A 57,281-nucleotide genomic window follows, 5' to 3' on the forward strand; every position below is an offset into this window, starting at 1 on the left:
CCCGGGTCGTAGCAGCCGTTCATCGTTGGGATGGGACGGTTTGATGACGGGCAAGCGCGCGCTGATCACGGGTGTGACGGGCCAGGACGGGGCGTATCTGGCGCAGCTCCTTCTTCAGAAGGGCTACGCGGTCACCGGCGTGGTGCGGCGCTCCAGCCATGCCGGCGTGTTCGATCACCGTCTGAAGTGGCTGGGCATCCTGGACGATGTCGCGCTGGTGGACGGCAACCTTCTGGATCAGTCGGCGCTGCTGCGCATCGTCCAAGAGGCCAAGCCGGACGAGATCTACAACCTGGCCGCGCAGTCGTTCGTGACCTCGTCCTGGCAGCAGCCGCTTCTGACCGGGCAGGTGACGGGTCTGGGGGCCGTGCACATGCTGGAATGCCTGCGCTCGGTGGCGCCGGGGGCGCGCTACTACCAGGCCTCGACCTCGGAGATGTTCGGGCTGATCCAGGAGGAGCGCCAGAGCGAGACGACGCCGTTCTACCCGCGCTCGCCCTACGGCGTGGCCAAGCTGTACGCGCACTGGATGACGATCAACTACCGGGAGAGTTTTGGGCTTCACGCCTCGAACGGGATCCTGTTCAACCACGAGAGCCCGCTGCGGGGGGTTGAGTTCGTGACGCGCAAGGTCACGGACGCGGTGGCGCGGATCAAGCTGGGCCGGCAGCGCGAGCTGCGTCTGGGCAACATCGACGCCAAGCGGGACTGGGGTCATGCGCGGGACTACGTTCAGGCGATGTGGCTGATGCTGCAGCAGGATAAGCCGGACGACTACGTGATCGCCACGGGGCGGACGACGACGGTGCGGGACATGTGTGCGATCGCGTTCCGGCATGTGGGACTGAACGTGGACGATCACCTGGTGATCGACCCGGCGCTGTTCCGTCCGGCGGAGGTGGAGGTTCTTCTGGGCAACCCGGCCAAGGCGAAGGCGGCGTTCGGCTGGGAGGCGCAGACCAGCCTGGAGACGCTGATCACCGAGATGGTCGACGCCGACATCAAGCGCCTCACCGCAAACGCGGAGTGATCTTCAAACGCGGAGTGATCTTCGGCTCGCGTCCAGCTCGGTGCGCAATTCGACCGGGGAGCGTGTCCGGGGGATCGCCCGACTGGTCACCGCACAGGCTTCCACCGATCCAACAGGACCGGAGTGACCGCGGACACGGCCGTGTTTGCGCCTCCCACCGTTACCGCATCGGTCAACGCCAGCCCCACTAGCGCCGGGCGGCCCTTCCCGGGATTGCCACCGGAACATCCAGGTCGGCCCACGGGGGCTTGCTCAGCCTTCGCGGTCGAGGGCCTTGCACCCGCGATCCGCAAAGGGGACGCACCGGTCGTGGCGGCCGCCCCGTTCTGCCGGACACCTCCGCCCTCAATGCCGTCGGTGGCGGAGCTGACTCCGCGGTCGCCCCGGGCATCGCGTCCGGCCGGCGGTAGGCTATGCCCCTCCCGGACGCCCACCCCGTGGAACCGGCGTCGCGGATCGCCAACGGCGACCTGTCCCAGGCCGAGCGGGGCCGCGTGATGCCGCGGGGCGGCGGCTGCTATCGGGGCACGACCCCGGGACAAGCACTGGATGGTGTTGCGCGTGCCCGCCGAGGTGATCATCCCCCCGCCGGCGGCGCTGGACCACGGGAACGAGGCGGTGTACCTGCCAATGGACTCGATCCAACGGCCCGCCACCTTAAGCCAGATCCCGCTGGAGTTGATCGAGTTTCAGATCGGCTCCTGTACCGGCGAGGGCGACCTCATCAGCGTCGAGGATATTGACGGGCGCCAAAGTGCAAATTGTGTTTGTTCCCGTCGTTCGAGGTGGCCGACGTTTTGTGGAGCTGGTGCTGAATGGGAAATGGTGCTGCACGTCAGACCGAAAGCTACCGGTTGCAATCTCATGACCTGGCCAATGCGAGACGCCATATCAAGTTTTTCTTGGGGCGGGATCCGCTGAACGCCGAAGAGGTGTGGGATTACGCGGGCGACTCCGGAAGCGACAGTCTCGGGAAAATCCTTCGGAGTAACGAGTTTCGAGGTGAAATTTGGCTTCCGATTTTGCTGGGTGGATGGCCAGCGAGTGATCGATATCGTGGCGCCCCGAATAAAAGCATCATAGACTGGATCGGTCAGAGTTTTCCGCTCGAAGGCAGCACTGTAGAAATCATATCAGATCTGACAAGTTGGCATGATCTTCTCTCGGCTGTCTGGGCCGATAACCGGTTTCGTGACTGTGTTCGAGCCTATGGTCATTCTCCAAAAGCGATCAATCGGTTCCAGCAGGGGTTGCAAACCGGAAAGGATGCACGGTCCCTGAGGGCGGTTCCAAAATTTGTGTCCCCTGGCGCTTCGATACCGACCTGTAGTCTCCTCGTTGCAAACAACAATATTTCGAATTATCCTATTGATCCAGAGCAAGTCGATCTAACAAAGCATATAAACGAAACCCACAACTTGACCGAGATCAAAGCATATACGGCTGCGTATGATCCTCAGATCATCATACCAGCCAATCTTGTCGGCTCGTTTATCATTGACATCGACATCGAATTTATTTCCGAAATTGCGAGCGCCGATGCCAGCTATCTGCAAATCTTCCTTGATTTCGGAAGTGGTTGGCAGGAATCCGATTCTTATACGGTGGGAATTGTCGACAATCGTGTCTGCACCACCCTCTATCTGGAGTCTGATCGAGCCATACACAGAATACGGATCGACCCCTCGGTGTACGCGTCTGTCTTTGTCGTGAAAAAACTCAATCTCTCGGAACTGTAGTTTTCGCTGCAGCAGGAATGGAAGTTCAATATGAGGGTTATATTTGTCAATTACGGACTATTTAATAGCAACAGCGGTGGCCACGTCGCACATTTCGCAAACGCGTTGTCTGCACTCGGAGTGGACGTTTTCGTCATTGGGAGCAACGACCCGAGCACCGTAGAAGATTTCGGTCGACCTTTATTTAAGGCCATACAGGTTCGTGATCTGACCGACGATATCCCGCAGCACATATTGGATTTGGCAAGCAGTCCGGATGTGTTGCTTCATGCTTGGACTCCCAGGGTCGGGGTTCAAGATTTTGCAAGCCGTCTTTCGGCCCAGACTGGCTGTCCCTATGTTGTCCATCTGGAAGACCATGAGGTAATGCTGCTTGCCTCGGCGCTCCGCAAAACGATGGGCGACCTGGATACAATGTCGGATGCCGAATTGGCGCAGTTGACTCCCTCTAATCTTACGAACCCGCGAACCCTGCCGTCGTTTTTAGGCGGTGCGATCGGGGTCACCGTCATTGTCGATCGCCTTGCAGAATTGTGCCCACCTGAAGTACCGATCCATCTGCTGGAACCAGGCGTCGATGCTGACTTATTCAAATGTGATTTGACGGCGGATCAGATTTTGGAGCGGCGCCGTCGCTTGTACATTGATGATAAGGCGACCGTTTTGGTGTATAACGGAAATATGCATTCGGCGAATTATCGGGATATTTTCTCTCTTTATACAGCGGTTCTGATTCTAAGGCGACGTGGGCATGATGTCCGACTCATTCGGACGGGCGAGGACTATGTCGGCTTCATAGACTCGAGTTATAAGTATTTAAACGGGGATTGGGTCATCAATCTTGGGCGCCTTGATCGACAGCAGATGATTGATGTTCTCAAGATCGCGGACATCTACGTTCAACCCGGTGAGTCGAAGGGCTTCAACGCATTTCGATTGCCGTCGAAAGTTCCGGAATTCCTTTCTCTTGGGAAACCCATTCTGCTGCCGTCGGCGAATATTGGAACGCGGCTGAGTGATGGCAAGAATGCAATTCTCCTGTCCACCGGGAACGGAGAAGAAATCGCAAATCGCGTTGAGGATTTATTGAGTCATCCGGATCGGATCGCCAAGATTGGTGTTTCGGGCCGACAATTTGCTCTTGAGAACCTGTCTTGGAGCAAAAATGCGGAGGGCCTCCTGTCGTTCTACAAGTCCGTTCTCCGATAGCTCCATCTCGTGCTGGGGCATCCAGGCGTCGGTTCGGCTACCCGGGGCTGTCGCCTGACGCAGAATGCCCGCCGGGCAGCCTCTGAGATGAACCGCAGTGGCGGGACAAAGGACGAAGGCTGAGGGCAAAAAGGCCGCTGGGGAAGGGAATGTCCTGCACCGCATGATGCTGGGCGGCTTGAGGATGCGGGTGCACGCCACGGCTCGCCCGCAGCCTTTGACGGCGCCATTCACCGGTCCATTGGCCAAGACAGGTGCCTGCCGGACGGCTGCGACGCTGGACGCGGTGTCGGGCGCGTAACCTCCCGGGCAATCCGGCTCAGTCGCATCCGTCCTGTGGCGATAGGACCGGGCGGGGCGGCATCGTGCCCAAAATTGCCCGGCGCAGCACCGAGCGCGGCGAACAGCCTGGCAGATATCGCGCGATTCCAGCGCCGACGCCGGAACGATTATCGCCTTCGCGCCGCCCCGTTAGCCGTTCAAGCTCTGCGCCGACCTGCACCCTGCCTCACGACAGGCGTCGGCCACACGCAAGCAAAACGATCTGTTCCCGACGCGTAAACCTATGCGCGATCTCGTGCGGCAATCGGGCAAACCTCTCACGTCTTGTTCGGAGGCGTCCGCAGCCGCACAGATCGTCACTGCGGCTGCGCGCACTCCTGTCGAGCTATGAAACGCCTGCTCGTTTCAGGCTCACTTATGGTTCAAGCTCTCTGCTCTGAGCCGATAATCTGTGCTGCCAGGTTCGAAATGCTTGCTGTAGTATGGATCCCCCTGTTCGATCTGCTCTCCCCAGCGATCAAGCAAGATGGCACGATCTCCGGAATCGTAGCCTTCATCTTTCCTGGTCAGACTTTCGTGGTGATAGAGGCGGGCATTTGAGACTGAGATGATGCTCAACCCCGCATTGCGGATCTTGAGACAAAGATCGACATCCTGATAATGTTTCGAATAATCTTCCGAGAAGCCTCGCAATTGGTTAAATAGCGACTTTCGCATCATCAAGCAGGCCACGGTCACAGCACTGACTTCGCGAGAAGCCGCCAGCGATCCTGCGTATCCGTCGGCATTTTCGGGGAAGGCCCGCATGACATGGTCCGCAGTTCCCCGCGGACCAAGAACGACGCCTGCGTGTTGAATGGTCCGATCCTGGTACAGGAGGGTCGCCCCCGTCGCGCCGACTTTGGGATCCTCGAAATACATAACCAACTTTTGAAGCCAATCGGATGTTATGACTTCGGTATCGTTGTTGAGGAAAACGATGAACTCCCCTGAGGCGTGGCTAACACCAATATTATTTGCCTGTGAGTAGTTAAATTTATTTGTATCGTAAATTACATGTTTGACAGGATGCGACTTGATCGCCTGCAAGGCTATGGGATCCGTGGTTCTGTTGTCTACCAATACGACTTCAAAATCCGGATATTCAGTTAGAACGAACAAGGACTCCAGGCATCTGCTGAGCACGGTTCCCTGGTTGCGGGACGGGATGATGATCGAAATTTTGGGGCATTTGGTCTTGACGGATGGGTTCAACACCAGACGATGGGGTAAATGTTCGTGACTTTCCGCTATCCAGCTCAGGCCGCGGCGTCTCAGATGGTCATTGACCGCCGTCGCTTGAAGGCGATCGATTCCCGATTTTTCGTCGCTTCCTAAAGCCAGCGAGCCGGGTATTGCGCGCCATTTGTATGCTATTGCCGGAACGTGAGAAATCTTTATCTGATCCTCGGAAACGCGTAGCAAAAATTCGAAATCTTGGACCCCATTGTATTGGGACAGTATCTTGTGCTTCCGACACAGGTCCGATCTGACAGCCAACAGATGTCCCGGATACATGACTCCGAGTGCATAGATCGGCGACCAGCACGGTTTAAAAAAGCGATGAAGAACCGAGCCTTGTTCGTCGATGGTGCATTGATCGGAATAAATAGCGCCTACTGTCGGATCCTTATCGATCAGATCGGAGAATTTCTCGAGCGCGTCATCTGTAAGCAGATCATCATGGTCTTGGAAGACGATGAAATCGCCGGTGGCAGCCGCAATGCCGATATTTGTCGATGCCGAGATTCCTTGGTTGGTTTCGTTGACGATCAGGCGGATGAGATTCGTGGATGTATGTAAGGACGAAACGACGTCTCTCACCCTTGAATCATCGCCGCTGTCATCGATGACAATGATTTCTGCCGGTAGAACCGTTTGGCACAGCAAGGAATTCAATGCGTCGATCAATAAATTCGGAGGCGTCCTGTATGCGGGTAATACAACTGAGAATCGGGGCATCGTGAGGGCGGTTCCTTGTGCCAGTGCGCGCTTCAAGTTTTGACAGCTTCGCCAACCGAGGAATAAAAATCGATATCGATTATACTTCTAATTTGATGACCCCGTGAAATCAGTGATGAAATCGCGAATAGGGCGTTTGTCGTTTTCGTAGCGTTGGGGCATATATCGGGGCGTTGATTATCTGCGCCTTCTTGTTATGTCTTCATTGTTATGTTCGGATCTTCCGTACGTGGGCGCGCGAAAATACGGTGTGCCTCCGTACCATGGCCGATGACTCGCTTCAACGATAGGAACTTAAACCTTGTGCTGCGATGATGTGATAGGCGATTGTTGCGGTTGATCGGGCCCGATCGCAACGCGCACGGTACACGATTCACGTCGCTGGGACAGGTTTCAGGCAGCGAATGGCCCGGAGGGGCCGGCGCTTTTTCGGGTGTAGAGGGGTGACCACAGGAGGCATCGATGCGTGTGCGAAACCGGGACGCCCCGGGCCGGCGATGGTTGGGCGCGGAACGGCTGCGGGGCTCGTGGCGGCTGCGCCGGGCTTCCGGCAGGTTCGCTCGCGCGCCAGGTTAAGGGGATCGCCGCCGGCGGGGCGTGCGCAGCACCAGCGCGGCGCTCACGGTCCGTCGCCGGCTCGATGCCCGCCTCCGCCAGCCGTTCCGTGTCGCGCAGAGCGGGAGTGCGGGCTTCTGTCCTAGTGAGGCACGAGCCCCCGGAGCGGCGGGCGCCCGTGCCGCGCGGCCGGGCTACAGCCCCGCGCGACGATTGATCGGGCCGGGGGGCAGCGGCGCCGGAGGCTTGCCCGGTGGAGCGCCGTCCGGCGGTGACGGATCCGGCGGCGGGTCGCCGATGGGTGGCAGGGGGGCCGGGCTTCGGCGTGTCCGCTGGCATCATGGCCCCCGCCTCCGCTCCCAGGGACGGGCGCGGAGCCCACCGCGCGAAACTCCCCATGGCCTCATGCGGCCAAGGACGTCCCTGTCGGCGCCGGGGACCCGGCGCCGACCTGCGCCGCAATGCCGCGTCGTCCGCTCCGGGCCGTTGTCCGGCGCGGGCCGGACCGCTACTCACGCCCGCGAGAGAGGGCCATGGACGCAGAGATCGAGAGGCTGCGGCGGCGCGAGCGCGAGCTCGAGGACCGCGTGGCGAGGCTTGAAGCCGAGCGCGGCGATGGGTTGCGCCGGCCGGGCGAGGGGCAGCGAACCTCCGCGGCCTCGGCCGACCTCCTGTTCACGGCGGCGGAGAAGACCCGCATGCCGCAGATCATCACCGACCCGAACCAACCCGATAACCCGATCGTCTTCGCCAACCGGGCCTTCCAGAACCTGTGCGGGTACGAGGCCGCCGAGCTGATCGGGCGCAACTGCCGCTTCCTCCAGGGGGCGGGCACGGACCCGGCCGACATCGCCAAGGTCCGCGATGCCATCGCGGCCCGGCGCGACGTCGTCGTCGAGATCCTGAATTACCACCGCGACGGCACGCCCTTCCGCAACGAACTCTATGTCAGCCCGGTCTTCGACCCGGAGGGGCAGCTCCGCTACTTCTTCGCGAGCCAGCTCGACGTCACCCGCTTCCGGACCACCGAAGGCGTCCTGGCCGAGAGCGAGGCCCGCTACCGGGCCCTATTCGACGCCGTCGACAGCGGCTTCTGCGTGGTCGAGATGCGCTTCGACGCGGAAGACCGGGCAGTGGATTACCGGTTCATCGAGGTGAACCCGGCCTTCGCGACCCAGACGGGCCTGCGCGACGCCGCCGGGCGCTGGGTGAGCGAGCTCGTGCCCGGGCTCGAACGCGCCTGGTTCGACACCTACGGCACGGTCGCCCGCACGGGCCGGCCGATGCGGTTCGAGAGCGGCGCCGTCGCCCTGGGCCGCTGGTTCGACGTGCACGCCCTGCGGGTGGGCGAGCCCGAGCAGCACCGGGTCGCGATCCTGTTCAACGACATCACCGACCGCCGTCGCCTGGAGAACCATCTGGAGGCCACCGCCCAGGAGCGGGCCGACGAGCGCGACATGGTGTGGCGTGCGAGCCGCGACCTCTTCGTGGTGTGCGGGCTCGACGGGATCTTCCGCAAGGCGAACGCGGCCTGGACCGAGATGCTGGGCTGGCGGGCCGACGAGGTCGTCGGCGCCCGGTTCGACGCCCTCGTGCACCCCGACGACCTCGCGGAGGCCAACGGGGCTTTCGCGCGCGTCAGCGGCGGGCTTCCCCTGCACGACATCGACGTACGCATCCGGACGAAGGAGGGTGCGTTCCGCTGGATCTCCTGGAACGCCATCCCCCGGGGCGACCATTTCTACGCGGCCGGCCGCGACGTCACCGAGCGCCGGGCCCTGGAGGAGCAGCTCCGGCAGTCCCAGAAGCTGGAGGCCGTCGGCCAGCTCACCGGGGGCGTGGCCCACGACTTCAACAACCTGCTGACGGTCATCAAGTCCTCGACCGACCTGCTGAAACGGCCGGACCTCGCCGAGGAGCGCCGTATCCGTTACGTCGGCGCCATCTCCGACACGGTGGACCGGGCCGCCAAGCTGACGGCACAGCTCCTCGCCTTCGCCCGGCGGCAGGCGCTCCGGCCCGAGACCTTCGCGGTCAACCGCGCGGTGGCGGCGGTCTCCGATATGGTCGGCACGCTCACCGGCGCGCGCATCCATGTCGCGCTCGACCTGCCGGACGGCGAGCCGCAGGACCTCCATGTCAACGCCGACCCGAGCCAGTTCGATACCGCCCTGGTGAACCTCGTCGTGAACGCCCGGGACGCGATGGACGGGGCGGGCCGCCTCAGGATCGGGCTCCGCCGCGTCACCCGGATCCCCGGCGTCCGGGCGCACCCGCCCCGGCGCGGCGACTTCATCGCCGTCTCGATCACCGACACCGGTGCGGGCATCGCGCCGGCGAACCTGGAGCGCATCTTCGAGCCGTTCTTCACGACCAAGGTGGTCGGCCAGGGCACGGGGCTCGGCCTGAGCCAGGTGTTCGGCTTCGCCAAGCAGTCCGGCGGCGAGATCACCGTCGAGAGCCGGCTGGGCGCCGGCACGACCTTCACCCTCTACCTCCCGCGCGTCGAGGCCGCCGCGACGCCCGACGCGACCCCCGAGCCGGAACCGCTGGCCGAGGGACACGGCACCTGCGTCCTCGTCGTGGAGGACAACCCCGATGTCGGCGCCTTCGCCGAGCAGGCCCTGCGCGAACTCGGCTTCTCCACGATCTGGGCGACGGATGCCGCGAAGGCGCTGGCCGAGATCGAGCGTATCCCGTTCCGCTTCGAGGTGGTGTTCTCCGACGTGGTGATGCCGGGGATGAACGGCGTCGAACTCGCGGGCGAGATCCGGCGGCGGCGCCCGGACATCCCGGTCGTCTTGACCTCTGGCTACAGCGACGTGCTGGCGGCCGAGGGGACGCACGGGTTCGACCTGCTGCGCAAGCCCTACTCGGTCGCCGACCTGTCGCGCATCCTCCGGCGCGCCATCCAGGATGCCAAGGCGCGCCGCACCTGATAACCGAACCGGATCGCCGTTCCCCTCATTGCACGCGCGGAGCCCCGCCACGCAGCGGCCGGCATGATGAAAGCAACAGTTGTGTCCGGCGTCCCGTTGAACACCCTGTCCCGCGACGCGCTCGAAGCGGAAATCCTGCGCCTGCGGACGTCCGAGGCCGCCCTGCGGGCCGGCGAGGCGCGGTTCCGGACGATCCTGGAGACGGTCGATGCGGCCTTCGCCATCGTCGAGGTCCGGTTCGACGCCGAAGAGACGCCGGTCGATTACCGCTTCCTTGAGGCCAACCCGGCCTTCGAGCGCGAATCCGGGGTCAACCTGCGCGGCAAGTGGGTCACGGAGTTCGCCCCGGACCTGGAGCGGTTCTGGTTCGAGACCTACGGCCGCGTGGCCATGACCCGGGAGCCGGCGAGCTTCGAGAGCTACGCAAAGGCATTCGGCCGGTGGTTCGACGTGCGGGCCGTCCCGGTCGGCGATCCCCGGGACCGGCAGATCGCCATCATCTTCAACGACGTGACCGCCCGGCGCGAGGCGGAGGAGCGCCTGCGGGCCAGCGAGGCGCTCGCCCGCGCCAATGTCGAGCGCGTGCAATTGGCGCTGGCGGCCGGCGCGATCATCGGCACCTGGCACTGGGACCTGCCGACCGACCGCTTCACCGTGGATGACGGCTTCGCCCGGAGCTTCGGGCTCGATCCGGCGCTCGGTCGGGACGGCATCCCGCTCGCCCAGATCGTCGCCACCGTCCATCCGGACGATCAGGAGGGGCTGGCCGCCGCCATCAACGAGGCCATCGCCCGGGGCGGCGCCTACGCGCACCAGTACCGGGTCCGTCGGGCGGACGGGCGCTATTACTGGATCGAGGCCAACGGGCGGGTCGATCACGGGCCGGACGGGACGCCGCTGACCTTCCCCGGCGTGCTCCTCGACGTCGAGGAGCGCCGTGCCGTCGAGCGGGAGCGCGACCGGGCCATCGCCCAGCTGCGCGGCCTGACCGAGACCCTGGAGCAGCGCGTCAGCGAACGCACGGCCGAGCTGATGAACGCCGAGGAGCAGCTGCGCCAATCCCAGAAGATGGAGGCGGTCGGGCAGCTGACCGGGGGCCTCGCGCATGATTTCAACAACCTGCTGGCGGGCATCTCCGGCAGCCTGGAGCTGATGGGCAGCCGCATCGACCAGGGACGCCTTAAGGATGTCGACAAGTACATGGCCGCCGCGCAGGGGGCGACGAAGCGGGCTGCGGCCCTGACCCATCGGCTGCTGGCCTTCTCGCGCCGTCAGACCCTCGCGCCCAAGGGGACGGACGTGAACGCCCTGATCGACGGCATGCTCGACCTGATCCGGCGCACGGTCGGGCCGAGCGTTCAGGTGGAGACGGCGGGCCTGCCCGACCTGTGGCACGCGCTGGTCGATCCCTCGCAGCTCGAGAACGCCCTGCTCAACCTCTGCATCAACGCCCGCGACGCGATGCCGGACGGCGGGCGTATCGTCATCGAGACCGACAACCGCCGGATCGACGCGGCGGCGGCCCGGCGGCAGGACATGCCCGAGGGCCAGTACCTGTCGCTCAGCGTCTCCGACACGGGGACCGGCATGCCGCCGGACGTCATCGCCAAGGCGTTCGACCCGTTCTTCACCACCAAGCCCCTCGGGCAGGGCACGGGCCTGGGCCTGTCGATGATCTACGGCTTCGCCAAGCAGTCGGGGGGGCAGGTGCGCATCCATTCCGAGGAGGGCCGGGGCACGACGGTCAGCATCTACCTGCCGCGCCACCGGGGCGGGGCCGCGTGCGACGAGCCGCTGCCGGAAGCGGGCCTGCTGCCGGTCGCCGAGACCGGGGAGACCGTGCTGGTGGTGGACGACGAGCCGACCGTGCGCATGCTGGTGACCGACGTGCTCGGCGACCTCGGCTACACCGCCGTCGAGGCGGCCGACGGGATCGGCGGCCTCAAGGTCCTGCAATCCGACGCGCGGATCGACCTGCTCGTCACGGATGTCGGCCTGCCCGGCGGCCTGAACGGCCGGCAGATGGCCGATGCCGCGCGGGTCTCGCGCCCCGGCCTCAAGGTACTCTTCATCACGGGGTTCGCCGAGAACGCCCTGCTCGCCAACGGCGACCTGGATCCGGGCATGTCCGTCCTGACAAAGCCCTTCGCGGTCGATGCCCTGGCGGGCCGCATCCGTGCGCTGATCGCGGACTGAGCCGGCCCGGTCCGGCCGGTGCGATCCTGCGTGCCCTTTCCCGGACAGGGGGAGCGTCAGCGGAATCTGATCCGGTCTTCAGCCCACGAAGTACCGCGCCAGCGGCACGGTTCGTTTCAGATGGACGCTTCGGGAGGTCTGGTGCTGGGATCCCGGGCCGCATTCCGCCGCCGGCGCTCCAGACACCCGGGACGGGCCGGTGCACCGTTCCTTCGACACCTGAAAAGAACAGGGCCCCTTTTTGTATGATCTGTGACAGACTAGAGGTTCGAACAGGCGGTGGGTTCGCCGAACAAGTGTGAAGGCGAAACGAAGTATGACGCTGCACGCCAAGCTTGGCGCAGATGTCGGGCAGACCGATTCCCTGCGGATGGCGGACCTGTTCTGCCTGCACGACTGGGCTTCGACCCCTCTGGGCCGGCGCGAGATCTGGCCGCCGGTCCTGCGCACCACCGTCGATCTGATGCTCGGCTCGCTGCATCCCATGTGCGTCCTGTGGGGACCTCGGCGCCTCTTCCTCTACAACGATGGCTACGCCGAGATCCTGGGCTCGCGGCACCCGGGGGCCCTGGGCAGGCCCACCGAGGAGGTGTGGCCGGAACTGTGGGGCGATCTCGGCCCGCTGATCGACCGGACCTTCCGCGGCGAGAGCTTCGCCTTCCGCGACCACCCCCTGACGATGACGCGCAACGGCTTCGAGGAGCAGGTCTGGTACGATTTCGCCTACTCGCCCATTCGCGACGAGCGGGGTGAGGTCGTGGGCCTGCTGAACGTGACCTCCGACTGCACGGCCCGGGTGCAGGCGCAACGGGAGCGCGACGGGGCGATCGAACGCCTGCGGGTCGGCGAGGGGCGCTTGGCCGCGCTGGTCGAGGCCAGTCCGGACAGCCTCTACACGATGAGCCCCGACTGGCAGGAGATGCGCACGCTGCATGGCCGCGGCTTCATCGCCGACACCGACGCACCGTGCGTGCGCTGGATGGACGCCTACCTGTTCCCGGAGGATCAGGCCGGGATCCGCCGGACGGTCGAGGCGGCGGTCGCACGCACGGAGCCCTTCGAACTGGAGCACCGGGTGCGCCTCGCGGACGGCAGCGAGGGCTGGATCTTCTCGCGCGCCGTCCCCGTCACGGACGCGGCGGGGCGCGTGACGGAATGGTTCGGCATGGCCGCCGACGTGACGGCGCGGCATCGGGCCGTGGAGCAGCTGCGGGAGAGCGAGGCGTTCATGCGCGGGGTGCTCGCCTCCTCCAACGACTGCATCAAGGTCCTCGACCTCGACGCGCGGCTCACCTTCATGAGCGAGGGCGGGCAACGGGTCATGGAGGTGTCCGACTTCAACGCCCTCGAGGGGTGCCCCTGGCCGAGCTTCTGGGAGGGAGCCGGCAACATCGCCGCCCGGGAAGCCATCGCGTCGGCCCGGGCGGGGGTGGCGTGCAGCTTCCAGGGCTATGCCAACACGATGAGGGGCAACCGGCGGTACTGGGACGTCCAGGTGTCGCCGATCCTCGGAGCGGACGGGAGGCCCGAGCGCATCCTCTCGATCTCGCGCGATATCACGGACCTGAAGGCTGCCGAGGAGGCGCGCGCGGTGCTGGTCCAGGAGCTGGCCCACCGCATGAAGAACACGCTCGCCATGGTGCAGGCGATCGTGACCCAGACGCTCCGTCAGGCCAGGTCCATGGAGGAGGGGCGCACCGCGGTCTCGCAGCGCCTGTCCGCCCTGGGGCGGGCGCAGGACATCCTCACCCGCTCGAACTTCACCGAGGCCGACATCCACGAGGTCATCGCGGTGACCATCGACCCGCATCGGGTCGCGGAGGATCGCATCGCGTGGTCGGGGCCGAGCCTGACCCTCACCGCGCAACAGGCGCTCGGCCTGTCGCTCGCCACCCATGAACTCGCGACCAATGCGGCGAAGTACGGCGCCCTCTCCAACGAGACGGGGCGCGTCACGATGTCGTGGCGGGTCGAGGATGGGGCGTTCGCGTTCGACTGGGTCGAGTCCGGTGGGCCCCCCGTCGCCCCGCCGGAGGGCCGCGGCTTCGGATCCAAGCTGATCGAGCGGATCGTGGCGTCCTATTTCGATGGCGAGGGGCGCCTGGACTTCGACCCCTCTGGCATCAGGTTCCGGTTGACGGGCGTGCCCGGCGGCACCGCGGTCGAGGCGTAAGGGTTCGGGCCTTCTCGGATGGGACAGTCATTTCACCCGGAGCAGGTCGCCGTCCTCGTCGTCGAGGACGATGCCCTGCTCCGTGCGGAAGCCGTCGACCTCTGCATCGAGGCAGGCTTCACGACCCACGAGGCCCGCACCGCCGACCAGGCGATCCGCGTCCTCGAGCATCATCCCGAGATCCGAGTCCTGTTCACCGACATCGAGATGGAGGGCTCGATGGACGGGCTGAAGCTCGCCCACGCGGTCCGGGAACGCTGGCCGCCGGTCGCCATCCTGATCACCTCGGGGCGGCGGATGGTGACGCAGGCAGACCTGCCCGAGAACGGCCTGTTCTTCGCCAAGCCGTATCCGCCGGACGACATCGTGGCGGCCCTGAACGCCATCGCGGCGCGGATCGCGCCGTGAGCACCCTGTCGGAGGGCGGGCTCCGGCGTTCGGGAGAATGCAGAGCCGAGAACCTGAAGCTCCGACGCGATCCAGCTGGCGCGGCCCCCGCGGCTTCGACCTGATCCGCACGCGGTGTCCGGCCGGTCGCGCCTGCGCGAAGAATCCGCCTGATCGGCCGCTCGCGACTGCATCCAAAGCCGGCCTGCGCGGTTGCTGCATCCGGTGATGCCGCCGATCCCGGCCCGCGCTCACCTGTGGACACGAAGAGGTACCATGATCCGCAGCCTCGGCCTCGCGCTTCCCCTCGCGCTCATGCTGGCCGCCCCTGCCCTGGCTGGCCCGAAGCGGGGCAACGCGGACCTCAAACGCTTCTGTACGGGCGACGCGACCACCTTCTGCGGGGATGTCGATCCGGACAGCGACAAGATGGACGCCTGCTTCGCCGCGCACCGGCAGGAGCTGTCGGACAATTGCCGCCGTGCCATCGACGCCTATCAGGCTGGGGGCGGCAAGTGACCGGCCTGCGCAGCAGACGCATCAAGGGGCTTCCGATGGGCTTCGCGGCCGCCCTGCTGGCCCTCGGCGTCCCGCCCGCATCCGCCCAGTCCCAGCCGATCAAGAGCCCCCAGGATGCGCAGTGTCGCAACGAGGCCCGGGACCACGTCTTCACGGCCCCGAACCCGAGGGGGTTGTCGCCGTACGGTCTGGGGGCGGAACTCTACCACGCCTGCATGCGGCGCCTCGGGGCGGAGCCCGGCCGGCCCTCGCGCCGGTAAGCGAGCCCTGCGCCCGAGGCTGTTCGCGCGCCGCTCAGCCCCGGGTCATCCGCGCCAGCACATCGTCCTTCCAGAGGGCGCGGTGCAGCAGGGCCATGGCGACATGGCCGGCGAGTATCGCCAGCAGGAGGAAGGCCAGCCAATGGTGCAGCAGGTCGCCCGGGGCCACCAGCCAGTCGATCTTGCTGTCCCGGCCCGGCATGAGCGGGAGGCCGTAGGGCGTGAACGGCTTGCCCGACCCGTATTGCCGCAGCAGCGCGAGGCCCGGTACGACGATCATCAGGGCATAGATCACGGCATGGCCCGCCACCGCGGCGCGGCCCAGGCGGCCCCGATGCGGCGGGCGGCGCGAGAGGTTGGCGAGCCCCCAGGCGCCGCGCAGCAGCACGAGCGCGAACAGCGTGGCCCCCAGGGTGAAGTGGCTGCCACCGACGAAGCGCGTCACCGCCGTGTCGCCGAGGCCGACATAGAGCAGCGCCCCCGCGAACTGCCACGCGAACAGGGCCGCCATCAGCCAATGGAAGGCGCGGCTGACGCGGCCGTAGCGCTCCGGCGTGTCGCGCCAGACGGCCGACGCCGGTTCACGGCCCGCCCCCATGGTGGAGATGCGGCTCACGGGCCGTCCCCGTCCCACAGGTCGGCCACCCCCTCCCCGGCCGCCAGGATTTCCTCCGCCGCGCCGGTCAGCGCCCGGTCGGGCCCCGGCTGGCGCAGGTAGGTGGCGAGGTCGCGCGAGAGCTGCTCCAGGGGATGCCCGCGCAGGAAGCCCGGCAGGCCGACGGAGCGCTGGGCGAGCTGCAGCACGTCGAGCCCGGCCTTCTCCACCGCGAGCCGGGCGAGGTTCACGAAGGCGACGACGCGTGCGGCCGGCAGCGTCCCGCCGGTGGCCAGGGCGGCCGCCCGCGCCACCCAGTGCCGCGCCCCCTCGACCGCGATGGCGCCCTCGCCGAGGCGCGCCAGCTGATGGGGATCGGCCCCGCGCCCGAGGCGGACGAGATGCGCCCGCCACGCGTCGAACACCGCCTCGATCCCGCCGAGCTGCACCGCGGTGAACCGCCACGCCCCCCCCGAGAAGACCGGCTGGCGGAAATAGTCGTCCGGCTCGCCGAGGATGTCGCCGTCCGAGAGGGCGATCCCGCCGAAATCGAGAGTCCCGGTCGCCGAGGCCCGCATGCCCTGCGCCCGCCACGCCGAGAGGTCGGCCCGGGTGCCCGGCTCCAGCGGCACCACCAGCATGAGCGTCCCGCCGCCGCGCGGACCTTGCGCCGTGACCAGGGCGCGGGTCACGAAGCCCGCCCCCGAGGCGAAGGATTTGGCGCCGCTCAGATGCAGGGCATCCCCATCCGCATCCAGGGCGAGGCCCGCCCCGGCCGGCTCGGTGTTCCAGACACCGAACAGGTGGCCCGCGCGGGCATCGGCGAACAGACGCGCGCGCTGCCCGGCCTCGCCGTACTGCGCGACGAGCTGGAGCGCGTTGACGTGGCCCTCGTAGAGCCGCCCGAGGGCGAGGCTGCCGTAGCCGATGAGGCGCAGCACCTCGGCGAGCGCCCCGGCGCCGGGCTCCTCGCCGAGACCCGCCCCGCCCGCCGCGACCGGCACCGGCGCGGCGAGCAGGCCCAGCCGGGCGAGGTCGGCGAGATCTGCGCTCGGAAATCCGTCGTCGCGATCCTGCGCGCCGGCGCGCTGCGCCGCCGACAGGGACACCGCACGCGCGGCGGCTTCGGCGTCGCGGCTCAGATCGGGCGGCGTCCGCTGGTCCATGGTGTCCTTTCGACGAGCGGTGTCGCGCGGCAGGGGCTTCCAACTGCCCTGCCGGTCAGTCCTGCCGGCTGGCAGGATGTCCGCAGTCACGGCTTCGTGAGCCGTTGCACCATGCGGCCGAGCGTGGCGCAAGCAGACCAAGAGCCGCGCCTCCGGCCGCTCGCAGGGACCCCCGGAGGGCTGTTCGAGGGGCAATTCGCCTCCGGAAGGCTGCGCAGTCTTGCCCCGGAGCGCCCATGGTCTAGCCTTCCGCTCGATTCTGCTGGGGGCCGGGCATGTCGATCGAGCGGGTGGACGCGGTGGGCCGCCGTCGCGGCGCCGACCTCCTGGTGGAGGTGCTGCGCTCGGAGGGCGTGCGCTACATCTTCGGCAATCCCGGCACCACCGAATTGCCGCTCATCGACGCGCTCACCGAGGCGCCGGACAGCGCCTACATCCTCGCCTTGCAGGAGGCGACCGCCGTGGCGATGGCGGACGGCTACGCGCAGGGGGCGCGGCGACCCGCCTTCCTCAACCTGCACACGGCGGGGGGCCTCGGCCACGCCATGGGCGGGCTCGTGAACTCCCAGGTCTCGGGCACGCCGCTCGTGGTCACCGCCGGGCAGCAGGATCTCCGCCACGCGCTGACCGACCCGCTGCTGATGGGCGACCTCGTCGCCATCGCCGACCCGGTGATGAAATGGGCCCGCGAGGTGACGAGCCCGGACCAGATCCCGATCCTGCTGCGCCGGGCTTTTCACGATGCGGGCGCCGCCCCCTCCGGCCCGGTCTTCCTGTCCCTGCCCATGGACGTGATGGAGGCGATGAGCGCCGTGCCGGCCGGTGAGACTTCCACCATCGATCAGCGGGCGGTGGCGGGCTCCCTCGATCGCTTGGCCGAAAAGCTCGCCGCGATCGCGCCGGGCCGCCTCGCCCTGATCGCGGGCGACGAGATCGACGCCTCGGACGCGTCCGCGCAGATGGTGGCGCTCGCCGACCTGCTGGCCGCGCCGGTCTACGGCTCGTCCTGGCCGGCCCACATCCCCTTCCCCACCGCGCACCCACTCTGGGCCGGCAACCTGCCGACCCGGGCCGACGCGATCGCCGAGATCCTCGGGCGCTACGACGCGGTGTTCGCGCTCGGCGGCAAGTCGCTGATCACCGTGCTCTATTCGGAAGTCTCGGCGGTGCCGCCGGGGGTGCAGGTGTTCCAGCTCTCGGCCGACGTGCGCGACCTCGGGCGGACCTACGCCACATCCCTGTCGACGGTGGGTGACATCCGCGCCTCGCTCGATGCCCTGCTGCCGATCCTGGCCCCCCGCCTCGCCGACCGGGCCGACGCCTTCGGGCAACTGCGCGCCCAGGCCGTGACCGCCCGGGCCGAGCGCCGGGCGAAGCTCGCCGCCGCCGCGGACGCCGCCTTCGAGGATCCGGTGATCGCGCCGCTGGTCGCCGCCCGGGAGGTGGCCCGCGCGGTCGGGGCCGAGACCACCATCGTGGACGAGGCGCCCGCGACGCTGACCCACCTGCGCACCTTCCTCGACAGCCCCTCGGCGCATCAATACGCGGCGATGCGCGGCGGCGTGCTGGGCTGGGGCATGCCGGCCGCGGTGGGGTTCTCGCTGGGTCTCGACCGCGCGCCCGTGGTCTGCGTCGTGGGCGACGGCGCCGCACTATACTCGCCGCAGGCCCTTTGGACGGCCGCGCACGAAAAGCTGCCGGTCACCTTCGTGGTGATCAACAACGCCGAGTACAACATCCTCAAGACCTTCATGAAGGGCCAGGCGCACTACGCCTCGGTGCGCGCCAACCGCTTCATCGCCATGGACCTCACCGACCCGCGGATCGATTTCTTGGCCTTGGCCGCCTCGATGGGTGTGCCGGCCCGGCGGGTGACCCGGGCCGCCGATATCGCCCCGGCGATCGAGGCGGGGATCCGGTCGGGGGGCGCCAACTTGGTGGAGGTGGTGGTGCGGGCGACGTGAGGAGCCCTCTCACCCCAACCCAGGCACCGGCACCCCGAACGCCGCCGCCAGCAGCACCATGTTGAGCCCGAGCACCACCGCGGCCCCCGCCACGGCCGCCACCTGGGTGAGCGGCCCGTTGGCGAAGGGCCCCATCACGCTCCGGCGCCGGGTGAACACCACCAAAGCCACCATCGGCACCGGCAGGGCGAGCGACAGCACCACCTGCGACAGGACCAGCGCCCGGGTCGGGTCGATCCCGATCGCCACCACCACGAAGGCCGGCAGCATGGTCGCGAGCCGGCGGACGAGGAGCGGGATCCGCCAGCCGGTGAAGCCCTGCATCACCATCTGCCCGGCGAGCGTCCCCACCACCGAGGAGGAGATCCCGGAGGCGAGCAGCGATACCAGGAAGGCCGCCCCCGCGGCGGGCCCCAGAAGCGGCGTCAGGGTCCGGTAGGCCTCGCCGATCTCGGCCACTTCGCTGTGGCCGAGATGGAAGGCCGCCGCCGCCATGATCACCATCGCGATGTTGACGAGGCCCGCGAGCAGCAGGGCCACCACCACCTCGCGGTTCGAGTAGCGCACCAGCAGGCGCCGGTCGGCCTCGGTGCGGGGATTGCCCCGCCCCTGGGTCAGGCCCGAATGCAGGAACAGCGCGTGCGGCATCACGGTGGCGCCGATGATCCCCACCGCGATGGTCAGCGCTTCGGCGTCCGGAATCCTGGGGGTGACGAGGCCCTTCGCCGCCTCGCCCCAGGCCACCGGAGCCACCAGCAGCTCGACCGCGTAGCAGAGGCCGATCGTGCCGACCATGACGCCGATGGCGATCTCCAGGGGCCGAAAGCCCTCGTGCTCCAGGAGCAGGATCGCGTAGGTGATGATGGCGGTGACCGCCATGCCGGCCATCAGCGGCATGCCGGTGAGCAGCGACAGGCCGATGGCGCCCCCTAAGAACTCCGCGAGGTCGGTCGCCATGGCGGCGACCTCGCTGATGAACCACAGGGCGAGGCGCACCGGGCGGCTCGTCGCGTCCCGGCAATGCTCGGCGAGGTTTTTTCCGGTGACGATCCCGAGCTTGGCCGAGAGCGCCTGGAACAGCATCGCGGTGAGGTTGGCGAGAAGCACCACCCAGAGCAGGCCGTAGCCGTAGCGGGCCCCGGCCTGGATGTTGGTCGCGAAATTGCCGGGGTCCATGTAGGCGATCGAGGCCGTCACGGCGGGCCCTACGAACAGCAGGAACCGGCCGCGGCCGCCCCGGCGCCCGTCGAGGACGTCGCGGATCGCGTCCTCGGTCCGCCGGCTCATCGCCCCGGGCACGGCGCGCCCCGGAGCCGTCGCGGCGTTCGGCGCCACCATGCTCAGCCTCTTCTCAAAGATATAGCTTGAGCTATATTCAGGGCTTCGGCCGCGGGATGCAAGGGGGCTCCTGTCGCCAATGTGGGACTCCCCTGCCGGCGCGGGTTTTTGCTAGAGACAGGAGCGGCGCGCGCGCGCCGAGAGGGAGAGCCGATGCAGGAACCGTCCGAGCCCGGCCCACCCGAGACCGCGCTGGTCGATCCCGAGCGCCATGTCGAGAGTTTTCGCCAAGCCCGCGAGGCGCGGCGCTCGGAACTCGTGGAGGATTACGTCGAACTGATCGACGACCTGATCGGCGATGGCGGTGAAGCGCGGCAGGTGGACATCGCGGCCCGCCTGGGCGTGGCGCAGCCGACCGTGGCCAAGATGCTCAAGCGCCTGTGCGAGGATGGGCTCGTCCAGCAGCGGCCCTATCGCGGCGTGTTCCTGACCGAGGCCGGCCGCCGGCTGGCCGCCCAGGCAAGGGAGCGCCACCGGATCGTGGAGCGCTTCCTCTGCGCGCTGGGCGTGAGCCCCGAGACCGCCCGCCGGGATGCCGAGGGGATCGAGCACCATGTCAGCGCCGAGACGCTGGAGGCGTTCCGCGCCTTCGTGGAGCGGCATGGGGGGACGTGAGGGGCTGCTCCGACCTCCGGCCGTCATCGCGAGCGGAGCGAAGCGACCCAGGGCAGCGCGACATCTGCGAGCGTGGCGCCGACTGGATTGCTTCGCTCCGCTCGCAAAGACGGCGTGTCTGCTACGGCCGCCCCGCCCTCACACCGTCGCCGCCGCCACCTTCTGGCGTAACCCCAGGATCACCGCGCGCAGCATCTCGGCGCCGGCCTCGCCGGCATCCGGCAGGGTGCCGGTGCGGGAGGCGTAGATCCGCTCGTGCACGAAGGCGAGCTTGGCGATCACCGTCGGCGTCAGCTTGAACGGGTAGAGCGCCGGCTGGCCCATGCTGTGGGACAGCGAGTTGATTGCGTAGGTCAGCGGCAGCCACGCGGCGATCAGCCGGTCGAGGTCGAGGGTGTTGTAGGGGTCGAAGTCGATCACGGTCGGCGCCTGGGTCCCGTGGCGCAGGCGCGGGCGGACATGCAGCTCGAAGGTCGAGGCGGTCTCCACCGTGTCGACGATGTGCAGGTAATGCGCGAAGGTCTCGGCGAAATCCTCCCAGGGATGGGCGGTGGCGTAGGCCGAGACGTAGGATTCGTCCCAGTCGGCCGGCGCGCCCTTCGCATAATGGTCCTGCAGGGCTTGGACGTAGTTCGCGCGCTCGTCGCCGAACAGCGCCCGGAAGGGCTCCCAGGTCGGGCTGTTCAACACCAGCAGGTACCAGAAATAATGCCCGATCTCGTGCCGGAAATGGCCGAGCAGGGTGCGGTAATGCTCGCCGAACAGGATCCGGCGGCGCTCCCGCTCGACATCGTCGGCCTCGGCGATGTTCATGGTGATCAGGCCGTTGATATGGCCCGTCAGCACCGGTGGCCCCCCGGAAAAGTTCTCGGCGGGGTCGGCCAGGAAGTCGAAGGCCAGCCCGTCCGTGTACTGGGCGCGGGTGGCGAGCGGCAGTTCCAGGCGCAGCAGCGAGTAGAACAGCCGGCGTTTGGCGGCCTCGATCAGCTTCCAGCGGGTCAGGTTCCAGCCCTGCGACAGGTCCGGCACCACCCGGTTGTGGCGGCAGGCGGTGCAGAAGATGTCCGGGCTGTCCTCTGGCACCAGCCAGTTGCAGGCCTCCGAGAGGGCGTTGTTGCACAGGCGGTAGCGCCGCCCGGGATCCGCGTAGGCGTGGAAGACCTGCGCCCCGCCCATGAGCGGGTGGGCCGAGAGCCCCTGCGGCTCCAGGGCCGAGACCTCGTGGACCGCGCAAGTATAGCCCAGGCGCCGGGCGCAGCTCTCGCAGGCGGTCGCCTCGAAGGTGACCGGCTGGTCGCAGGCCTGGCACTGGAAGATCTTCATCGGGCCGTCCCGGGCCGGCGTCCGGCCCACCTGCCGGTCAAGCGGGGCCGCGCGGCAAAGTTCCTGCCAGACGCCCGGTCGGACGCGCAAGGCACCGCACGGAAATTGCTTGTCGGCGGGTCTGTAGCGCATAACGGCGCGGTTGGGGCCGGCGCCCGGGACCGGCATCGAGAACCGCGTTCGATCCTTTCGACGGAGCCATCGTGTCGATCAAAGCCGCCCTGCACCACGTCACCCATTACCGCTACGACCGGCCGATCAGCCTGGGTCCCCAGGTGATCCGCCTGCGCCCGGCCCCGCATGCGCGCACCAAGGTCCCGGCCTATGCGCTCACGGTGACGCCCGCCAACCACTTCCTGAACTGGCAGCAGGATCCGAGCGGCAACTGGCTCGCCCGCATCGTCTTCCCGGAGAAGACGGACGAATTGAAGATCGAGGTCGATCTGACCGCCGACATGGCGGTGATCAATCCGTTCGACTTCTTCGTGGAGGATTACGCGCAAACCCGGCCCTTCACGTACGACCCGGACCTCGCCGAGGAACTGGCCCCCTACCGCACCCCCGTCGATGCGGAGTGTCCCGAGATGGAGGCGCTGCTCGCCCGGCTGCCCGAGGAGCCCAACACCGTCCAGTTCCTGGTGGCGCTGAACGCCCAGATCGCCCGGGAGACCGCCTATGGCGTGCGCATGGAGCCCGGCGTCCAGACGCCGGCCGAGACCCTGCGGCTCAAGAGCGGGTCGTGCCGGGACTCCACGTGGCTGCTCGTGCAGGTGCTGCGCCGGATCGGCTTCGCCGCCCGGTTCGTCTCCGGCTACCTGATCCAGCTCGTGCCCGACACGACCGCGGTCGACGGCCCCGCGGGCGCGTCCGCCGACTTCACCGACCTGCACGCCTGGGCCGAGGTCTACCTGCCGGGCGCCGGCTGGATCGGCATGGACGCGACCTCGGGCCTGCTCACCGGCGAGGGCCATATCCCGCTGGCCGCGACCCCGCATTACCGCTCGGCCGCGCCGATCTCGGGGGCGGTCGAACCGGCCAAGACCGAGTTCGACTTCCGGATGACGATCACCCGGGTTGCCGAGACGCCGCGGATCACCAAGCCGTTCTCCGAGACGGTCTGGGCCGACATGGACGCGCTGGGCGAGCGGGTCGATGCCGACCTCGTGGCGCAGGATGTGCGGCTCACCATGGGCGGCGAGCCGACCTTCGTGTCGGTGGACGATTTCGAATCGCCCGAATGGAACATCGCCGCGGTCGGCCCGACCAAGCGCAGCCTCGCCGACACGCTGATCCGGCGCCTGCGCGACCGGTTCGGGCCGGGCGGCCTGCTCCATTACGGCCAGGGCAAGTGGTATCCCGGTGAGAGCCTGCCCCGCTGGGCCTTCGCGCTCTACTGGCGCAAGGACGGCAAGCCGATCTGGCGGAACCCCGACCTGATCGCCCCCGAGGTGATCGCGGGCCAGGAGGGCCAGGCGACCATCGTGCAGGCCAAGGCGCTCGCCGACGCGGTGGCCCGCCGCCTCGGCCTCGCCGATTACGTCATGCCGGCCTTCGAGGACGGCGAGCTCTGGGAGAAGAAGGTCGCGGCGCTGCCGGTCAACGTCACGCCCGCCGAGGCCCGGTCCGGCTCGGTGGAGTTCGACGCAAGGATCAAGCGCGTCTACGCGCGGGGCCTCGGGGAAGCCGCGGGCTACGTGCTGCCGCTGGCGAGCCTGCCCACCGGCAAGGACGGCGATGCCGAAAGGGTCTGGATCTCTGAGAAGTGGGACTTCCGGCGCGGCGCCGCCTTCCTGGTGCCGGGGGACTCGCCGGTGGGCTTCCGCCTGCCCCTGTCGTCCCTGCCCTACGTGCCGCCGGAGCACTATCCCTATTACCAGCCGCAGGACCCGCTGGAGCCCCGCGCTGCCCTGCCCGACGGGCATCCGGGCGAGACGACCGCCAACGGCGCCGGCATCACCGGCGTCGCGGTGCGCACGGCCCTGTCGATCGAGCCCCGGGACGGGGTGGTGCGGGTGTTCATGCCGCCGGTGCAGCGTGCCGACGAGTACCTCGAACTCGCCGGCCACCTCGAAGCGGCGGCCGCGGAACTGAACCTGCCGATCCAGATCGAGGGCTACGAGCCGCCCTACGACCCGCGGATCGGCGTGATCAAGGTGACGCCCGATCCCGGCGTGATCGAGGTCAACGTCCACCCGGCCGCCTCCTGGCGGGAGGCGGTGGCGATCACCACCGACCTCTACGCCGAAGCCCGCCAGACCCGGCTCGGCGCGGAAAAGTTCATGGTCGACGGGCGCCACACCGGCACCGGCGGCGGCAATCATGTGGTCATGGGCGGCGTGACGCCGGACGATTCCCCGTTCCTGCGCCGGCCCGACCTGCTCAAGAGCCTCGTGCTCTACTGGCAGCGCCACCCCGCCCTCTCGTACCTGTTCTCGGGCCTCTATATCGGCCCGACGAGCCAGGCGCCGCGCATGGACGAGGCGCGCCATGACGGGCTCTACGAGTTGGAGATCGCCCTCGCCCAGATCCCCGCCCCCGACGCGCCCAACATCCCGCGCTGGCTGGTCGACCGGGTTTTTCGCAACATCCTCGTGGACGTCACCGGCAACACCCACCGGTCCGAGATCTGCATCGACAAGCTCTACTCGCCGGACGGCCCGACCGGGCGCCTCGGCCTCCTGGAGTTCCGCGCCTTCGAGATGCCGCCGGACGCGCGGATGAGCCTCGCGCAGCAATTGCTGCTCCGCGCCCTCGTAGCGTGGCTGTGGCGCGAGCCGCAGACCGGGAGTTGTGTCCGCTGGGGCACGAACCTCCACGATCGGTTCATGCTCCCGCATTTCCTCTGGTCCGACTTCCTCGGGGTGCTGGAGGATCTGCGGACGGCAGGCTACGCTTTCGATCCGGTCGCCTTCGAGGCGCAGGCCCTGTTCCGATTCCCCGTGTTCGGCACGATCGAGCAGGGCGGGGTCCGGATGGAGCTGCGTCAGGCGCTGGAGCCCTGGCACGTCATGGGCGAGGAAGGGACCAGCGGGGGCACCGTGCGCTTCGTCGACAGCTCGGTCGAGCGATTGCAGGTCAAGGTCGAGGGCTTCGTGCCCGAGCGGCACGTCATCGCGTGCAACGGCCGGCGGCTGCCCATGACCTCGACCGGCCGCGGCGGCGAGGCCGTGGCGGGCCTGCGCTTCAAGGCGTGGCAGCCGGCCTCCTCGCTGCACCCGACGATTCCCGCCCACGCGCCGCTGACCTTCGACATCCTCGATGCCTGGAGCGGGCGCTCGCTTGGCGGCTGCCGCTATCATGTCGCCCATCCGGGCGGCCGCAACTACGAGACCCATCCGGTCAACGCCTACGAGGCCGAGGGGCGGCGCCTCGCCCGGTTCCAGCCGCATGGCCACACCCCGGGCCGGATCGAGATGCCCCGGCCGGAATCGAGCGCGGAATTCCCGCTGACCCTCGACCTGCGCACGCCGGCCCCGCAATGACCGGGGGGCCGTGATGGAGGCGGCGCTCGCGGAGAGCCTCGCGCGGACCACCGATCCGGCGGAGAGCCCGCGGGCGCGCGTCGCCCGTTGGACCGCGGATTACCGCCCTGCCCCCGGCCGGCCGGACGAGTTCCTGGGTCCCGACGGCCAGCCCCGCGGGGCCTGGCCGCGATTGCTCGACCATCTCGGCGGCCTCACCGAGCCGGAGATCCTGGCCCGGTTCGTCGCGGCGGAGCGGCACATCCGGGATGCCGGCATCTCGTTCCGCATCGCCGGTGACCAGCGCGAGCACCCCTGGCCGCTCGGCTGCCTGCCCCTGGTGATCGAGGGGACCGAGTGGGAGGAACTCAGCGCCGGCATCGTCCAGCGTGCGGAATTGATGGAGGCGATCCTCGCCGACGCCTACGGGGATGGGCGGCTGGTCGCGGAGGGCCTGCTCCCCGCCGCGATCGTGGCCGGGACGCCCGAATTCCTGCACCCGCTCCACCGGGTGATGCCCCCCGGCGGCCATTACCTGAAGCTCTACGCGGCTGATCTCGGCCGGGGGCCGGACGGGCGCTGGCAGGTGCTGGCCGACCGGACGCAGGCCCCCTCGGGCCTGGGCTGGGCGCTGGAGAACCGGATGGTCCTGGCCCGGACCTTCCCGGATTTCATCCAGGACCTGAACGTCGAGCGCCTGCCGGCCTTCTTCCAGGCGTTTCGCGATGGGCTGACGCTCGGCGCCGAGCGGGTCGAGCCGCGGATCTGCCTGCTGACCTCCGGCCCCTACAGCAGCACCTATGTCGAGCAGGCGGCGCTCGCCCGCTATCTCGGCCTGATGCTGGTGGAGGGCGACGACCTCGTCATGCAGGACGGGCGCCTGCACGTGCGCACGGTCTCGGGCCTGAAGCGGGCCGACGCCCTGTGGCGCCGGATCGATGCCGACTTCCTCGATCCCCTGGAGCTGAACCCGGCCTCGCGGCTTGGCGTGCCCGGCATCCTGGAGGCCCTGCGCAACGGCTCCCTGGTGGTGACCAATATGCCGGGCTCCGGGCTCGTCGAGTCGGCGGCGCTCGCCCCCTATCTCGACGGCATCGCCCGCCGGGTGCTGGGCGAACCCCTGCGCCTCGGTCATCCGCGCACGTGGTGGTGCGGCGACCTCGAGGGCTTAGGCCATGCCCAGGCGAATCTCGACAGCCTGACCCTGCGCCCGGCCGCCACGCCCCAGCGCGGGGCGGCTCGTGACGCGATCCTGGCGGGCCCGGCCCTGGCGGCGGAGCGGGAGCGGGTGGTGGCGGCCCTGCGCGACCGGCCGTTCGACTACGTCGCCCAGGAGGCCGCGCCGCTCTCGACCATGCCGGGCTGGGAGCGCGGCCCGGACGGGCTCTCCCTGGTGCCCCGCCCCTTCGTGGTCCGCGTCTTCGCCACGCGGACGCCGCTCGGCTGGCAGGTCATGCCCGGGGGCTTCTGCCGGTTCGCGGAGCGCGAGGATGTCGATCCGATCGAGCTGCGGCTCGGCATCCGCTCGGCCGATGTCTGGGTGCTCTCGGAAAAGCCGATCGCCGCGCCTCTGATCGTCACGCAGGCGGCCCCGCGGGTGCGCCGGGTCGGCGGCCACCTCCCCGCCCGGGCGGCCGACGGCCTGTTCTGGCTCGGCCGCTACCTGGAGCGCGCCGAGGCGGTGATCCGGCTGGTGCTGGCCCATCTGCGCAGCGTCGGCGACGCGGTCGGCACCGACATCTCGGGCGCCCTCGACACGCCGGCCGCCCTGGCGTTGCGCGGCCTCCTGCACGAATGGGCCGCCATCGGCGCGGCCGACCTGCCCACGGCCCGCCTCGCCCAGGAGGCGCTGGCCGGGCGCGAGCGGCCGGGCTCGGCCTGGGCCCATATCGGGTCGGCCCGCCGCAACGCCGCGGCCCTGCGCGCCCGCCTCTCCGGCGAAGTCTGGCGGGTGCTCGCCGATCTCGGCGAGTCCCTCGCCCTTAATACTGAGCGGGCCCTGGCCGAATCCCAGCTCACGGGCCGCGCCGAGCGGGCGCTGAGCCAGCTCGCGGCGCTGTCCGGCCTGACCCACGAGAACATGAGCCGGGCGGAGGGCTGGCACTTCGTCGAACTCGGCCGGCGGATCGAGCGGGCGATCAACACTTGCACCTTCGCGCTGGCCTTCGCCAACGACGAGGCGACGCCGGGCTGCCTCGGGGTGATGCTGTCGCTGTGCGATTCGCAGATCAGCTACGGGCGCCGCTACCTCCAGGGGGCCGCCCTCGACCCTGTGCGCGACTTGGTGCTGCTCGATCCCTACAACCCGCGCTCGATCGCCTTCCAGGTGGATGCGATCACCCGGCACCTCGCCGACCTGCCGGCGCTCGCCGCCGACGGCCTGCCGGAGCCGCATGGCCGCCTCGCCACCCGGATCCTGGCGGAGCTGCGCAGCGGCGAGGCCGCCGATTTCGACGCCGTGCGCCTCGCCGCGCTGGAGTCCGACCTCGAACGCCTCGCCGACGGGATCGCGGTGCGATACTTCCCGACGGGGCCGAACGCCCTGCGGCCCGAGAAGCTGATGGGGCTGGCGTGATCTATACGCTGCGCCACCGCACCACCTACCGCTACGGCCGGCCGGTGCGCTTCGCCCGCTGCACCCTGCGGCTCAAGCCGCAGGACGGCGAGGGCCAGAGCGTGCTGGCAAGCGCCGTCACGATCGATCCGAGCCCTGCCACCGCGGTGACGCGGCACGATTATTTTGGGATCGACGCGCTGGCGATCACCCTGGAGGCGCCCCACACGACCTTCAGCGTCGAGGCTTTGTCCACCGTGCGGGTCGAGCGCCCCGAACCGCCGCCGCCGGAATCCGGGATGGCCTGGGAGCAGGTCCGCGACGCCGTGGTGGCGGGGCGCGACCTCGGCGGCCGGGCGCCGGTGCATTTCCTGTTTCCGAGCGGCCGGGTGCCGCTGCTGCCGGAGGTCACCGACTACGCCCGGCCGAGTTTTTGCGCCGGCCGCAGCGCCTACGGGGCGGCCCACGACCTGATGCTGCGGATCGGTAAGGATTTCCGCTTCGATGCCCGGGCCACCAACGTCTACACGCCGCTGTCCGAATCCTTCGCGCTGCGGGCCGGGGTCTGCCAGGATTTCGCCCACGTGATGATCGCCGCCTTGCGCGGGATGGGCCTGCCGGCGGCCTATGTCAGCGGCTACCTGCGCACGGTGCCGCCGCCCGGCCGCCCGCGCCTGCGCGGGGCGGATGCGAGCCACGCCTGGGTGGCGGTCTGGTGCGGTGCGGGCTGGCTCGGCCTCGATCCGACCAACGGCGTGCCGGTGCGGGACGACCACATCGTGGTGGCGCGCGGCCGCGACTACGGCGACGTGGCGCCCCTCGACGGCATCGTGAGCGGCTCGGGCAAGCAGCGCCTGAAGGTCGAGGTGGATGTCATTCCGGATACCGAGACGCAGGATCTCGCGCTGGTCGGGTGAGGCGGCGCTCCGTCATCGCGAGCGCAGCGAAGCGACCCAGGGCAGCGCGACCTCGTTCACCGTGGCGTTACCCTGGGTCGCTTCGCTGCGCTCGCAAGGACGGGGGTGTTCGCGGTTCCTGCCCGCATTAACGTTCGTCGCCCGCCCCTTCACCACATCGTCTTCGCGGCCCGCTCCGGCCATTCCGCGTCGTAGCGCTGGCCGCCGACCGCGCCCGCGGTGAGCGCCGCCAGGATCGCCCCCGGGCTCGGCAGGCTCGTCGGATCGATGCGGGAGTCTGGATCCCACATCTTCGCCCGGATGATCGCCCGGGCGCACTGGAAGTAGACCTCGTCCACCGTGATCACGACCGCCGTTCGCGGCGCGTGGCCGTCGACGCTGAAGGAGGCGAGCAGGTCCGGGTCGGCCGAGATCACCGCCCGCCCGTTCACCCGGAGCGTCGTGCCCGAGCCCGGGATCAGGAACAGCAGTGCGACCCGCGGATCGCGCACGATGTTGCGCAGGGAATCGATCCGGTTGTTGCCCCGCCGGTCCGGCAGGATCAGCGTGCGCGGATCGGCGACCCGCACGAAGCCCGGCCGGTCGCCGCGGGGGCTGCAATCGAGGCCTTCCGGGCCTGAGGTCGCCAGCACCGCGAAGGGCGAGGCCGCGATCAGCGCCGCGTAGTCCGGCGTGACCGAGGCCGCCACCTTCACCGTGGAGGCGGGCGCCAGGGGCGCGTGGTAGATCGCCTCCAGGGCGGCGAGGCTGTCGACGATCATCGCGGGGCTCAGGCCGCTGTCTTGCCGGTCGCGAAGGCCTCGTGCTCGGCCACCAGCGCGCCGGAGAGCGCCGAGGCGATCAGCCCCCGGGTCTCTTCCACCCCGTAGAGGGCCACGAAGGAGCCGAACCGGGGTCCGCGCGCCTCGCCGAACAGCACGTTGTAGAGGCTCGTGAACCACGCCTGCGACACGCCGGGCCGCCCGTCCGGGCTCTTGGCCTTGCCGGACGTGTCGGGGAAGTGGCGCCGGCCGACCTCGTAGACCGCCGCCTGCAGGGCATCCGGATCGGTGGAGCCGGTGTGCTCCTTGAGCGTCTCCGACAGGTCCTCCAGGGCGGCCCGCTCCTCCGGCGTCGGGGCTCGGTAGGTCTTGGCCGGGCGCACGAAATCCGAAAAGTACTTCAGGGCGTGGACCACGAGCCGGTCGAGGCCCGGATGGGTCTCCGGCCCGGTCTGCGGCGCGTAGCGGCGGATGAAGCCCCACAGCACCGCCGGATCCTCGGTGTTGGCCACCGCCGCCAGGTTGAGCAGCATCGCGAAGGTCAGGCTCGCGCCCTCGACCCGCTCGGGCTCCGGCGGGTTGCCGGCGTGCAGATGCCAGACCGGGTTGCCCAGCCGCAGCTTCGCGTCCTGGCCGGCATAGCGGTCGAGGAAGCCGATATACTCGTCCACGTGCCGGGGGATCACGTCGAAGAACAGGCGCTTGGCCTCGCGCGGCTTGTTGTACATGAACAAAGCGAGCGATTCCGGCGTGCCGTACTTGAGCCAGTCGTCGATCGTCAGGCCGTTGCCCTTCGACTTCGAGATTTTTTGGCCCTTCTCATCAAGGAACAGCTCGTAGTTGAAGCCCTCCGGCGGCTCGCCGCCGAGCGCCCGGGCGATCTTGCCCGAGAGCTTGACCGAGTCGATCAGGTCCTTGCCGGCCATCTCGTAATCGACGCCGAGCGCCACCCAGCGCATCGCCCAATCGGGCTTCCACTGCAGCTTGGCGTGGCCGCCGGTCACCGGTGTCTCGTAGCGCTCCCCCGTCTCGGGATCGCGCCACACGATGGTGCCGCTCTCGGCCTTCACCTCGTCGATCGGCACCTGCATCACGTGACCGGTGACCGGGTGGAGCGGCAGGAACGGCGAGTAGCTCGCCGAGCGCTCGGCCCGCAGCGACGGCAGCATGATCTCCATCACGGCATCGTAGCGCTCCAGCACGCGCAGTAGCACCGTGTCGAACACGCCTGCGCGGTAGCACTCGGTGGCCGAGCGGAACTCGTAGGCGAACCCGAAGGCGTCGAGGAAGCGGCGCAGTTCGGCGTTGTTGTGCGCCCCGAAGCTGTCATGGGTGCCGAACGGGTCCGGCACGCGGGTGAGCGGCTGGTTGAGATGGGCGGCCAGCATCTCCCGGTTCGGGACGTTGTCGGGCACCTTGCGCAGCCCGTCCATGTCGTCCGAGAAGGCGATCAGCCGGGTCGGCACCGCGTCGCGGGTGAGCACCCGGAAGGCGTGGCGCACCATGGAGGTGCGGGCGACCTCGCCGAACGTGCCGATATGCGGCAGGCCCGAGGGGCCGTAGCCGGTTTCGAACAGAACCTCGCGTTTGCCGGATTTCTCCAGCCGGGCCACAAGCTTGCGCGCCTCCTCGAAGGGCCAGGCGGCGGCGTTGGCGGCGGCCTCGATGGTGTCGGGGTCGAGGGTCAGGGCTGGGGGCGCGGCGGACATGTCTTCGGGATGTGAGGGAAACGAGAAGCGCGCACCCTAGAGCGGTTCGCACCGAAGCGGAACGCCCGGCGGTGCAATGCAACGATCCGTTCGCCCGCTCGCGCTCCGATGCGGGCAGATTGCTCAGGCGCCTGGCCGCCGCGCGGTGTGCCGGATGGTGCGCACGATGACCTCATCGGCGCCGACACGATAGGTCATGATGTATGGGTACGGTGACACCACGATGCGCCGAATGCCGCGCCGGTCGGTCGTCTGGCCAGCATAGGGATGTCGGAGAAGCAGCTCCAGGCACGCGCCAATCCGCCGCCGAACGGCGTCGGCACCCGATGGGTTATGGCGCGCGATGTCGGCCAGCACGTGGTCGAGCTGGCGCGCGGCGGTTCGCGTCAGCCTCAGCCTCACAGGCCATACTTTGCCCAGATGGCGCGGACTTCCGCATCGGTGGCATACTCGCCGCGGGCCTCCTCGGCGTCGGCGGCGTCTTGTTCCGCCGCCTCCTCCGGGGTGAACCGGTAGACCGAATTCTCATCCCCCACGAAGGCCAGCATGAGGCGGGCGATCTCGTCCTGAAGGTCCGGGGACAGGTCGCGCGCCTTTGCCACGGCCTTTTCGAGCAGATTCGTCATGCGCCGCTCCTGATCCATGGAGACCCGACGCCGTGCAGGATCCCCGATTCGCGCGTTCGGTGGAAGCCTTTCGCCCCCGTCAGAACGGGCTGACGGGGAAGAACCGCAGGTACAGCTCCGTATACTTCCCGTCGTCCCAGACCCGCTGGAGCGCATCGTCCAGCGCCCGGGAGAGGGCCGCGTCCTCCGGGCGGGTGATCAGGCCGATCCCCTCCCCGAAATAGCGGTTCTCCAGGTAGTCGCCGCCGATCAGCGCGCAGCAGTTTTCCGCGTCCTGGCCGCCGACATAGAGGGCGAGGTTCAGGCCGTCGGCGAACAGGTAGTCGATCTCGCCGCGCTTGAGCGCGCCCTCGGCCGCCGCGAGGTCGGTGAAGTCCTTCGGGACGGCCTTCGGGAAGAACGCCTTGAGGTAGGCCGCATGCGCGCTGCCGGCCATCACCCCGACGCTGCGGCCGGCGAGCGCCGCCGCCGAGGGAACCGGCAGGCCTTTGTCGGTCCGCGCCGCGAACCGCGCCGGCCAGCGGAAATACGGCCGGGTCGCCAAGAACTTCTCGCGCAGCTTCGCCGTCAGGGGGATCGCGGCGGCGACCACGTCGCCCTGCTTGCTGTCGAGCGCGTCCAGCAGGGTGTCGAAGCGGCGCGCCTGCACCGTGCAGGTGATCGCCAGCTTCTCGCAGACCGCGCGGGCGAGCTCGACCACGAAACCCGTCGGGTTGCCGTCGGGGCCGGTGAAGTGCAGCGGCGGGAACTCGTCGTCCGTGAGGAAGCGGACCGCCCGGCCGGTCTGGGGCGCCTCCACCCGCTCGCCGCGGCTGCGCGGGTTCCAGAAATCCGGCACCGTGACGGCGGGGGTGTCGACAGGTTTGGCGGGGGCGTTGGCCTGGGCCTCCGCTGGCGCCGCAGCCGCGCCCGCCCGCGGGTTGCCGCAAAATGCCAGGGCGCCCAGGGCCGCTGCGGCCCAGATTGGGATGACCCTCCTATCGCCTCTTGACGATCGGACGGGGTCGGTGCTCCTCTCGGAGCGCGGGGGCGGGGACTGGCTCACCCCCCGTCTCTAACACGTCCTGAACGGACCGGGGGAGCGCACGGTGTCGTCCCAGCGCTCGGCCACGGCGCGGGCTCATCTACCGCCGGAGATCGCCTTTCTCCGCGCGGAGGGTGTCGAGATCCGGCTGCTGCACCAGGCCGCCGCCGATGCGGCCCGGGCGGGAACCGATGCGGCGACCGCGCTCCTGAATGCGGGCCTGATGGAGGAGGCGGCATATTACCGGGCCCTGGCCCGGGCGCTCGGCGTCCCCTACCTCGACGGACCGATCCCGTTCGGCCCCGGCCTGCGCTTCCCCGAGAGCCTGGTCGCCGGCCTCGCGCCCCTGGCGCCCGGCTTGGATGTGCCCTGCGTGCTGGCGCCCCCCGGGCGGGTGATCGCAGTCCTGCTCGGCGATCCGCCCCGGGGCCTGGCGGCCATCACCAGCCCGACCCACCTGCGCGAGGCCGTGTTCGCCGCGATCCCCGGGCAGGTGGCGGATCACGCGGCACAGGCCCTGGTGCGGCATGCACCCGGCCGTGCGACCGCGCGCGAGCCGGTCCTGGCCTGGCTGATGGTCCTGGCCCTCGCCCTCGCGGCGGGGCTCTGCCTCTGCGCCGCGCTGCCGGCGCCCCTCGCCCGCGCGGTGGTGCTGACCGCGCAGGGCCTGTTCCTGGCGATGACGACCTTCCGCCTCGCGGCCCTGGCGGTGTCGGCTCCGGTGACCGCCGAGGCGCCGCCCCTCGCGGACGCCGACTTGCCCGTCTACACCGTGCTCGTCCCCCTCTACCGGGAGGCGGCGGTGGTGCGGAGCCTGCTCCGGGCCCTGGCCGCCCTGGACTATCCCCCGGCCAAGCTCGACATCAAGCTGCTGCTGGAGGACGACGATCAGGAGACCCGGGCGGTGCTTGCCCGGATTCCCCTGCCCGCCCGGTTCGCGGTGATCACGGTGCCACCGGGCGGGCCCCGCACCAAGCCGCGGGCGCTCAATGCCGGCCTGCCGCTGGCCCGCGGCGACCTGCTCACGGTCTACGACGCCGAGGACGAGCCCGATCCCGGGCAGTTGCGGCTGGCCGCCGCCGCGTTCGCGCGTCTCCCTGAGCGGACCGCCTGCCTCCAGGGACGGCTCGTGATCGACAATGCCGGTGATTCCCGTCTCACCCGGGCCTATGCCCTGGAATATACGGGGCTGTTCGACGTCCTGAACCCGGCCCTGGCCCGGTACCGCCTGCCGATTCCACTCGGTGGCACCTCGATGCACCTGCGGGTCCGGGTCCTCCGGGCGCTCGGCGGTTGGGACCCCTACAATGTCACGGAGGATGCCGATCTCGGGATGCGGCTGGCGCTTGCGGGCTACACGGTCGGCGACCTGCCGAGTTCCACCGCCGAGGAGGCGCCCGCCCGGTTCCGGCCGTGGCTCGCCCAGCGCACCCGCTGGCTGAAGGGCCTCCTCCAGACGAGCCTCACCCACGGGCGCAGCCCGCTATCCAACGCGCGCAGCCTCGGCGGGCTGGAGGCGCTCTGCGCCGCGGCCCTGGTTCCCGGGACGGTGGCTTCGGCGCTCGCCTATCCGGTCTGCCTCGCCGCGGCCGCTTGGACCTTCCTGATCCGCGAGATCCCGGCCGCGCCGGTCTTCCTGGACAATCTCGATACCGGCCTCGCCATCACCCTGTTCGGGCTGGGGCTCAGTGCCCTGGTGCTGCCCGCCCTGCTCGGCTGCGCCCGCCGCGGCTGGGGCGACCTCGCCCAGTCGGTCCCGTGGATGCCGATCTATTACTTGCTGGTCAGCTTGGCCGCGTGGCTGGCGCTGATCGAACTGATCCGCGCCCCGCAGCGCTGGAACAAAACCCAGCACGGTCTGGCGCGCACGTCCCTGAGCGGCCGGCCGCGACATCCTGAGCGCACCGGCGCGGGGCGGGCCCTCGGAAAACGCGTTGTTCCTTGATCTGGATCAGGAACGGGCGGCGGGGCCCACCTATGTTGTGAGGCTGCCCGCGCCGCGGGTGGCCGATGATTCAGTGGCGGAGGGGTCAGAGCGATGCCGGCCTATCGTCTCCGCCGCACCCTGGAGCACGCGGACGGCCGCTGCGGCCTTGCCTTCGCCAGCGACAGCCTGGAGGCGGCCGATGCGGAGGCCGCGATCCTGAAGGCCCGGGACCTCTGCCGCCAGGCCGCCGGGATGCTCCTGACCGGGGCGGTGCTGACGGATCCGGGCGGGCGGATCCTGTGGTCGTCCAGCCTCGCGCTCGCCCGGGAACCGCTCTGCGTCCGGCCGACGAGCTGAAGCCGGCGCAACGCTTCGGGCTCTCGCGTCGTTGTCGTCCCGGGGTGGAACAGCACCATGGCCACGATCGCGATCCTGATCGGCACGCAGGCGGGGGCCCGCCTGCTGGCCGCTGCGTCCGAGCGGGAGGCGGCCCTCTCGGCCGAGGCGTTCCTGCTGCGCCTGCCCATCCGGACGCTGCCGGCTCCGCTCTGGGTGCAATGCGCCGACCCGGCGGTGAGCGGACGCCTGACCGGCTACCTCAATGCCCTCCAGGCCGAGCAGGTGCGCGAGCGGGACGCCCGGACCTGACGGGCGCCACAGGCCGTGCCCGGCGGATTTCCCTTTGCCGGATCATGCTCTAACCCGCCAGCATGAGCGAGATACGCGACACGGGCCGATCCGGTGCGGCTGGGGCGCCGCAGACGCCCCTGGACAGGCTTCTGCGCCTGATGGCGGCCCTGCGCGATCCCGTCCGCGGCTGCGCCTGGGACGTGGCGCAGACACCCGCCACCATCGTTCCCTACACGATCGAGGAGGCCTACGAGGTCGCCGACGCGGTGGCGCGGGGCGACCGCGACGACCTGCGCGATGAACTCGGCGACCTGCTCTTCCAGGTGGTGTTCCAGGCTCGCCTGGCCGAGGAGCGGGGCGATTTCGCGTTCGACGACGTGGCCCGCGCCATCGGCGACAAGCTGGTCCGCCGCCATCCGCACGTCTTTGCGCCGGATGGGACGCTCCTGCCGGAGGGATCGCCTTTGCGCGACCCGGCGCAGGTCGAGGCGCAATGGGCGGCGATCAAGGCGCAGGAACGCGCGGCGCGCGGGGACGCGGCGTCTGCGCCGGATCCGCTCGGCGGCGTCGCCAGGGCATTGCCCGCCCTCGCCCGGGCGGAAAAGATCTCCCGGCGGGCGGCCGGCTACGGGTTCGACTGGGACAACGCCGCCCAGGTGATCGACAAGGTCCGCGAGGAGACCGACGAGGTCGCCGAGGCCCTGGCGGCGGGCGATCAGCGCGCGGTTGCGGACGAGATCGGCGACCTGCTGTTCTCGGTGGCCAACCTCGCCCGGCATGCGGGGATCGATCCGGAGACGGCGCTCCGCGACGGCACCGCCAAGTTCGAGCGCCGCTTCGCCGCCATGGCGGGGCATCTGGCGGCGGCCGGGGGCGAACTCGGACGCTCGGATCTCGCCGCCATGGAGGCTGCGTGGCAGGCGGTGAAGCGCGACGAGGCGAACCAGGCCGGCTAAAGCGCACGCCGCCGAAGGGGATACCGGTTCGGCGCGCGGGAGCGCGTCAAAATAAAGGCTCCGGAGCCTCGTCCCGCACGGGGGCCTGCGGCTTTCGGAAACGGACGATACGCCCGGAACAGCGCGACGATCCTGCACGGGGCACGGCGCTCCCGAGGGCTCGACAGGTCTCAACCGGTGGATATGTTTCCGCCCATGCGCTTCACCCTCCCCATCATCACGCTGCCCATCCTCGCGCTCCTCGCCGCGGCTGCCCTGTCCCGGCCCGCCAGCGCCGAGACGATCTTTCAGGGGCGGTTCGGCTGCCACACGCAGGAGGTCACCGACCGCCTGTTCAAGCTGGTCATGGCCGGCGACGAATCGGGGTTCGGGCAGCTCCTGCGAAGCACCCTCGCCAGCGGCGAATGCCGGTCCTGGAAGCCCGGCGAGGAGGTCCGGCTGGAGAACCGGACGATGAGCTACGGCTGCCTCGCGCCGGCGGCCGGAGAGGAGCGCTGCTACTGGACGCCGCTCAGCGCGATCGAGAAGGCGAACTGAGGGGGTTGTGCCGGGGGCCTGACGCGCGCTTCAGGCCGCCCGCACCTGGCCCAGGAACCGGTTGACCTCGCCCGAGAGCTGCTCGGCGTGGCGGGTCAGGTCCGTGGCCGCGGTGAGCACCTGATCGGCCGCCCGGCCGGTCTGCTCCGAAGCCTGGGCCACACCCGCGATGTTGCCGGTGACCTGCTGCGTTCCGGCCGTGGCTTGGCCGACATTGCGCACGATTTCCCGGGTGGCCGCCCCCTGCTGCTCCACCGCCGCCGCGATCGCCGCCGCGACGGTGTTGATCTCGCGGATGCGGCCCGTGATCGTCCCGATGGCGTCCACCGCCTCCCCGGTCGCACCCTGGATCTGTGACATCTGTCCGGCGATCTCCTCGGTGGCCTTGGCGGTCTGGTTCGCCAGTTCCTTGACCTCCGCGGCGACCACCGCGAAGCCGCGTCCTGCCTCCCCGGCCCGGGCCGCCTCGATGGTGGCGTTGAGCGCCAGCAGGTTGGTCTGCCCGGCGATCGAGGAGATCAGCCCGACCACGTCACCCACCCGGGTGGCGGTCTCGCTCAGTGCCGTCACCAGCGCCGCGGTCTGGTCGGCCTCGCCGACGGCCTTCTGGGCGAGGTCGGTCGACCCCGTCACCTGCCGGCCGATCTCCTGGATGGAGCTGCCAAGCTCCTCGGTGGCCGCCGCCACCGTGTTGACGTTGGTGGCGGCCTGCTCGGCGGCTGCCGCCACATGCGTGGATTGCTGAGCGGTCTCCTGGGCGGTCGCCGACATCCGGCGGGCGGTCTCCTCCAGGGTACCGGCGGCGCTCGAGACCATCCCGACGATGCCGGCCACAGCCCGCTCGAACGCGTCGGCCAAGTCCATCATGGCGCGCTTGCGCTCCGCGGCGGCGTTGGCCTCGTCGGCGTGCCGGCGCTCCGCCTCCTCGGCGGCGCTGCGGGCGACCATGGCCTTGATGCCCTCGACGGCGCGGCCGACCGCACCGATCTCGTCCCGGCGGGCCGCCTCCTTCAGCGTGGTGTCGATCGCGCCGCCCGCCATGCGTTGCAGGGCTGCGACCAGGCTGTCGAGGGGGCGGGTGATCCCGAGCACCGCGACCCCGCCGGCGACGCAGAGGGCGATGAGCAGACCCACCGCCGACGTGACGATCAGGATGGTGGTCGCCTGCTCGACCTCGGCCTGCATGGCCTGCTGGCCGTCGACGATCCGCTGCTCCACCTCCCGGCTGTAGGCCCGCATCGCCGCGTGGAAGCCCTCGCGCAGCGTCTGCGCGTCCGCCACCGAGATCCGGACGGCCGCGTCCTGATCGCCGGCGAGGGCCGCGGCGTTGCTGCGTGCGACGAGTTCGAGCACCGGGGCGGCGAACCCGCGAATCGCCGCGACCTTCGCCCTGTCGGCCTCGGATTCCGACGCGGCGGCGAGGCGATCGAGGTCGTCGAGAGTCGCCTTGGCGGCCTCGTCGTAGTGGGTCTTGAACGTGATTCGGTCGGCCTCCGGTTTTCCGATGATGATGTTCCGGTTCATGAGCGCGGCATGACCCAGATGGATCTGGGCCTTCTGCAGGCCTGTCAGCCGGCTGGTCAGGTGATTCGCCACGTAGCTGCCGTGCGCCTCGATCGCATGCATCGTGCTGAGCGCGTAGAAGATGGTAATCGCGCCGATGAGGGACGTGATCGCGAGCGGGGCAACGATCTTCGCAAGGATCTTCACGTTGTCGAGAATCTTCATCGACCATCAGTCCGGCAGTATCGGGCGCGGTCAACGCCGGCGCTGCAGGGCAGGCCTCGTTTGAACCGGGCCGGCGAATGCTGGCCGGGCGCGGACCTAGCACGGCCCATATTTGTCCTCAACAATGCACCAAGTCTGTATCGGCGATCAGTGATGTGAAACGGAAGTCACGGGATGATCGTCATATACGATCTTTGCGGTCCTGTACTGCGTATAAGAGGTAAAATTCTTATATGTTCGGCTCATGGACTGCGATCGATGTCGCTGCGGTGAGGCCTGGATTGCCGTAAACTGATCCTCTCGGATCGATCGAGACCGGCGCCGCCGGGGCGGCGCCGGAGGGCGGTCGCGCTCAGGCGGCCTTCTTGCCCTTGCCCTTGGACGGCTCGGATTCCTCGGGCGTGCCGGCGGTGTTGATCGACTCGGCGATCTTGGACAGCAGCGCGTCGGTCTTCTTCTCCTCCTGCAGGGTCTCGTCGAGGAGCGTGGCGGCCTCCGCGTAGCCGAGCTGGCTCGCCCAGGTCTTCAGGGTGCCGTAGCGGGCGATCTCGTAATGCTCCACCGCCTGGGCGCAGGCGGCCAGCACCGCGTCGGCGGCCGGGCTCTCCTCGAAATCCTCCAGATCCTCTTCCATCTCGGAAACGATGCCCTGCATCGCCTCGCAGGTCTTGGCCCGGGCGGGCTTGCCGATGATCTCGAACACCTGGGTCAGGCGCTCGACCTGCTGGGCGCTCTCCTCGGCATGGGTCTCGAAGGCCTGGCGCAACTCGTCGTGCTCGGCCGCCTTGGCGGACTTCTTGAGCGCTTTCACGGATTGCTTCTCGGCGTAGTAGACGTCCTTCAGGGTCTCGTAGAAGGCGTCGTGCAGCGTCTTCTGCTTGGCCATGGCGGTCTGTCTCCTTTGGGGGGGAAGCTGTCGGGTGCGCGGCTTCCGGACGGCAAACGCCGCTCCCGCCGGGCGTATCCGCCCGATCTCTTCACCCTGTGGAGGAACTTTTCCGCGCGGCGGCGTGCGGGCTGTCGGCGTCCCGGAATCCTGTGATCCAGGGTTGCCGTGATCCGGAGATCCCTGGATCAGGGGTTGCGCGAGGGGGCGGGCATCGGCGCCCCGGCCGATCCTCCGGTGCGGCGGAACGGCCAGTCGATCAGCCCGCCGGCCCAGAGCGCCGCCCAGACGAAGACCGGCTGAAAGGCGAGCCGCGGCCCGTGATACCACCAGGAATCCGGGATGCCCTCGACGTGGATGTGCTCGAAGGCGTGCTTGAGGTTCGCCGGGTAGACGCAGACCGCGTAGAGCGCGAGGCCGATCGCGGCGGCCCGGCGGAACCGGCCCGTCAGGAGGCCGATCGCCCCGGCGAGCTCGCACAGGCCGGTGGCCTGGATGACGAGGCGGGGCTCGGGCACCCAGTCGGGCATGAGCGGCAGCATCGCGTCGGTCGCCACGAGATGGACCACGCCGATGAACAGGTAGATCGCCGCGAGCCCGTAACGCAGCCGGCGCCGCCCGGTCTCGATTCTCTGATCGGTCACGCGACAGCATCCTCCGTGACGCCGCAGGCTTGGGCGACGCGGGCGCGCAGGGCCGCCATCAGCCTTGCCACCGCCGGGTGGCCGGCGCCCGGGAAGGTGGTGTCGCCGATGGCGGTCACGGGGGCCAGGAGCCGCAGGGAGTTGGTCAGGAACACGGCGTCCGCGCCCAGAAACTGGGGCAAGTCGAGCGAGCGTTCCTCGGCCTGCAGTCCGCATCCGGCGGCGAGACCCAGCACCTCCCCCCGCACGATCCCGGCGAGTACGCCATCCGCCAGCGGCGGCGTGACCAGGGTCGTGCCGAACAGGGCGAAGAGATTGCCGGTGCCCGCGCAGGCGACGCACCCCCGCGTGTTGCGGAACAGCGCCTCGTCGAAGCCCGCGGCGGCGGCCTCCCGGGCGGCCAGCACGGCGTCGCCATAGCCCAACGTCTTCAGCCGGGCGGCGGGCGAGGTGTCGTTGCGGGCGATGCCGGTCGGCCAGACGCGCAGGGGCGCGAAGGCCGCGGCCTTCGTGCTCGGCGCCGCGGTGGCGAACAGCGTCGGGTGCGGATCCTCCGGCGGCTTCAGCCCGCGCGGGCCGGAGCCGCGCGTGAGCGTGGTCCGGATCGCCAGCCGCTCACCCTGGCTGGCCAGCGCCCGCATGGCGGCGCGGATCCGCTCGGCCTCCGCGGGAATCCCGAGATTCTCCGCGGAGGCGACGAGCCGGGCGATATGGGCCTCCGCGAAGGCAATGCGTCCGCCGAGCGCCAGGGCCGTGTCGAACAGCCCGTCGCCGAGCGTCAGGCCGCGGTCGGTGTGGTCGAGGGGGGCCGTGGTCCCGGGGGTGATTGCCCCGTCACGCCACAGCATCGCGGCGTTCCTCCGGCTTCTCGCGCCACGCGCGGGCCAGCCCCAAAAAATTGGCGAACAGGGCATGGCCGCCCTCGGTCAGGACCGATTCCGGGTGGAACTGGATGCCGTAGGTCGGGTGGGTCCGGTGCGAGAGCGCCATCACCTCCCCCTCCTGCGAGACCGCATCGACGGACAGGTGCTGCTCCATCTCGGGGCCGGGATTGACCACCAGCGAGTGGTAGCGCCCCACCGGCATCGGCGCCGGCAGCCCGGAAAACAGGCGCGCGCCGGTATGGGCGATCGGCGTCATCTGCCCGTGGAGAGGGCGCTGCGCCCGCGCGACCGTGCCGCCGAAGGCCGCGCCGATCGCCTGATGGCCAAGGCAGACGCCGAGGATCGGCACCGTGCCGGAGAGATCCCGGATCGCCGGCAGCGAGATCCCGGCCTCCGCCGGGGTGCAGGGGCCGGGCGAGACCACCAGGGCCTCCGGTTCGAGCGCCCGGATGCCGGAAACATCCAGCGCGTCGTTGCGCACGACCCGGACCTCTTCGCCCAACTCCTCGAAGTAGCGCACGACGTTGAAGACGAACGAGTCGTAATTGTCGAGGACGAGGATCATGCGAAGGCCTCGAACACGCGGGCGGCCTTGGCCAGGGTCTCGTCGTATTCGGGGCCCGGCTCCGACAGGAGAGTCACCCCGCCCCCGGCCTGAAGCACCGCCTGATGTGCGTCCATGAACACGGTGCGGATCGCGATCGAGGTGTCCATCGCCCCGTCGAAGCCGATCCGGCCGATGGCGCCGCAATAGAGTTCCCGCGCGTCGCCTTCGATCTCGGTGATGATGTCCATGGCGCGGATCTTTGGGGCACCCGTGATCGAGCCGCCCGGAAAGGTCCCTTCCAGGAGGTCGAGGGCGTCGAGCCCGTCGCGGAGTTGTCCGGTCACCACCGACACCAGATGGTGAACGTTGGCGTAGGTCTCCAGCCCGCAGAGCGTCGGCACGGCGACGCTGCCCGGCGCGCAGACCCGCGACAGGTCGTTGCGCAGCAGGTCGACGATCATGACGTTCTCGGCCCGCTCCTTGACGTTCGCCTGGAGCGCTTCGGCCACCGCCCGGTCGGCCTCCGGATCGTCGAGGCGGCGGGCGGTGCCCTTGATCGGGCGCGTCTCCACGTGCCGGCCGTCGAGGCGGATGAAGCGCTCGGGCGAGGACGAGGCGATCGTCAGCCCCTCCAACTCCTGATAGGCCCCGAAGGTCGCCGGGTTGGTGGCGCGCAGGCGCCGGTAGAGGGCGAACGGGTCGAACTCCGCCGGCAGGTCGGCGGTGAAGCGCTGGGCGATGTTGGCCTGGTAGATGTCGCCGGCGCGGATATAGGCGCGCACCTTTTCGACAGCATTCTCATAACCTTGCCGGTCGAAGTTCGAGTGCCACGCGAGTTGTTTTCTGGATTGCCCCGGGGCCTCTGCCGGTTCGGTGCCGAGCCGGTCGGCGAAGGCGGCCAGCCGCGCCGCGGCGCGGGCCTGCCGGGCGGCGGGCTCGAGCGTGGGGAAGCCGGTGGCGACGAGCCGGGCCGTCCCGGCAGCCTGATCGATCACCAGGGCCGTGTCGTAGAAGTTCAGGGCGATGTCGTCGGTGAGCCCCGCCCGCCGGGCCGGCGCCGCGACCCGCTCCAAAGCCGCGCCGAGATCGTAGGCGAGGTAGCCGATCGCCCCGCCCGGGAAGGGGTTTTCGGGGTCTGGCTCGATCCGATAGGGGGTGAGGCAGGCGCGCAGGGCCGCGAAGGGACCGCCCGGCACCGGCGCGCCGTCCAGGGTCGCGCGCCCGTCGCGGAAGCGGAAGCGTGCGAACGGGTCGGCGGCCACGATCGAGTGGCGTCCCAGCGGGTCGTGCCGCATGGCGCTGTCGAGGAAGGCGAGCCCCGGCAGGGACCGCAACCGGGCGGCGGCCGCGACGGGATCGATGAAGGGGATCTCTCGGGTCCACATGGCCTGGTTCGGGGCCGCTATCCTCTGGCTGTGCATCATCTGTTGCCGTCGCACAGGCGATGCCGCGGGGGAAGCGTCAGTTCCACGCAGGCACCACCGCTGGGTGCGGGCGGGATGTGTCCGAGGTGCAGGGCGAACGCCCCACAATCTCACGCGTAGCCTTAAGATTCGCCGCCAAGCCCCTGCCAAACGGTCAGATTTCCAGTTTCTTCGAAGCCTCGCGTCTGGGGCCGGCCACCCCTGCGGCGGCCGGTCTCGCGCCGGCGGACTGGAACCGCTATAGGAGCGCGATCCCGAATTCTCGTCCTCGCGCTCCGTGTGGCTGACTGATCGGCCATACGCGCGGGCGACGTCCGACCCGTCGAATGCACCCATGACCGCCACGCCAGCCCCTGTCCCGCCGGCCACCAAGGCTTCGGCCCCCAAAATCGCTTCGGCCCCCAAAATCTCGTTCGTCTCGCTCGGCTGCCCGAAGGCGCTGGTCGATTCCGAGCGGATCCTCACTCACCTGCGCGCCGAGGGCTACGAGCTGGCCCGGCGGCACGACGGCGCCGACGTGGTGATCGTCAACACCTGCGGCTTCCTCGATTCCGCCAAGGCGGAGTCGCTCTCGGCCATCGGTGAGGCCATGGCGGAGAACGGCCGGGTCATCGTCACCGGCTGCATGGGCGCGCAGCCGGAGGAAATCCGCGAGAAGTATCCCGATCTCCTCGCGGTGACCGGGCCGCAGGCCTACGAGTCGGTGGTGGCGGCCGTCCACGAGGCGGTGCCCCCGGCCCACGACCCGTTCCTCGACCTCGTGCCGCCGCAGGGGATCAAGCTCACCCCGCGCCACTACGCCTATCTGAAGATCTCGGAGGGGTGCAGCAACCGCTGCAGCTTCTGCATCATCCCGAGTTTGCGCGGGAACCTCGTCAGCCGCCCCGCCGCCGACGTGCTGCGCGAGGCGGAGAAGCTGGTGAAGGCCGGCGTGAAGGAGCTGCTGGTCGTCAGCCAGGACACCAGCGCCTACGGCGTCGATATCCGCTACGCGGAGAGCCCGTGGCAGGACCGTCAGGTCCGCGCGAAATTCTACGACCTCACCAAGGAACTCGGCGAGCTCGGCGCCTGGGTGCGGCTGCACTACGTCTACCCCTACCCGCACGTGGACGAGGTCATCCCGCTGATGGCCGAGGGCAAGGTGCTCCCCTACCTCGACATGCCGCTCCAGCACGCGAGCCCCTCGGTGCTCAAGCGCATGCGCCGGCCCGGCAACCAGGAGCGCCAGCTCGACCGCATCCGGAGCTGGCGGCAGATCTGCCCGGACCTCGCGATCCGCTCGACCTTCATCGTCGGCTTCCCCGGCGAGACTGAGGCCGAGTTCGAGGAGCTGCTGGCCTGGCTGCAGGAGGCCAAGCTCGATCGGGTCGGCTGCTTCGAGTACGAGCCGGTGGCCGGCGCCACCGCCAACGCGCTGGGCGACCTCGTGCCGCCGGCGGTGAAGGCCGAGCGCAAGCGCCGGTTCATGGAGACGCAGAACGGCATCGCGCTCCGGCTGCAGCGGGCCAAGGTCGGCAAGCGGCTGCCCATCATCGTCGATGCCGTCGAGGGCGGGGTGGCCCGGGGCCGGTCCAAGGCCGACGCGCCGGAGATCGACGGCACGGTCCACGCCGCCTTCCGGCGCCCGGTGCGGGTCGGCGACATCGTCACCGTGAAGGTGGACCGGGCCGAGGCCTACGACCTCTACGGCAGCGTGGCCTGAGGCGGGACGCCGCGCGGGCCTCTTCGGATGAGGGCGGTCGCGTGCGTGTTGCACGCCTCATCCATCACGGCGCTCTCGTTCCCCGAGGCTCAGGAGGTGCGTGGATGGCAAACCCGGCGCAGGTCACCGGCGCGCCCGAGCCGGTGAAAGCCCAGACAGGCGCCTTCCTCACGCCCCTGTTCACCGACCGACGGGTCGCCGCGGTGCTGGGCCTCGGCTTCGCGCAGGGCATCCCGTTCCTGCTCGTCTACGCGACGCAATCGGCCTGGCTCGTCCAGGCCAAGGTGCCGCTCGCCACGATCGGGCTGATGAGCGAGCTCACCATCGCGTACAAGCTGAAGTTCCTCTGGGCCCCCTTCCTCGACCGGCACGACGCGCCCCTGCTGGGCCGCTGGCTCGGGCGGCGCCGCGGCTGGATCGTCGCCACCCAGATCCTGGTGGCGCTGGCGCTCGCGGGCGTCGCCTTCGGCGATCCGGCCCATTGGCTCGCCTGGACGGTGGCGTTCTCCCTGGCGCTCGGCGTCGCGGGCGCCACCCAGGACGTGGTGATCGACGGCTGGCGCATCACCGCCGCGCCCCCGGAGCAGCAGGCGCTGATGTCGTCGTGGTCGGAGATCGGCTACCGGATCGGCAACCTCGCGGCGGGCGCCGGCGCCCTCTACCTCTCCGACGCGTATGGCTGGCGCGCCGCCTATCTGTGCATGGCCGCGCTCATGGCCCCCGGCACGATCGCGGCCCTGCTGGCGCCGGAGCCCCCTGCCCCCGGGACGCCGGCGAGCGGCGGCTTCGTCGAGACCGTCTGGGCCCCGATCCGTGACCTGCTGGCCCGGCTCGGGCCGCTGGCCGTCCCGGTTCTGGCGCTGGTCGCGGGCTTCCGGATGCCCGGCTACGTCTCGAACGCCATGGCGATCCCGCTGTTCAAGACGCTCGGCTATTCCAACACCGACATCGCCACGGTGACCAAGCTGTTCGGCTTCTGGATCGCGCTCGGCGGCACCTTCCTGGCGAGCGCCATCATCCCGCGGATCGGCATGATGGCGAGCCTGCTGATCGGCACCGTCACGGCTTCGGCCTCGCACCTCGCGCTCGCCTATCTCGCGTGGCACGGCGGCCATGGCGGCGCGGCATTCTGGACCTTCGCGGCGACCGTCGGGATCGACGGTTTTGCCTACGCCTTCGCGTCGATCGTGCTGATCACCTACATGTCCCGGCTCTCGGCCACTGCGCACGCGGCGAGCCAGTATGCCCTTCTGACCTCGCTCTGCGCCCTGCCGGGCAGCCTGCTCGCCGGGTTCTCGGGCTTCGTGATCGAGTGGACCGGGTTCCCATGGTTCTTCATCGGCACGTCCCTGATCGGCGTGCCGGTGGCCCTGCTCTGCCTGCTGGTCGCGCGCCGGCATGGTCCGATGGACGCACCGATGGAGTCTCCCGCGGAGGCGTCCTGAACGCGTATTCGCGGCGGCGTGCCCGTCTTCAGCAAGACTTAACCATAAGGCCGCTTAATGGGACGGACGGTTGATGTCCTTCCCAGTTGGGCAACCCAGGCCACGCGTGCGGACACGGCGTCCGCGGGCGAACGGCGGCGGCTGCCCGCAGGGAAGCGCGTAGGCGAGTTCCCCGAATGGCCCAGGCTGCGTTGTCCCGAACCGCGTACCGCGTCGCGGAGCCCGTGCGGACGGCGCCCCAGCGCATCGTCTACGTGGAGACCCCCTACGATCCGGTCGCCCGCACCCGGGCGCCCTACCCCAGCGCCATGCGGCGCGCCCGCCGCCGGGCCCGGCTGACGGGGCTCATCGGCCTGACGGCCGTGACCCTGGCCGGCTGGGCGATCCTCAGCCAGCCGCAGGGCCCCGGCCCTGCCGAGATCCCCGCGCTGCGGCCGGCCCTGGCCACCGCGCCGCACGTGGCGCCGCAGCCGAACATCGCCTGGATGCTCGACCCCAGCCCCGCCCTGGGCTCGGCCGCGGCGACCGATTTCGGCAGCGTCGCGCTGCCGACCGCGTTTCAGGTTGCGGCATCCGAGCCGTCCCCGGCGGTCCGGGAGATCGCCCGGCAGGTCGCCCAGGCCGAGCAGATCAAAGCCGAGCAGATCAAGACCGAGCAGATCAAGGCCGACCGGATCCGGACCGCGCAGGCCGCGTCCGAGCCGGCGCCCGCGCCCCTGCGGCTCGCTGCCGCCGAGCCGACGCCCGCCGCGCTCGCCCCCACCCTGGTGCCGCTGCCGGTGGCCCGCCCGGCCGAGCTGCGGCCGCAGCCCGCGGCCCCGCGGGCCGCCCCGCCGGCTCGGGTCGCGGCCCGCGCCCTGCCCCGCACCCGCGACGTGTTCCGCGCCGCCATGGCGGAGGAGCCGTCCTTCTTCGAGAAGCTGTTCGGCGTCGGGGCCGCTGCGCCCCGGCAGGAGCCGCGTCAGGCCCTGGCCTATGCCAGCCCCGACACGCTGCCGCAGGCGGCCCCGCGCACCCGGATCAGCCCGGAGCCCGACTCGGTCGCCGGCACGGCGGTCTACGACATCACCGCCCGGACGGTGACGCTCCCCTCCGGCGAGGTGCTGGAAGCCCATTCCGGCCTCGGCGAGGCCATGGACAGCCCGCGCTTCGTCCATCTGCGCATGCGCGGCTCGACGCCGCCGGGCACCTACATGCTGACCAAGCGCGAGCGCCTGTTCCACGGGGTGCGCGCCATCCGCCTCACCCCGGTGGGCGGCAGCGGGTCGATCCACGGCCGCGACGGCCTGCTCGCTCACACCTACATGCTGCGCCAGCCCGGCGCCTCGAACGGCTGCGTCTCGTTCCGCGACTACAACCGCTTCCTCCAGGCCTTCCTGCGGGGCGAGGTCCGGCGCCTCGTGGTGGTGGCCGGCGACGGCGGCCTGTTCGGCCGGGTCGGCATGGGCGAGCGCGGGGGCGGGCGGGGCTGAGACGATCGGCTGCGCCGAAAGTCGGAGGGGCGAACCGGGCGCGGCGGCTTTACGCGCCCGCCCAAGCCTGCCTTAACGGGGCCAGACGCCAGCCCCCGACAAGAGGCACCCGATGAAACTGCCCCGCCGCTTCTTCCAGCCGCTCGCCACCGGCGCCCCGGCCCCGTTCCGCGATCTGCCGGTGCGGCTGGAGCGGATGATCCACTTCGTGCCGCCGCACAACGACAAGGTCCGCGCCCGGGTGCCGGAGCTCGCCGGCACGGTCGACGTGGTTTTGGGCAACCTGGAGGACGCGGTCCCCGCCGACCAGAAGGAGGCGGCCCGCAAGGGCTTCGTCGCCATGGCGCAGGCCACCGATTTCGCCGCCACCGGCACCGGCCTCTGGACCCGGATCAACGCCCTCAACTCGCCCTGGATCTTGGACGACCTGTTCACGATCGTGGCCGAGGTCGGCAACAAGCTCGACGTCGTGATGGTGCCCAAGGTCGAGGGGCCCTGGGACATCCACTACATCGACCAATTGCTCGCCCAGCTCGAGGCGCGCCACGGGGTGACGAAGCCGATCCTGGTCCACGCGATCCTGGAGACCGCCGAGGGCGTGGCCAATGTCGACGCCATCGCGTCGGCCTCGCCGCGGATGCACGGGATGAGCCTCGGCCCGGCGGATCTCGCGGCGTCGCGCGGCATGAAGACCACCCGGGTCGGCGGCGGCCATCCGGATTACCGGGTGCTCAGCGATCCCGCGGGCGACGCGCCCCGGGCGGCGGCGCAGCAGGATCTCTGGCACTACACGATCGCCAAGATGGTCGATGCCTGCATGGCGAACGGCATCAAGGCCTTCTACGGCCCGTTCGGCGATTTCTCCGATGGCGATGCCTGCGAGGCGCAGTTCCGCAACGCCTTCCTGATGGGCTGCGCCGGCGCCTGGACGCTGCATCCGAGCCAGGTGGCGATCGCCAAGAAAGTCTTCGCCCCGGACCCGGCCGAGGTGGCCTTCGCGGCCCGGATCGTCGCCGCGATGCCGGACGGCACCGGCGCCGTGATGCTCGACGGCAAGATGCAGGACGACGCCACGTGGAAGCAGGCCAAGGTCATCGTGGATCTGGCCAAGCTCGTCGCCGCGAAGGACCCGGAGCTGGCGGCTGTGTATCAGCTGGGGTGAGCGGGGGGTGGGCTCGCGAGGCTCGCTCTCCCGTGCTGGCTTGCGGATCACTCATCAAATCCGGACACGCCGGTCCAGGACCGAGCGCGGGTCCCCTCTCCCGTGCGGGAGAGGGATAGGGTGAGGGATCAGGTCTGTCCGGATGAGGCGTGACCTGACCCCGCGTCGATGGCGTGCCCTATCCTGAGCGTTCTCGTCCCTCACCCCAACCCTCTCCCGCACGGGAGAGGGGGCAGGTCGCGGTCCGTCATCGACGCCGGTGTTCACCTGGGATCTATGAGTATCGTCACCCCACAGGCGAGGGGACCTGCGCGCTGTTCGGAACGGGTGGCGCCATGGGCGCCGGATAGGTCATCGGGATCAGGCTCGCGCAAGCTGGGACACCGTATCACCCCTGGATCCGCAACTGCGTTGCCGGAGCCAAGCGGTGACCCGATCCATCCCGCGAGCCCGCCACCTGCGTCGCACGCAGACGTCGGCCGAGGCCAAGCTCTGGCGCGTGGTGCGCAACCGCGCGCTCAACGGCTGGAAGTTCCGCCGTCAGCACCCGATCGACCAGTTCATCGTCGACTTCGTCTGCACCGAGGCCAAACTCATCGTCGAAGTCGATGGGGCGACGCATTCCACGACGGCCGAGATTGCCCGGGATGCCGAGCGGACCAAGCACATCGAAGCCTGCGGCTTCACCCTGCTGCGCATCACGAATACGGACATCCATGAGAATCGCGACGGCGTGCGCGAAACGATCCTCGCGGCCCTCGAACGCCGCAATACCGTGTGATCACGCCCCGAATCGCGCCCGGTACTCCTGCGGCGTCGCCGCGACATGCCGTAAAAAGCTCCGCCGCATCGTCTCCTCGGAGCCGAAGCCGCAAACCTGAGCGATGCGCTTCACCGGCTGCGTGGTCTCGGCGAGCGCCCGCCGGGCCGCCTCGACCCGCAGGCGCTCCACGGCCTTGGCCGGGGCGAGGCCGGTCGCCTCGCGATAGTGCCGGCTGAGGCTGCGTTCGCTCATCCCCGCCGCCGCAGCCAGCGCCGGCAGCGAGAGATCGCCCGACAGGTTCTCCGTGATGTAGGCATGCAGCCGCCCGAACCGCTCCTCCCCCGCCTGGAGCGCCAGCACCGCGCTGAACTGCGCTTGGCCCCCCGGACGCTTCAGGAACATCACGAGGTGGCGGGCCACCGCCAGGGCGATCGGCCGACCCAGATCCGCCTCGACCAGTGCGAGCGCCAGGTCGATCCCCGCCGTGACCCCCGCCGAGGACCAGACCGGGCCGTCGCGCACGAAGATCGGGTCCGGCTCGACCCGGATCCGGGGATAGCGCGCCGCCAGCGCCGCGCAATGCTGCCAGTGGGTCACGGCCCGCCGCCCGTCGAGGAGCCCGGCCGCGCCCAGCAGGAACGCCCCGGTGCAGACCGAGGCGACCCGGCGCGCCCGGCCGGCCCGCGCCCGCACCCAGGCGACCAGTTCTGCATCGTCGCAGGCCGCCAGGACGCCGGGGCCACCCGCGATCACCAGGGTGTCGACCAGCGTGTCGTCGCCCGGCAGCGGCTCGGCCACCAGCCGTAGGCCCGCCGAGGCTGTCAGGTTCGGCTCGCCCGCCGCGATCACCCGCGGTGCGTAAGGTTGGCCGACCCCACCCCGCTCGTTGGCGGTGGCAAAGACCTGGAGCGGCCCCGCGACGTCGAGGAGCTGCACCGCCGGGAACGCCAGAACCTCCACGACCCGTGGGGCATCTGGCGGAAAACGAGGGCTCTTTGTCATTCGTGCCAGAGCGTGACGCGGTAGGGTAGCCCTGTCCACCCCGGAGGTTACCGATGATTCCGCCCGACACCCATCTGCAGATCGGCTCGCTCCTGTTCGAGGGGCTCGACCAGATCGACCTCACCGGCCCGTTCGAGATCCTGGCCCGGATCCCGAACAGCACCTACCGGATCTACGCGGCCACCCCCGATCCGGTGCGCGACGTGCGCGGCCTGCGGATCCTGCCGGACGCGACCCTCGCCGAGGCGCCCCGGCTCGACGTGCTCCACGTTCCGGGCGGCCAGGGCCAGGAGGCGCTGATGCGCGATCCGGCCGTGCTCGGCTGGATCCGGCAGCAGGCGGCCGGCGCCACCCACATCCTCTCGGTCTGCACCGGCGCGCTGATCCTCGGGGCGGCGGGCCTTCTGGTCGGGCGCCGGGCCACGACCTACTGGAACGCGGTCCATCTCCTGCCCTTCTTCGGGGCCGAGCCGGTGGATGCGCGGGTGGTGATCGACCGCGACGGCGAGGAGCGCAGCTGGGTGTTCGCGGCTGGCGTGACCGCGGGGATCGACGGCGCCTTGCAACTGGCCGCCGAGCTGCGCGGCGAGGAGGCCGCCCGGGGGATCCAGCTCGGGATGCAATACGCCCCCGAGCCGCCCTTCGACAGCGGCACCCCCCGGACGGCACCGCCCGCCATCGTGGAGGCCACGCGGGCGCGCGCCGCCGATCTCACCGCCCGGCGCGAGGCCACCGCGCGGGCGATCGCGGCCGAACTCGGCATCCGGACCCCGGAACCTGTGCCCGCCCGGTGACAGGCCCCGCCATCGGTCCTATCTGTCCCCTCTGGACGGACTGAACCATGACGGACGTAACCCTGAGAACCGCGAAATTCGCCATCGGCGCCGTGGTGCGCCACCGGATCTACCCCTTCCGGGGCGTCGTGTTCGACGTCGACCCGGTCTTCGACAACACCGAGGAATGGTGGCTGTCGATCCCCGAGGAGGTCCGGCCGCGCAAGGACCAGCCGTTCTACCACCTGCTGGCCGAGAACGCCGAGACCGAGTACGTCGCTTACGTGTCGGAGCAGAACCTCGTGCCCGACACGTCGGGCGAGGCCCTGCGCCATGCCGGCATCGCCGAGATGTTCGTGCGCGACGATGCCGGCGCCTACCGGATGCGCGCCCGGGCCACGAACTGAGCGGGCGCGGCCTCCGTAAGCTCCCGGCAAGACCGGAGCGGTAGCCTCGTGCGACGGCTGGTGCCGTTGCACGAACCCGCCGCCATGGTCGCCCCATCCCGAAAAGCCGCCGCCCTGCTCCTCGCCGCCGGCCTGCTCAGTGCCCCGGCACGGGCGAACGACAGCGCCTCCGAACTCAACGCCGGCGGCCTGGTCCTCGTGCCGGAGCCGGGCATCGCGCTGGCGAGCGAGGATCTGTCGATCAGCCGCGAGCGGATCGACGTGGCCTACGTGTTCCGCAATCAGACAAACACGCCGCGCACGGTGCGGATCGCCTTTCCGCTGCCGCCGATCGACGGCCGCCTGCTCAGTTTCTCCGCCCTCAAGCTGCCGCAGCCCGAGGAGGCGAACTTCGTCGGGTTCACCGTGACGGTGGATGGCCGGCCGGTCGAGCCGGAACTGGAGGAGCGCGCCTTCGTGGGCGAGCGCGAGGTGACCGACCTGCTGCGTCGCCTCGGCATGCCGCTCAATCCGCTGCGCTTCACCGAGCTGGAAACCGCCCAGAAGCGGATCGACAAGGCCACCTGGGCGGAACTGGTCAAGGCCGGCCTGTTCCCCGATGCCGAGGGCATGACCGAGGGGCTCTGGCGCAGCGAGGCGAAGTTCTTCTGGTCGCAGACCTTCCCGCCCGGGCAGGATGTCCGGATCGCGCACAGCTACGCCCCGGTGAACGGATTCCACTGCCTCGATCTCAAGGAAGCGTCCCGCGCCGGCTACCGCGCGACCTACTGCCTGGACGATGCGGGGCTCGCGGCGATCCGGCGTCTGCACGCCAAGGCGCCGAGCGAGAGCGGCCACCTGCGGGCCTTCGTAGTGCCCTACATCGTGACCACGGCGCGCAACTGGGCGGCGCCGATCGGGCGCTTCACCCTGACGGTGGACAAGGGGAATCCGGAGGCGGTGGTGAGCTTCTGCCGTACGGGGATCCGGAAGATCGGTCCGACCACCTTCCGCTGGGAGGCCCAGGATTATGTGCCGGACCAGGATCTACGGGTGCTGTTCGTGTTGCCCGGGCCAGGGCCGACCGGGATCCGGTAGGGCGTCCTCTCTCCCGGTGGGCCACGCTGTTTACAGGCCAGCGTCGGACGCCGCCGTCGGCGACAGAGCGTGACGTGCCCCCTCTCCCGTGCGGGAGAGGGTTGGGGTGAGGGAGGAGAACGCTCAGGATAGGGCACGCTGTCGGCGCGCGGTCAGGTCACGCCTCATCCGGACAGACCTGATCCCTCACCCTGCCCCTCTCCCGCACGCGAGAGGGGACCCGCGCTCCGTTCTGCAGCCCTGTCGCCGCGTGCGACGTCTATCTAAGTCCACGAGGTCGCCGGGGAGAAAGCCGCGCATCCCCCGCAAACGCGAAGGGCCGGACCTCGCGGCCCGGCCCTCCAAAAACTTCGACCCTGCGGCCGACTTACTTGGCGGCCGGGGCGCCGGCGGCCGGGGCGGCGCCGCCCTGCTGCTCGAGCTTCTTGCGCATGTCCTCGGAGCGCTTCTCCAGCTCAGCCTGGAGCTTCTTCTGCTGCTCCTCCAGCACCTTCGGGTCGATCGCCGGGCCGTCGAAGGCCTTGCCGAAGCCCGCCAGCGGCACCGCGAAGGTGACCTCGCGCTGGGTCTGGTTCTGGACCGAGACGTTGAGGGTCGTGCCCTTCTTCATCGCCGCGATCACGCCGGCATCGACGCCCCCAGCCTCGGCGAAGCAGCCGTTCGGGAAGCAGACCGCGAAGCGGCCGGCCGTGGCGGCCTGGTTGTCGACGTTGAAGCGGATGCCCGGCTGCAGCAGCAGGCCGAGCGGCAGCAGGTAGCGCACCACGCGCACCTCCTGCTTCTGGGCTGGGTTCTTCATCTCGTAGACCGCCACCGCCAGCACCGGCTGGCCCTGGTCGGACACGAAGTCGCGGGTCGTGTAGCAGATGTCGGTGCCCGAGCCCTGGTCCTTGCCGCAGACCTTGGTCCAGTCGGCCTGGCTCGGCTCGGACTTCACCGTCACGATCTGCGGGCCGGTCTGGGCCGCCGTGTTGGCGGCGGGGGTGCCCGGCGCGGTCGGCGCCGGCGCGGTCGGCGCGGGGGCCGCGGGCTTCTTCGGCTGCGCCAGGACCGGGGCGGCCGCGAGGCCGAGGCCCGCGAGACCGAGGAGGGCGGCGCGCGCGAGCGTCGCGGGGCGGGTGAAGGACATCGGCTCTGACCCCTTGGAAGCGATACGGTGTGACGGGTTGATGCGGAGCCGGCCTGGCGGCCGGTCCGCCGGACCGTCCGGATGCGCGCCGCCGTGGCGTGCCCCCCGGAGCTCCGGATGAAACAGTCCGGCCATCGGAGGAGACGGCGCCCGACTGCGCGCATCTCCCGCCCCGGCGGCCGGGCGGCCTGCCTTTCCCCTGGAATGAGGCGAAGGCATGACACCGCGGCTTGACACCACGGCACGGCGGGCAGGTGATACCCTCCGGGCCGCGGCCGGCCCCCGATAGGCTCCCGCCCGCTTGGCCGCAAGCGCGACGTCGCACGAGCGCGTGATCGGCGCACGTCCTCGGCCCGGTGGCGGCGGCCGGAGCCGGCTGTTGCTCAGCGGTCTTAGCGGTCGGTTAACCGTAATCGGCCGAGCATGCCGGCGGTTCTGCAGTATCGGTGGGGGGCGGCGGGTTGAACGCGTTCGCGGTGGCCGAGAGGTCGGTCGAGGTCCCGCCGGACGCGTCCGCGCGGTCCGGCGGCCTGTCCGGCTGCCTGTTCGCGGCGGCGCGGACCGCGCCGCAGCGCACCGCCCTGCGTGATTCGGGCGACCGGGCCGCCTGGTGCGGGCGGCCGGCGATCACCTGGACCTACGCGGCCGCCGCCGAGATCGTGGGACGGCTCGCCCGCGGGATCGGGGCGTGGCGGCTCCCGGCGGGCAGCCGGATCGGGCTGTGGTTCTCCGGCGGCGCCGAGGCGGCCCTGGCCCACCTCGCCGTCGAGGCCGCCGGGCACCTGCCCTGCGCGATGCCGGCCGCCTGGGACCCCGAACAGCTCGCCGCCGGGATCGAGGCCGCCAACCTCCTGGGCGTGCTCACCGAGGGCCGCCGCGGGTCGCGTCGGCCCGCCGAGGAACTCACCCACGCGGCCATGCGCCAGTTCAGCCTGCGCTATCTCGCCGCCTTCGGCCCCGGCGTGCCGGACGGGGTGATCAGCCTCGACGCGATGGCGCTGGAACGCGGCGTGGCCGAGCCGGTCGCCAGCCTCGGCCTCGTGACCTTCGAAGGCGGCGATCCCGAGCGGCCGGTCTACCGGAGCGCGGAGGCGCTCGCCGCCGCCATCGCGGCCCATTGCGACGCCCTGCCGCCCTCCGCGGACGAGCGGATCCTGACGCTCCTGCCCGCCCACGACCTGCGCGGGCTGGTGACCGGCCTCGGCGCGGCGCTCGCGGCGGGGGCCGGACTGGAGACGGTGATCCCCTTCGAGGAGGCCGGCTTCCGGACCGCCCTGCTGCGGCCGGTGCCGACCCGGCTGGTCGTCCCCGCCCTGATCGAGCCGGCGCTCGCCGCCCTGCCCCTGCCCTTTACCGTGCGGGCCCTCAACGTGGTGCATCGGGCGCCCGCGGCCCTGACCCGGCGTGCCGCGCCGGATGGCGAGAAGCCGCGCCTCGATTCGCTGGTTCTCGGTGAGACGGCGATCATCACCCGCCCCGGCCTGACCGACCTCGTCGCGAGTCTGGCCCATCCGGATCGCGCGCCCCTGCCGCCGGCTCTCCTGGCCCTCGCGCGAGGCGACGATGGCGGCCTGGCCTGCCGCGGCCCGGCCTGCGCGTCGGCGCCCCTGCCCCGCGGCGCGATCCCCGAGACGGACGCCGGGGCGTGGCGCGATTCGGGCTACCGGCCGATCCTGGCCGGTGGCACCGCGATCGGCGTCGCGGCGATCTGAACGGCGGCTGCGCTGCGGTTCATCCGGCGCTCAGGCGCTGCGGCTAATCTCGCATCTGCACACGGACCGACGGATCCGATCGACCCTTTCGCGGGTTCTGCAACGGATTGTGGTCACGGCTACCTTTTCAAGCTGTGCCGGATGGAGTACCGCTCAAGCTCATGGGTGCGCTGCAACAAGTGCTCGTGGTCGATGACGGCGTCCGCGCCGTGGACCGGTCCCTTTCGGGCGAGCTCGCCAGTCTCGGCTACGCAAGCGTGACCGCCTCCATGGAGGCGGCGGATGATGTATTGGCCGTGATCGCGCGGCCGGCCGCCGTGCTGCTCCAGGCCCCGACCCGCCGGGACCCCACCTATGCCCGCCGCGCCGCCAAGCTCCGTTCGCACCTGCGTGAGCGCGGCATCCCGGTGATCCTGATCGGCGATTCGGCCGAGCCCCGGGCCGGCGGCCCGGTCGACCTCGCCACCCGCCTCGGCGCCTACGTGGCGGCGCAACCGGATCTCTGATCCGCTTCGGTACCGGCCCCCGGGGGGGGAGCCTCCCCTTACCGCGCCCCGCGCATCAATTCCGGCGCGCCGAGCCGGGGCAACACGCCCTCCCGCATCACCAGCCGCCGTAGCGGCCCGAGCTGGCCCATCACCAGCAGGCCGAGGCCCCGAAGCGCGTCCACCGGCAGCAGGTCGGTGAGCAGGCTGCGGTTGAGGAGATCCACCGCGGCGGTGCGCGCCGCCGTGTCGACGCGCCGGGCGCTGGCGTAGGCGTCGAGCACCGGGCGGGAGCCGGGATCCCGACCGTCCCGGGCCGCGCGGAGCACCCCATCGCGCAGGGTGGCGGCATCGCGCAGGCCGAGATTCAGCCCCTGTGCGCCGATCGGCGGGAAGACATGAGCCGCCTCCCCGATCAGCGCCAGCCGCCGCGCCACCGGTGTCGCCACCGCGAGCCCGCGCATCGGCACGAGGCCGCGCGGACCGTCGACCCGCATGGTGCCGAGCATTGCCCGGGCCTGCCGCTCCACCGCCTGCCCGAGGGCGTCGTCGTCGAGGGCCGCCAGCCGCCGGGCCGCGCCCTCCCCGGCCACCCAGACGAGGCTGGAGCGATGTCCGCCCGGCAGCGGCACCAGGGTGAAGGGCC

The 57,281-nt window shown here is 70.0% G+C and carries 49 protein-coding genes (1 of these 49 running past the window's edge); 30 read left to right on the forward strand and 19 right to left on the reverse strand.

Features of this window, described 5'->3' with window-relative positions; all coding sequences use genetic code 11:
- Positions 1–43 precede the first annotated feature (43 nt).
- From gmd to BLQ49_RS13800, 4 genes are all read left to right on the forward strand, one after another.
- Positions 44–1,030: a GDP-mannose 4,6-dehydratase gene (gene gmd / locus BLQ49_RS13785; protein WP_091716504.1), complete on the forward strand. Its 987-nt coding sequence runs from the start codon at positions 44–46 to the stop codon at positions 1,028–1,030.
- A 519-nt stretch (positions 1,031–1,549) separates the two neighbouring features.
- Entirely contained in the window at positions 1,550–1,951 is a 402-nt protein-coding gene (locus tag BLQ49_RS30880) for a cupin domain-containing protein (RefSeq protein WP_425284003.1), read from the forward strand.
- Positions 1,846–2,769 carry a hypothetical protein gene (locus tag BLQ49_RS29005; protein ID WP_143012255.1) on the forward strand — a complete coding sequence of 308 codons (924 nt, stop codon included), beginning with the start codon at positions 1,846–1,848 and terminating at the stop codon, positions 2,767–2,769. Before BLQ49_RS30880 ends, BLQ49_RS29005 begins: the two co-directional genes overlap by 106 nt.
- Positions 2,770–2,799: 30 nt before the next feature.
- On the forward strand, positions 2,800–3,978 hold the full coding sequence (locus BLQ49_RS13800; RefSeq protein ID WP_091716507.1) for a glycosyltransferase family 4 protein: 1,179 nt from the start codon (positions 2,800–2,802) through the stop codon (positions 3,976–3,978).
- A 693-nt stretch (positions 3,979–4,671) separates the two neighbouring features.
- On the opposite strand, the gene BLQ49_RS13805 is transcribed toward BLQ49_RS13800, so the two are convergent.
- Complete coding sequence (locus BLQ49_RS13805) at positions 4,672–6,297, reverse strand: glycosyltransferase family 2 protein (protein WP_143012256.1); 1,626 nt, start codon at positions 6,295–6,297, stop codon at positions 4,672–4,674.
- Positions 6,298–7,349: 1,052 nt separating this feature from the next.
- Between BLQ49_RS13805 and BLQ49_RS13810 the strand changes: the two genes are divergently transcribed.
- The 6 genes from BLQ49_RS13810 to BLQ49_RS13835 all read left to right on the forward strand — a co-directional run bounded on the left by BLQ49_RS13810 (position 7,350) and on the right by BLQ49_RS13835 (position 15,290).
- On the forward strand, positions 7,350–9,755 hold the full coding sequence (locus BLQ49_RS13810; RefSeq protein WP_091716510.1) for a hybrid sensor histidine kinase/response regulator: 2,406 nt from the start codon (positions 7,350–7,352) through the stop codon (positions 9,753–9,755).
- A gap of 63 nt (positions 9,756–9,818) precedes the next feature.
- Complete coding sequence (locus BLQ49_RS13815; protein WP_244507587.1) at positions 9,819–11,951, forward strand: ATP-binding protein; 2,133 nt, start codon at positions 9,819–9,821, stop codon at positions 11,949–11,951.
- Between the two features lie 316 nt (positions 11,952–12,267).
- Entirely contained in the window at positions 12,268–14,124 is a 1,857-nt protein-coding gene (locus BLQ49_RS13820) for a PAS domain-containing sensor histidine kinase (protein WP_091716512.1), read from the forward strand.
- 18 nt (positions 14,125–14,142) lie between these two features.
- The gene (locus BLQ49_RS13825) at positions 14,143–14,532 is read left to right on the forward strand and encodes a response regulator (protein ID WP_091716513.1); all 390 of its coding nucleotides are present in this window, start codon (positions 14,143–14,145) and stop codon (positions 14,530–14,532) included.
- Positions 14,533–14,787: 255 nt separating this feature from the next.
- A complete protein-coding gene (locus BLQ49_RS13830) occupies positions 14,788–15,030 on the forward strand; it encodes a 3',5'-cyclic-nucleotide phosphodiesterase (protein WP_091716515.1) in 243 nt (80 codons plus the stop codon).
- Complete coding sequence (locus BLQ49_RS13835) at positions 15,027–15,290, forward strand: hypothetical protein (RefSeq protein WP_244507588.1); 264 nt, start codon at positions 15,027–15,029, stop codon at positions 15,288–15,290. Before BLQ49_RS13830 ends, BLQ49_RS13835 begins: the two co-directional genes overlap by 4 nt.
- Before the next feature lie 34 nt (positions 15,291–15,324).
- On the opposite strand, the gene BLQ49_RS13840 is transcribed toward BLQ49_RS13835, so the two are convergent.
- Positions 15,325–15,888 carry a cytochrome b gene (locus tag BLQ49_RS13840; protein ID WP_091717010.1) on the reverse strand — a complete coding sequence of 188 codons (564 nt, stop codon included), beginning with the start codon at positions 15,886–15,888 and terminating at the stop codon, positions 15,325–15,327.
- A 14-nt stretch (positions 15,889–15,902) separates the two neighbouring features.
- Complete coding sequence (locus BLQ49_RS13845) at positions 15,903–17,051, reverse strand: acyl-CoA dehydrogenase family protein (RefSeq protein WP_091716519.1); 1,149 nt, start codon at positions 17,049–17,051, stop codon at positions 15,903–15,905.
- Positions 17,052–17,326: 275 nt separating this feature from the next.
- On the opposite strand from BLQ49_RS13845, the gene BLQ49_RS13850 reads away from it, so the two are divergent.
- A complete protein-coding gene (locus BLQ49_RS13850; RefSeq protein ID WP_091716522.1) occupies positions 17,327–19,015 on the forward strand; it encodes a thiamine pyrophosphate-binding protein in 1,689 nt (562 codons plus the stop codon).
- Between the two features lie 9 nt (positions 19,016–19,024).
- On the opposite strand, the gene BLQ49_RS13855 is transcribed toward BLQ49_RS13850, so the two are convergent.
- Positions 19,025–20,353 carry an Nramp family divalent metal transporter gene (locus BLQ49_RS13855; protein ID WP_091716524.1) on the reverse strand — a complete coding sequence of 443 codons (1,329 nt, stop codon included), beginning with the start codon at positions 20,351–20,353 and terminating at the stop codon, positions 19,025–19,027.
- A 153-nt stretch (positions 20,354–20,506) separates the two neighbouring features.
- Here BLQ49_RS13855 and mntR point away from each other — a divergent pair, with 153 nt between their 5' ends.
- The gene (gene mntR, locus BLQ49_RS13860) at positions 20,507–20,968 is read left to right on the forward strand and encodes a manganese-binding transcriptional regulator MntR (protein WP_091716527.1); all 462 of its coding nucleotides are present in this window, start codon (positions 20,507–20,509) and stop codon (positions 20,966–20,968) included.
- A gap of 138 nt (positions 20,969–21,106) precedes the next feature.
- Here the strand turns inward: mntR and BLQ49_RS13865 are convergent, their stop codons facing one another.
- On the reverse strand, positions 21,107–22,291 hold the full coding sequence (locus BLQ49_RS13865; RefSeq protein ID WP_091717012.1) for a zinc-binding metallopeptidase family protein: 1,185 nt from the start codon (positions 22,289–22,291) through the stop codon (positions 21,107–21,109).
- A 203-nt stretch (positions 22,292–22,494) separates the two neighbouring features.
- Here BLQ49_RS13865 and BLQ49_RS13870 point away from each other — a divergent pair, with 203 nt between their 5' ends.
- From BLQ49_RS13870 to BLQ49_RS13880, 3 genes are read left to right on the forward strand one after another with little or no spacing between them, the layout of a single operon-like run.
- Complete coding sequence (locus BLQ49_RS13870; protein WP_091716529.1) at positions 22,495–25,773, forward strand: transglutaminase family protein; 3,279 nt, start codon at positions 22,495–22,497, stop codon at positions 25,771–25,773.
- A 13-nt stretch (positions 25,774–25,786) separates the two neighbouring features.
- Entirely contained in the window at positions 25,787–28,327 is a 2,541-nt protein-coding gene (locus tag BLQ49_RS13875; RefSeq protein ID WP_091716531.1) for a circularly permuted type 2 ATP-grasp protein, read from the forward strand.
- A complete protein-coding gene (locus BLQ49_RS13880; RefSeq protein WP_091716533.1) occupies positions 28,324–29,223 on the forward strand; it encodes a transglutaminase family protein in 900 nt (299 codons plus the stop codon). Before BLQ49_RS13875 ends, BLQ49_RS13880 begins: the two co-directional genes overlap by 4 nt.
- A 149-nt stretch (positions 29,224–29,372) precedes the next feature.
- On the opposite strand, the gene BLQ49_RS13885 is transcribed toward BLQ49_RS13880, so the two are convergent.
- From BLQ49_RS13885 to BLQ49_RS13905, 5 genes are all read right to left on the reverse strand, one after another.
- A complete protein-coding gene (locus tag BLQ49_RS13885) occupies positions 29,373–29,984 on the reverse strand; it encodes a pyridoxamine 5'-phosphate oxidase family protein (RefSeq protein WP_091716535.1) in 612 nt (203 codons plus the stop codon).
- An 8-nt stretch (positions 29,985–29,992) separates the two neighbouring features.
- A complete protein-coding gene (locus BLQ49_RS13890) occupies positions 29,993–31,693 on the reverse strand; it encodes a lysine--tRNA ligase (RefSeq protein WP_091716537.1) in 1,701 nt (566 codons plus the stop codon).
- Between the two features lie 123 nt (positions 31,694–31,816).
- Positions 31,817–32,095 carry a type II toxin-antitoxin system RelE/ParE family toxin gene (locus BLQ49_RS13895; RefSeq protein ID WP_091716540.1) on the reverse strand — a complete coding sequence of 93 codons (279 nt, stop codon included), beginning with the start codon at positions 32,093–32,095 and terminating at the stop codon, positions 31,817–31,819.
- Positions 32,092–32,319 carry a hypothetical protein gene (locus BLQ49_RS13900; protein ID WP_091717014.1) on the reverse strand — a complete coding sequence of 76 codons (228 nt, stop codon included), beginning with the start codon at positions 32,317–32,319 and terminating at the stop codon, positions 32,092–32,094. The genes BLQ49_RS13895 and BLQ49_RS13900 overlap by 4 nt, the downstream gene beginning before the upstream one ends.
- A 79-nt stretch (positions 32,320–32,398) precedes the next feature.
- Entirely contained in the window at positions 32,399–33,364 is a 966-nt protein-coding gene (locus BLQ49_RS13905; RefSeq protein WP_091716542.1) for a transporter substrate-binding domain-containing protein, read from the reverse strand.
- 43 nt (positions 33,365–33,407) lie between these two features.
- Here BLQ49_RS13905 and BLQ49_RS13910 point away from each other — a divergent pair, with 43 nt between their 5' ends.
- The 5 genes from BLQ49_RS13910 (at position 33,408) to BLQ49_RS13930 (ending at position 37,393) form a co-directional block, all read left to right on the forward strand.
- Positions 33,408–35,288, forward strand: a complete 1,881-nt coding sequence (locus BLQ49_RS13910) for a glycosyltransferase (RefSeq protein WP_091716544.1) — start codon at positions 33,408–33,410, stop codon at positions 35,286–35,288.
- A gap of 93 nt (positions 35,289–35,381) precedes the next feature.
- Positions 35,382–35,627, forward strand: a complete 246-nt coding sequence (locus tag BLQ49_RS13915; protein ID WP_091716545.1) for a hypothetical protein — start codon at positions 35,382–35,384, stop codon at positions 35,625–35,627.
- Between the two features lie 57 nt (positions 35,628–35,684).
- Positions 35,685–35,918: a hypothetical protein gene (locus BLQ49_RS13920; protein WP_091716547.1), complete on the forward strand. Its 234-nt coding sequence runs from the start codon at positions 35,685–35,687 to the stop codon at positions 35,916–35,918.
- 62 nt (positions 35,919–35,980) lie between these two features.
- Entirely contained in the window at positions 35,981–36,856 is an 876-nt protein-coding gene (gene mazG, locus BLQ49_RS13925; protein ID WP_091716549.1) for a nucleoside triphosphate pyrophosphohydrolase, read from the forward strand.
- A gap of 195 nt (positions 36,857–37,051) precedes the next feature.
- On the forward strand, positions 37,052–37,393 hold the full coding sequence (locus tag BLQ49_RS13930; RefSeq protein ID WP_091716551.1) for a hypothetical protein: 342 nt from the start codon (positions 37,052–37,054) through the stop codon (positions 37,391–37,393).
- Positions 37,394–37,423: 30 nt separating this feature from the next.
- Here the strand turns inward: BLQ49_RS13930 and BLQ49_RS13935 are convergent, their stop codons facing one another.
- The 6 genes from BLQ49_RS13935 to pabB all read right to left on the reverse strand — a co-directional run bounded on the left by BLQ49_RS13935 (position 37,424) and on the right by pabB (position 43,467).
- Positions 37,424–39,121 carry a methyl-accepting chemotaxis protein gene (locus BLQ49_RS13935; protein WP_091716553.1) on the reverse strand — a complete coding sequence of 566 codons (1,698 nt, stop codon included), beginning with the start codon at positions 39,119–39,121 and terminating at the stop codon, positions 37,424–37,426.
- A 352-nt stretch (positions 39,122–39,473) separates the two neighbouring features.
- Positions 39,474–40,007, reverse strand: a complete 534-nt coding sequence (locus BLQ49_RS13940; protein ID WP_091716556.1) for a YciE/YciF ferroxidase family protein — start codon at positions 40,005–40,007, stop codon at positions 39,474–39,476.
- A 188-nt stretch (positions 40,008–40,195) separates the two neighbouring features.
- A complete protein-coding gene (locus BLQ49_RS13945) occupies positions 40,196–40,651 on the reverse strand; it encodes a DoxX family protein (RefSeq protein ID WP_091716558.1) in 456 nt (151 codons plus the stop codon).
- Complete coding sequence (locus BLQ49_RS13950; protein ID WP_091716560.1) at positions 40,648–41,499, reverse strand: aminotransferase class IV; 852 nt, start codon at positions 41,497–41,499, stop codon at positions 40,648–40,650. The genes BLQ49_RS13945 and BLQ49_RS13950 overlap by 4 nt, the downstream gene beginning before the upstream one ends.
- Positions 41,486–42,100, reverse strand: a complete 615-nt coding sequence (locus tag BLQ49_RS13955) for an anthranilate synthase component II (protein WP_091716562.1) — start codon at positions 42,098–42,100, stop codon at positions 41,486–41,488. Before BLQ49_RS13955 ends, BLQ49_RS13950 begins: the two co-directional genes overlap by 14 nt.
- Positions 42,097–43,467, reverse strand: a complete 1,371-nt coding sequence (gene pabB, locus BLQ49_RS13960) for an aminodeoxychorismate synthase component I (RefSeq protein ID WP_091716564.1) — start codon at positions 43,465–43,467, stop codon at positions 42,097–42,099. Before pabB ends, BLQ49_RS13955 begins: the two co-directional genes overlap by 4 nt.
- 373 nt (positions 43,468–43,840) lie before the next feature.
- Between pabB and rimO the strand changes: the two genes are divergently transcribed.
- The 5 genes from rimO (at position 43,841) to BLQ49_RS13985 (ending at position 50,068) form a co-directional block, all read left to right on the forward strand.
- Complete coding sequence (gene rimO, locus BLQ49_RS13965; RefSeq protein ID WP_091716566.1) at positions 43,841–45,208, forward strand: 30S ribosomal protein S12 methylthiotransferase RimO; 1,368 nt, start codon at positions 43,841–43,843, stop codon at positions 45,206–45,208.
- Positions 45,209–45,312: 104 nt separating this feature from the next.
- Positions 45,313–46,653 carry an AmpG family muropeptide MFS transporter gene (locus BLQ49_RS13970; protein WP_091716568.1) on the forward strand — a complete coding sequence of 447 codons (1,341 nt, stop codon included), beginning with the start codon at positions 45,313–45,315 and terminating at the stop codon, positions 46,651–46,653.
- A gap of 176 nt (positions 46,654–46,829) precedes the next feature.
- Positions 46,830–48,125 carry a DUF2778 domain-containing protein gene (locus BLQ49_RS13975; protein WP_091716570.1) on the forward strand — a complete coding sequence of 432 codons (1,296 nt, stop codon included), beginning with the start codon at positions 46,830–46,832 and terminating at the stop codon, positions 48,123–48,125.
- A gap of 112 nt (positions 48,126–48,237) precedes the next feature.
- Complete coding sequence (locus BLQ49_RS13980) at positions 48,238–49,287, forward strand: HpcH/HpaI aldolase/citrate lyase family protein (protein WP_091716572.1); 1,050 nt, start codon at positions 48,238–48,240, stop codon at positions 49,285–49,287.
- A gap of 427 nt (positions 49,288–49,714) precedes the next feature.
- Entirely contained in the window at positions 49,715–50,068 is a 354-nt protein-coding gene (locus tag BLQ49_RS13985; protein WP_091716574.1) for an endonuclease domain-containing protein, read from the forward strand.
- On the opposite strand, the gene BLQ49_RS13990 is transcribed toward BLQ49_RS13985, so the two are convergent.
- Positions 50,069–51,052, reverse strand: coding sequence for a GlxA family transcriptional regulator (locus tag BLQ49_RS13990; RefSeq protein WP_091716576.1), 984 nt, complete (start codon positions 51,050–51,052; stop codon positions 50,069–50,071). It abuts the gene before it with no gap.
- 53 nt (positions 51,053–51,105) lie between these two features.
- Between BLQ49_RS13990 and BLQ49_RS13995 the strand changes: the two genes are divergently transcribed.
- The 3 genes from BLQ49_RS13995 to BLQ49_RS14005 all read left to right on the forward strand — a co-directional run bounded on the left by BLQ49_RS13995 (position 51,106) and on the right by BLQ49_RS14005 (position 53,309).
- Positions 51,106–51,846 (forward strand): DJ-1/PfpI family protein, encoded by a 741-nt coding sequence (locus tag BLQ49_RS13995; protein WP_091716578.1) that lies wholly within the window; start codon positions 51,106–51,108, stop codon positions 51,844–51,846.
- 47 nt (positions 51,847–51,893) lie between these two features.
- Positions 51,894–52,232 carry a heat shock protein HspQ gene (hspQ, locus tag BLQ49_RS14000; protein WP_091716581.1) on the forward strand — a complete coding sequence of 113 codons (339 nt, stop codon included), beginning with the start codon at positions 51,894–51,896 and terminating at the stop codon, positions 52,230–52,232.
- Between the two features lie 84 nt (positions 52,233–52,316).
- Complete coding sequence (locus tag BLQ49_RS14005) at positions 52,317–53,309, forward strand: DUF4424 domain-containing protein (protein ID WP_091716583.1); 993 nt, start codon at positions 52,317–52,319, stop codon at positions 53,307–53,309.
- Positions 53,310–53,676: 367 nt separating this feature from the next.
- On the opposite strand, the gene BLQ49_RS14010 is transcribed toward BLQ49_RS14005, so the two are convergent.
- Positions 53,677–54,438 (reverse strand): invasion associated locus B family protein, encoded by a 762-nt coding sequence (locus tag BLQ49_RS14010; RefSeq protein WP_091717016.1) that lies wholly within the window; start codon positions 54,436–54,438, stop codon positions 53,677–53,679.
- Between the two features lie 461 nt (positions 54,439–54,899).
- Between BLQ49_RS14010 and BLQ49_RS14015 the strand changes: the two genes are divergently transcribed.
- Complete coding sequence (locus tag BLQ49_RS14015) at positions 54,900–56,150, forward strand: class I adenylate-forming enzyme family protein (protein WP_244507590.1); 1,251 nt, start codon at positions 54,900–54,902, stop codon at positions 56,148–56,150.
- A gap of 161 nt (positions 56,151–56,311) precedes the next feature.
- A complete protein-coding gene (locus BLQ49_RS14020) occupies positions 56,312–56,656 on the forward strand; it encodes a 2-hydroxyacyl-CoA dehydratase (RefSeq protein WP_091716585.1) in 345 nt (114 codons plus the stop codon).
- Positions 56,657–56,694: 38 nt separating this feature from the next.
- On the opposite strand, the gene BLQ49_RS14025 is transcribed toward BLQ49_RS14020, so the two are convergent.
- Positions 56,695–57,281, reverse strand: the 3' end of a protein-coding gene (locus BLQ49_RS14025; RefSeq protein ID WP_091716588.1) for a UbiH/UbiF family hydroxylase. 628 nt of this gene lie beyond the right edge of the window; 587 of the gene's 1,215 nt are visible here — the last part of the coding sequence; the start codon falls outside the window, past its right edge — the gene reads right to left on this strand; the stop codon is at positions 56,695–56,697.

The sequence above is a fragment of the Methylobacterium phyllostachyos genome, assembly GCF_900103445.1.
Classification (GTDB): Bacteria; Pseudomonadota; Alphaproteobacteria; order Rhizobiales; family Beijerinckiaceae; genus Methylobacterium; species Methylobacterium phyllostachyos.

Coding starts and splice junctions, on each gene's coding strand:
- gmd (WP_091716504.1), top strand. CDS start 44: ATGACGGGCAAGCGCGCGCTGATCACGGGTGTGACGGGCCAGGACGGG.
- BLQ49_RS29005 (WP_143012255.1), top strand. CDS start 1,846: ATGGGAAATGGTGCTGCACGTCAGACCGAAAGCTACCGGTTGCAATCT.
- BLQ49_RS13800 (WP_091716507.1), top strand. CDS start 2,800: ATGAGGGTTATATTTGTCAATTACGGACTATTTAATAGCAACAGCGGT.
- BLQ49_RS13810 (WP_091716510.1), top strand. CDS start 7,350: ATGGACGCAGAGATCGAGAGGCTGCGGCGGCGCGAGCGCGAGCTCGAG.
- BLQ49_RS13815 (WP_244507587.1), top strand. CDS start 9,819: ATGATGAAAGCAACAGTTGTGTCCGGCGTCCCGTTGAACACCCTGTCC.
- BLQ49_RS13820 (WP_091716512.1), top strand. CDS start 12,268: ATGACGCTGCACGCCAAGCTTGGCGCAGATGTCGGGCAGACCGATTCC.
- BLQ49_RS13825 (WP_091716513.1), top strand. CDS start 14,143: ATGGGACAGTCATTTCACCCGGAGCAGGTCGCCGTCCTCGTCGTCGAG.
- BLQ49_RS13830 (WP_091716515.1), top strand. CDS start 14,788: ATGATCCGCAGCCTCGGCCTCGCGCTTCCCCTCGCGCTCATGCTGGCC.
- BLQ49_RS13840 (WP_091717010.1), bottom strand. CDS start 15,888: ATGGGGGCGGGCCGTGAACCGGCGTCGGCCGTCTGGCGCGACACGCCG.
- BLQ49_RS13845 (WP_091716519.1), bottom strand. CDS start 17,051: ATGGACCAGCGGACGCCGCCCGATCTGAGCCGCGACGCCGAAGCCGCC.
- BLQ49_RS13850 (WP_091716522.1), top strand. CDS start 17,327: ATGTCGATCGAGCGGGTGGACGCGGTGGGCCGCCGTCGCGGCGCCGAC.
- BLQ49_RS13855 (WP_091716524.1), bottom strand. CDS start 20,353: ATGGTGGCGCCGAACGCCGCGACGGCTCCGGGGCGCGCCGTGCCCGGG.
- mntR (WP_091716527.1), top strand. CDS start 20,507: ATGCAGGAACCGTCCGAGCCCGGCCCACCCGAGACCGCGCTGGTCGAT.
- BLQ49_RS13865 (WP_091717012.1), bottom strand. CDS start 22,291: ATGAAGATCTTCCAGTGCCAGGCCTGCGACCAGCCGGTCACCTTCGAG.
- BLQ49_RS13875 (WP_091716531.1), top strand. CDS start 25,787: ATGGAGGCGGCGCTCGCGGAGAGCCTCGCGCGGACCACCGATCCGGCG.
- BLQ49_RS13885 (WP_091716535.1), bottom strand. CDS start 29,984: ATGATCGTCGACAGCCTCGCCGCCCTGGAGGCGATCTACCACGCGCCC.
- BLQ49_RS13890 (WP_091716537.1), bottom strand. CDS start 31,693: ATGTCCGCCGCGCCCCCAGCCCTGACCCTCGACCCCGACACCATCGAG.
- BLQ49_RS13900 (WP_091717014.1), bottom strand. CDS start 32,319: ATGACGAATCTGCTCGAAAAGGCCGTGGCAAAGGCGCGCGACCTGTCC.
- BLQ49_RS13915 (WP_091716545.1), top strand. CDS start 35,382: ATGCCGGCCTATCGTCTCCGCCGCACCCTGGAGCACGCGGACGGCCGC.
- BLQ49_RS13920 (WP_091716547.1), top strand. CDS start 35,685: ATGGCCACGATCGCGATCCTGATCGGCACGCAGGCGGGGGCCCGCCTG.
- mazG (WP_091716549.1), top strand. CDS start 35,981: ATGAGCGAGATACGCGACACGGGCCGATCCGGTGCGGCTGGGGCGCCG.
- BLQ49_RS13930 (WP_091716551.1), top strand. CDS start 37,052: ATGCGCTTCACCCTCCCCATCATCACGCTGCCCATCCTCGCGCTCCTC.
- BLQ49_RS13935 (WP_091716553.1), bottom strand. CDS start 39,121: ATGAAGATTCTCGACAACGTGAAGATCCTTGCGAAGATCGTTGCCCCG.
- BLQ49_RS13940 (WP_091716556.1), bottom strand. CDS start 40,007: ATGGCCAAGCAGAAGACGCTGCACGACGCCTTCTACGAGACCCTGAAG.
- BLQ49_RS13950 (WP_091716560.1), bottom strand. CDS start 41,499: ATGCTGTGGCGTGACGGGGCAATCACCCCCGGGACCACGGCCCCCCTC.
- BLQ49_RS13955 (WP_091716562.1), bottom strand. CDS start 42,100: ATGATCCTCGTCCTCGACAATTACGACTCGTTCGTCTTCAACGTCGTG.
- pabB (WP_091716564.1), bottom strand. CDS start 43,467: ATGTGGACCCGAGAGATCCCCTTCATCGATCCCGTCGCGGCCGCCGCC.
- rimO (WP_091716566.1), top strand. CDS start 43,841: ATGACCGCCACGCCAGCCCCTGTCCCGCCGGCCACCAAGGCTTCGGCC.
- BLQ49_RS13970 (WP_091716568.1), top strand. CDS start 45,313: ATGGCAAACCCGGCGCAGGTCACCGGCGCGCCCGAGCCGGTGAAAGCC.
- BLQ49_RS13975 (WP_091716570.1), top strand. CDS start 46,830: ATGGCCCAGGCTGCGTTGTCCCGAACCGCGTACCGCGTCGCGGAGCCC.
- BLQ49_RS13980 (WP_091716572.1), top strand. CDS start 48,238: ATGAAACTGCCCCGCCGCTTCTTCCAGCCGCTCGCCACCGGCGCCCCG.
- BLQ49_RS13990 (WP_091716576.1), bottom strand. CDS start 51,052: ATGACAAAGAGCCCTCGTTTTCCGCCAGATGCCCCACGGGTCGTGGAG.
- BLQ49_RS13995 (WP_091716578.1), top strand. CDS start 51,106: ATGATTCCGCCCGACACCCATCTGCAGATCGGCTCGCTCCTGTTCGAG.
- hspQ (WP_091716581.1), top strand. CDS start 51,894: ATGACGGACGTAACCCTGAGAACCGCGAAATTCGCCATCGGCGCCGTG.
- BLQ49_RS14005 (WP_091716583.1), top strand. CDS start 52,317: ATGGTCGCCCCATCCCGAAAAGCCGCCGCCCTGCTCCTCGCCGCCGGC.
- BLQ49_RS14010 (WP_091717016.1), bottom strand. CDS start 54,438: ATGTCCTTCACCCGCCCCGCGACGCTCGCGCGCGCCGCCCTCCTCGGT.
- BLQ49_RS14020 (WP_091716585.1), top strand. CDS start 56,312: ATGGGTGCGCTGCAACAAGTGCTCGTGGTCGATGACGGCGTCCGCGCC.